Here is a 56,255-nt window from a genome sequence, read left to right as displayed (position 1 = left end):
CGGCGGGCGCTCGCCGGCTTCGACGCCATGACCGTGGTGCCCGGCGCGGTCGGCGCGTGGCGTCGCGCCGCGCTGGACGCGGTGGGCGGCTATCCCGAAGACACGCTGGCGGAGGATCAGGACCTCACCATCGCGATCCAGCGGGCAGGCTGGCGCGTCACCTACGATCCCGAAGCCGTCGCCTGGACCGAAGCGCCCGAAAGCTTCCGGGCGCTCGCCCGGCAGCGCTACCGCTGGGCCTTCGGCACGCTGCAATGCCTGTGGAAACATGGCCGCATCCTGCGCGAACGGTGGCCGACGGGGCTGGCATTGGTCGGGTTGCCGCAGGCCTGGCTGTTCCAGATCCTGTTCGCCGCCATCTCCCCGCTGATCGACCTGGCGCTCGTCACCTCGATCCTGGGCACCATCGTCCGGGTGAACCAGCATGGCTGGGCGCAGACCAGCAACGATGTGTGGACCATGGCGCTATACTGGCTGGCCTTCACCGGCGTCGACATCCTCTGCGGCTGGGCCGCCTATGCGCTCGACAACCGGGACATGCGCTATCCGCCGCATCTGCTGGTGGCGCAGCGCTTCGTCTATCGCCAGATCATGTATTGGGTCGTGGTGCGCGCCATCGCATCGGCCATTGGCGGCTGGGTCGTCGGCTGGGGCAAGCTGGAGCGGACGGGACGCGTCGCCGTCCACGAAGGCGCGGCCCCGGCATGAACAAAGCTTAACATGACATGGCGGCGCCCATGGATCATCCTTCCGCCCATGAAAGCGGGTGCATGGACAGGCAGAGGCTGAGCCACGCGGCATCGGGCGTCCTTCTGGCGGCGCTGGCGCTCTGCGCGCTGGTCATGAGCGGCGCCTTTTTCCTGCACGTGCGCCATGCCGGCGACGACCGGATGGAGGTGGCGGCCGCGCAGGCCCGCGCCCTGCCCGGCATCACCCTCAGCAACGGCATGCCGGCGGGATCGGGCGTGGTCGTCACCAGCATGGAAACCGACGGCCAGGCGGCGCGCCTGGGCATCCGCGTCGGGGACGGCGTCGTCAGCCTGGACGGCATGCCGATCCGCTCGCTGGATCAGGCCAGCGCCTATCTGCTACACCATCCCCAGCCGAGGATCATGCTGGGGCTGAAACATGCGGACCATATGCGCGTGGTGATGCTGGACCGGCCGGAAGGGGAAAGATGAGCCACAAGATATTGGTGGTGGAGGACGATGCGGCGACCGCCGCCTATGTGGCCAAGGGCATGGGCGAGGCGGGCTTCACCGTCGACCGGGCGGACAATGGCCGCGACGGCCTGTTCCTGGCGAGCGACGGCAGCTATGGCGCGATCATCCTCGACCGGATGATGCCGGCGATGGACGGCATGGCGATGCTGAAGGCCCTGCGCGCGGCGGCGATCGAGACGCCGGTCATCATCCTTTCCGCCCTCGGCACGCCGGAGGACCGGGTGGAAGGGCTGACCAGCGGCGCGGACGATTATCTGGTGAAGCCCTTCGCCTTTGCCGAGTTGATGGCCCGCGTCCAGTTGCTGCTGCGCCGGGGCGGCGGCGGCAGCGCGGTCGTCACCCATTTGCGGCACGGGGACCTGGAGATGGACCTGCTTTCCCGCCGGGTGAAGCGCGGATCGCGCACCATCGACCTGCAACCGCGCGAGTTCCGCCTGCTGGAATATTTCCTGCGCCATCCCGATCAGGTGGTGACGCGGACCATGCTGCTGGAGGGCGTCTGGGACTATCATTTCGATCCGGGCACCAACGTCATCGATGTGCATGTCAGCCGCCTGCGCCGCAAGCTGGACGAAGGCGGGGACAAGCCCTTGCTGCATACGGTGCGCGGCATGGGCTATCGGCTGGGACCGGAGAGTTAGAGCCGATCGACATTCAGATGATGACGAACCGAAAATGGTGGTTTTCCGTGGCCCGGAGCGCAGCCTACTCAAGGTATGTGAGCACCGGAAGCACGGAAAAGCGTCATTTGCAGGCCGTCAGAGCTGAATGCCGATTGGCTCCAGGGCGTGCGGGACGGCGTCCATGACCGCTTCCGGCCATCCTAAGACCCTCCCCTCCCGCCGCTGGTTCGGCTTTGCCCGTTCGACCATCGGGCGCTTCGTCGGGCTGGCCTTCCTCTGCCAGTTCCTGGTGACCGGCGGCGTGCTGCTGTTCGTGCAGCAGGCGAGCCAGCGCACCGTCGTGGCCGCCGACCGGCAGGCGGTGGAGGACGCCCGCGACGACCTGCTCGCGCTCCATCGCAGCGGCGGGACGGCGGCCCTGCGGTCAGAGATCGCCCGGCGTTTCCGCGCCATAGAGGGGGAGCGCGCCGTGCTGCTGCTGACCGACAGGGCGGGACGGCCCGTCAGCGGCAATCTGGGCGCCTGGCCCGCCGGGCTGGCGGCAGACGGGCGCTGGCAGATCATGTCGCTCTACCGCATCGGCCGCGACGCGCCGGAACCGATGGGCGTCATTCCCGTGAAGCTGCGCGGCGGCGGGCAATTGCTGACCGGCATGGTCGTTTCCAACAGCCTGCAACTTACCCGCATCTATGAGGAGGCGCTGACCGTCGCCTTCGTCATGAGCCTGGTGCTGGCGCTGGGCATCGCGATCATGCTGGGCCGCATATTGGCGCGGCAGGTTTCCGACATAGCGGAAACCGCCAACGACGTCGCCGTGGGCGCGCTGGACCGGCGGGTGCCGACCGATGGCAGCGGCGACGCCTTCGACCGGCTCGGCCAGTCGATCAACGCCATGCTGGAACGGATCGACGCGCTGGTGACGCAGCTTCGCATGATGACAGACGGCCTTGCCCACGACCTTAAATCCCCGGTGACGCGGCTGATCTCCGTGGTCGAGCAGGCCAGCGCCCAGACGCGGGACGACACCGCGCTCGATGCCTTGGAAAAGGTGCATCATGAAGCGCAGACGCTGCGTTCCATGTTGACCACGGCGCTGCTCATCAGCCGGACCGAGGCGGGCTTCGGGGGCGACCAGCGGCGCGATACCCATGTTGCGGAATTGCTGCGCGACGTGGGCGAAATCTATGGCCCGCTGGTGGAGGATAGCGGCTTTGCGCTGGCCATTTCCGCGCCTGACGCGCTGACCTTTCCGCTTCATCGCGAACTGGTGAGCCAGTCGCTCGCCAATCTCATCGAAAACGCGCTCTATTATGCGGAAAGCGGCGACCGCATCGAACTGAGTGCGGCGATCGAGGGTGGCGACCTTCTCATCGCCGTGGCGGACAATGGCCCGGGCATCCCGGCGGAGAGCCGTCCCGCAGCCTTGAAGCGCTTCGGCCGGCTCGACCCGGCGCGCGGCAAGCCGGGATCGGGGCTGGGCCTGTCCCTGGTGGAAGCGGTGGCGCGGCTGCATCATGGCATGGTGACGCTGGCGGATAATGGTCCCGGCCTGAAAGTCCTGCTGACCTTGCGACGACCGTGAAAAGCGCATCCCGGGCAACGGCCTGAAGCGTGCAGTTCATCCGACCGCCGCCCGGGATGACAGCCGTTGCCTTGCTTGGAGAGTATGACAACGTTGTCTTGTCGCTCTAGACCGTTACCGATGCCGGATCAAGGACAATTTTCACGGCTCCCGCGACCAATTTCCCTGATTTACGTACCATATTTACGATTCCGGCATGAATATCGGGGTCTGGCGGTGCCGTCATCCGGGTAAACGTTGTTTCCTCCATCGGCCTTCCATGGCAAGACCGGTGTATGACCGTCCTTTCTTTCGCTCAGCCCCGCTGATGCCCAGCATCCATGACGTTGCGGCACTGGCCCGCGTATCGATCAAGACCGTCTCCCGGGTGGTCAACCAGGCGCCCAATGTCAGCGAGGAGCTGCGCGAAAGGGTGACGGCGGCGATCCGCCAGCTTGGATACCGGCCCAACCAGTCCGCGCGGCGGCTCGCTGGCGGGCGATCCTTCATGATCGCCTTCCTCTACAACAACCCCGCGCCCTCCTATAATGGCGGCATCCAGTCGGGTGCGGCGAACCGGTGCCGGGACCTGGGCTATCATCTGGTGGTGGAGCCGATGCCGCTGACAGGGGAAGAACGGTTCGCCATTCTCGACCGCCTGGTCGCAGCACTGCGGCCCGATGGCGTCTTCCTGGTGCCGCCCCTGTCGGACGACGCGCAATTGCTCCAGCGGCTGTCCGAACTGAAGCTCCCCTGCGCCCGCATCGCCGGATCGGTGATGGCGGAAAGCTTCAACATCCCCACGCCGGAGCGTGCGGCCGGCCGGATGATCGCGGATCATCTGATCGGCCTTGGCCATCGCCGCATCGGCGTGATCACCCCACCCGCCAGCCACAAGGCGGCGATGCAGCGCGTCGAGGGCTTTCGCGACGGCATGGCCGCGGCGAACCTGCCGCTGGAGGAGTCCCTGTTCGTCGAAGGCGCCTTCGATTTCGAGTCAGGCATAAAGGCTGGCGGGCATCTGCTGTCCCGAGGCGAGCGCCCCACCGCGATCTTCGCGACCAATGACGACATGGCGCTGGGCACGCTGACCGTCGCGCACCGGCTGAAGCTGCGCGTGCCGGAGGACCTGTCTGTTGTCGGCTTCGACGACACGCCCGCCGGCCTCACGGCCTGGCCGCCCCTCACCACCGTCAGCCAGCCGCTGGAGGCGATGGGCAGCGCCGTGATCGACGCGCTCGCGGGCGGTTCCGCCGACGCGCCGCACTTCACCTTCAGGCTGGTGCAGCGCGATAGTTCCGGCCCGGCGCCGGCCGGGGCATGAAGCCGGCGGGCGGCGCCTCCAACCTTTCTTAACCATGTCCATGTATGATTCGTCCATCAGATTGGGGACGAAATGAGCGTAGAAGCCAAATTTCCATCCGATGGTGCAAAGGAATTGCGGCTGGCCGAGGCCGACGGGCGGCAATGGTTCCACCTTCCGCGGCGAATGCTGGTCGGCGGCCTTCTGCTGGTCATGGCCGTCGCAGTGCTGGTGCGCAGCTTTATCTTCACGGCGGGTTACAATACCACTTTGGTGGCGGACATGGGCCTGGTCAGGGCGCCGATCTCCGGCGAAGTCGACCGGCTGGGCGCGAACGTCGGCGACCGCGTGACGCGGAACCAATTGCTGGGGAGCTTTGCCGCGCCGGTGGGCCTGTCGGCGGCCGTCCGTGCCGGATCGGAAGATGTGGACCAGCTCAAGGCGAAACTGGCCAGTATCGACGGCCGGATGGCAGCCCTCAGGGCCGACGCCGACCATATCCGCCGCGAATCGGGCGTCTACCGATCTGAAAAGCTGGTGCAGATGGATGCCGTCGCGGACGAAAGCTCCGCCCAACTGTCGGCCGCGCAGGCTCGGTTGGCCTTTGCGCAGAAACAGTTGGACCGCACCCGCGCCCTCGCCGGCCGCGGCTTCATCAGCGCAGCCGGGCTTGAGAAGGCGGAACAGGATCAGCGCGCCGCCCTGGCGGACAGGAATGCGGCGATGGCACGCCGACGCACGAACCTGATCGAGGCGCATGCCGCGGGCCAAGGGCTGTTCCTCAACAACGGCTACAGCAATGTCCAATATTCGACCCAGCGCCTGAGCGATCTCAATCTGGCGTTGAGCGAATTGCGGGGCGAAAGGGAGAACCTGACCGCAGCGCTGGCCAAGGCGCAAAAGCTGAGCGGCAATGGCAAGGCCGGCGCCATGCGGCGGCTGCAGCTTCCGTTGCAGGCGAGCATCGACGGCCGGGTCTGGGCGAAGGTCGCCGCCCCCGGGGAGTCGCTGCGTGAAGGCGATCCGATCTACATGCTGGCCGACTGTTCGTCCTTCTTCGCCTATTTCACCGTGGGCCGCAGCGCCTATAGCAGGCTCGCCATCGGTTCGCCCGTGACGTTCATCGCCTTTTCGAACGGCGATCGCTGGCCGGGAACCGTCGTCAACATGGGGGTCAGCGATCCGTCCCAGCTCCGCGTCACCAGCCATGTCCCCAATCCCGCCGCAGGCGAATATCTGATCGGCGCGCGGATCATGCTGGACGCGAAGGGCAAGAAGCAGTGCCCGGTCGGCACGGCGGGCCGGGTGGTGCTGTAACGCGGCCATGAACCCCGCCGAGATCCCGTCCTATTTCTGGGGCCTCGCCACCCTTGGCCTCTGCCTGCTGATCTTTCCCAAACTCAGGCCGGCCAACCCGCTGCATCGGCTCATCGTCAGCGGCGCCGCGATCGGATCGATCCTGATCTACATGACATGGCGCATGGTCGCCACGCTCGACCTGGGCACGCCCGGTTACGCCCTGCTTTCCGTGGGCTTCTTCATGCTGGAGGTCTGCTCCACCCTGGGCGGAGTGCTGGTGCTGGTCGTGCTGACGCGGCGGCGCGACCGACTGAAGGACGTCAGCGGCAACATACGCTGGCTGCATGTCAACAGGCCCAGCGCCGCGATCTTCATCTGCACCTATAATGAAGATGTCGGGATTCTCGACCGCACGATTACCGGCGCCCTCAACCAGAATTATCCGGCGAAGGTCTTCCTGCTGGATGACGGCCGGCGGCCGGAGGTGGAGGCGCTGTGCCGCCGTCGCGACGTGGAATGGCTGACGCGGCCGGATAATGCTCATGCCAAGGCCGGCAATATGAACGCAGGCCTGGCGACACTGGCCGCGCGTGGCGAGATGCCGGATTTCATCGCCATATTGGATGCGGATTTCGTCGCCCTGCCCAATTTCATGTCCCATTGCGTGGCCCTGTTCCAGGACCCGACCGTGGGGGTGGTCCAGACGCCGCAGCATTTCTTCAACCCCGATCCGCTGCAACACAGGATCAAGGGGCATCTGGACCTGCCCGACGAACAGCGCTTCTTCTTCGACACCTTGCTGCCGGCCAAGGACGGATGGGGCACCGCCTTTTCATGCGGGACGTCGTCCGTCGTCCGCACCGCCGCGCTTGCCGAGATCGGCGGATTCCCGACCGACAGCATTACCGAAGACATGCTGCTGTCGATTCGCATGAAAGAGCATGGCTTCGTCACCGCCTATCTGAACGAAAAGCTCAGCCTTGGCCTCGCGCCGGAAGGGATCGGCGAATATTGCACCCAGCGCATCCGCTGGTGCATCGGCGCGATGCAGATCATGCGCAGCGCCGACGGCCTGTTCTCGCGCAAGGGCCTGGGCTGGATCGACAGGATGAGCCTGCTGGAAACCCTGCTCTACTGGATGGGCAGCTTTCCCTTCCGCCTCGCCTGCCTGCTGGTGCCGATCCTCTACTGGATGACGGGCCTCACCATCATGGATGCGCCGATCGGCGAGCTTGCGACATTCCTGCTGCCCCGCATCCTGGTGGAAGCCTTCGCCATCAGCTGGTATTCCAACGGCCGGATACTCCCGCTTCTGACCGACACGTCCCAGTTGCTGGTCGCGCCGGAGATCGTGGCCGCATCCTGCCACACCCTGCTGTTCCGCGGGGAGCGGCCGTTCAAGGTGACCAACAAGGGGGGCGACCGTTCCCGGACGGTGATCCACTGGAAATTGCTGTCGCGCTTTGCGGTCGTGCTTCTGCTGACCGTGGGCGGGATGCTGTTCGGCTATGGCTCGCCACTGGCGCCGACCTTCTTCTCGGACCAGAAGGGCATCGTGGCGTTCTGGAGCATTTACAACGTCCTCGTCTGCATCATCGCCATCATCGTCTGCGTCGAAACGCCGCGAAGGGCGGAAGAGCGGGCCCCCATCAGCGGAACGGCGCTTTTCAGTACAGGGGACAGCGCCACCCCGGTGCGGCTGCTCGACATTTCGTCGAGCGGCGTGGCCTTCGCCAATGAAGGCGGCTGGCGCATAGGCGACAGGGGCACGATTTCCATCAGGGAACTGGGCGAGGTTCCGGCGATCGTCGCGCGCATCACGGATCGCGTCGTGGGGGCCAAGATCCTCCTTTCGCCCCAGCAACAGGTGGCGCTCACGCATTTCCAGTTCGCCGGCGACCGCATGCGCACGCCAGACGTGTCCACGCTCGGCAGCGTCCTGGCCCTGATCAGAGGTCTTGCGCTGAACTGAGCGGAGGACCGCTTCCGGCAAAGCCATTCGAACCCGCGGGCAGCAAGGGTGCAACCTCCGGCAAGGCCCGTCCTTGTTTGCGTCTCTCTTCACTTCCCGAAACGGAACATCGCTGCTGCGCGACGGTTTGCTTGCGAGATCATCGGAGGCAAATCGATGAAGTCCGGCCGCCAGACTGCAAAATTGCTGAAGGTCATCGCGGTCTTGATAGGCGTGGTCGGCACGGCAAATCTGATCGGCGGCATCTGGCTCGCCTCATTGGGCGGCAGCCCCTTCTATGCGGCCGCGGGATTGACGATGCTGGCCAGCGCCTTTCTGCTCTGGAAGCGGCGCGCGGCCGCCCTGCATCTGTTCGCGGCGCTCGTCCTCGCCACGATGGCCTGGGCCTGGGCGGAAATCGGCGTGGACTGGTGGCCGCTCGTTCCGCGCGGCGACCTGATCTTCCTCTTCGGCCTGCTGCTGATCCTGCCATGGACCGTGCGGCGCCTTGCGCCGGCTGGGGGATGGGTGCGAAACGCCGGCCCCCTGGCGGTGGCGCTGGCGATCGCCGGCATCTTCGGCCTGGCCGCGCTGATGCGCGACGTCCACAATCTCGACGGCACGCTTCCTGGCCCGCGCAGCGCGATCGCGGCGGAGCCGAACGCAATGCCCGATGATGACTGGCAAGCCTATGCCCGAAGCTGGCGTGGCGAGAAATTCTCGCCCCTGACCCAGCTCACGCCCGCCAATGTCGGCAAGCTGGAGGTGGCGTGGCAATTGCGGACGGGCGATCTCAAGCGCTCGGGCGATCCGGGCGAGACGACCTATGAAATGACCCCGATCAAGGTCGACGACATCGTCTATCTCTGCACGCCGCATAATCGGGTGATCGCTGTCGACGCGGAGACGGGCAGGGAGCGCTGGAGGTTCGATCCGCTGATCAGGACTTCGGCAAGGAACATGCAGCATCTCACCTGCCGCGGCCTTTCCTATTGGGATTCATCGCGCGCGGGGGCGAGCGCCGCCGACTGTTCCCGGCGCATCTTCCTCGCCACGAACGACAGCCGCCTGATTGCGCTGGACCCGCGCACGGGCGCGCCGTGCCGCAGCTTCGGACGCGCGGGGACCGTCAGCCTGCTTCCGGGGCAACCTCATTATAATGGCGGCTGGTATCAGGTGACGTCCGCGCCCCTTGTCGCACATGGCCTGGTCGTGACCGGCGGCGCGGTTTACGACAATATCTCCACCGACGTGCCCTCCGGCGTCATCCGTGCCTATGACGCGCTCACGGGCCGACTGGTCTGGAATTTCGATCCGGGCAATCCGGACAGCACCGCCCCGCTGGGCGCGGGCCGGCACTACACGCCCTCTTCCCCCAACAGCTGGAGCACGCCGGCCGCTGACGAGGCGCTGGGCCTGATCTACCTGCCGATGGGGATGGGCGCTGTCGACCAATGGGGCGGCAGGCGGCCCGCGACGACCGAACGGTTCGCCACTTCGGTCCTGGCGCTGGACATCGTGACCGGAAGGCCGCGCTGGGTGTTCCAGACGGTCCATCACGACCTGTGGGACATGGACGTCCCGGCCCAGCCGGCGCTGGTCGATCTGGACCTGCCCGGCCGCGGCCGGGTGCCGGCGCTGGTGCAGTCGACCAAGACCGGCAATCTCTTCGTCCTGGACCGCCGGAACGGCAAGCCCCTGTTCCCGGTGGAGGAGCGCCCCGGCCCGGGCGGCGCAGCGCCGGGCGACCGCCTGTCGCCCACCCAGCCCTTTTCCGCCATATCCCTGATGCCCGCCCCGGCGCGAGAAAGCGACATGTGGGGCGCAACCATGCTCGACCAGCTTTATTGCCGCATCCGGTTCAAGTCGCTCGACTATAAGGGGCCCTTCACGCCGCCCTCTTTGCGGGGGACGCTGGTGTTCCCGGGAAATTTCGGCGTGATGGACTGGGGCGGCATTTCGATAGACCCGATCCGCCAGGTCGCATTCGCCCATCCAAACTATGTCGCTTTCGTGGACAGGCTCATCCCCCGCGCGGAAATGGAGGACCATGGCGTACGGGGGCCGGCGGGCGGCTCCGACCGGCGCGGATCGGACGAGCAGGGGTACAATCCCAATGCGGGCGCGCCCTTCGCGGTCGACATGAACCCCTTCCTGTCCTTCGCAGGCCTGCCCTGCCAGTCGCCGCCATGGGGTTATGTCGCGGGCATCGACCTGCGGTCCGGCAGGAAGGTCTGGGAACATAAGAACGGCACGGTCCGCGACGAAACCTTCCTGCCTATCCCGTTCAAGCTGGGCGTTCCATCGCTGGGCGGTCCGATGTCGACGGCAGGGGGGCTCACCTTCATGGCGGCGGCGATCGACAATTATCTGCGCGCCTATGACACGCGCACCGGCAAGGTGCTGTGGCGTGCCCGTCTTCCGGCCGGGGGACAGGCGACGCCGATGTCCTATCGGTCGAGGGCGAGCGGGCGGCAGTTCGTGATCGTCGTTGCAGGCGGGCATGGCTCCCTCGGCACGAAGCTGGGCGATCATGTCATCGCCTATGCTCTGCCCAGACAGCCTTAATTCCCCGGCTCGCTACGTCCGCGGGCGCGCCGGGGCCTGCCCGCCATGCCGCCAGCGGATCAGATCGGCGCTGGCGGCGACGGCAGCTTCCGAACGGCGCCCAGATAGTCCCGCTTCCCGAGGGGAACGCCGTTCGTCCGGAGAATGTCGTAGGCCGTGGAGGCATGGAAATAAAAGTTGGGCTGGGAGAAGCTGAGCAGGAAATCCTTGCCCAGGAAATCCCAGCGCAGCTTGTCACCGATGGTGAATGTCATCGGCCTGTCGCTCAAGCTTTCCACATCGGCAACTTGAAGTGCGCCAAGGGCGTCGGCCGCTTCCATCACCCTGGCGTTCAATTCCTCGAAACTGGCCGGTGGCGCCGCGATGTCAGGCGAGAAATTCCCGCGCTGAACGCCATGGATCGCGCCGATGGAATGGATTGCGCAGCTTTTCACCTGATAGGCGAAGTCCAACATGTCGGGAGCGAGTCTGGCATGAAGCAGCCGTTCCGGGGGGAGAGACTGCGCATCGCAATAGGACTTCGCTTTCACAACCAGTCTCGACACAGACTCCAAAATCTGAAGGCACCCCGGTACGAAGGCGTCGTAAAGCGTCATCATGGATCCTGAACCTTTTGACTGGCCATCGAATGGACCGGCAATGGCCGATCTGGCCAGGATCGGCAACCGCATCCTTCCCGGCAGCGTCCCACAAGGACTGGAGCGCCCGTGGACGATCGATCGCACCGGATGGGGAGCCCGGGGTTGAATCTCTGGAAGAGGCACCCGCCATCGTCGGGCGTGGATCAACCGATGAAAGCAACCCTTATCGGGCACAGCTAGCCCATAGGGAGCAGGCGGAACGATTTGCCGGAATTCAGCGACTTGAGGGATAATATGGCGGAGAGGGAGGGATTCGAACCCTCGGTACCGTTGCCGGCACGCCGCATTTCGAGTGCGGTGCATTCGACCACTCTGCCACCTCTCCGCAGAAGGTCCGGCGCATGCCGTTCCGGTCGAGCGGCGGCCATTAGCGAATGATTTCACCCTTGCCAAGCAGCGACGAGCATTTTTCTTGTTTCGCACCGCAAGCATCCTAAATTGCGTCATATGAACGATATGATTCAGATTTTCGGACCCGATGTGACCCCCCCGCCGATCGTCCACGCCCGCTTCAGCATCGGGGACGTGGTGCAGCACCGCCTCTTCGGTTTTCGTGGCGTCGTGTTCGACATCGATCCGGTCTTCGCCAATAGCGAGGAATGGTATCAGGCCATTCCCGAGGACATCCGGCCGGACAAGCATCAGCCCTTCTACCATCTGCTCGCTGAAAATGGCGAAAGCAGCTATGTCGCCTATGTCAGCCAGCAGAATCTGGTCGCGGACGACAGTGAGGAACCTGTCGACCATCCCGCCATTTCCGGCATGTTCGGCACCTATGCGAACGGCAAATATCAGCTCCGCCCGCTGCATCGGCACTAGGCGCGGCCTCAAGGCGGGCAGGGCGCTGATCGGCCTTGCCCTGCTGCTGGGGTCCTGCGGCCTGCTGCACGCCGCCACGCAGGCGCCGGCGCTGAAGGTCAATGCCGACCCCAGCTTTCCCTTCTCGCGCGAGATCGAGGCATTCGCCAGGGCCAATGAGGCCGGTCCCCCGATCACCGACGCCACCCTGTTCCTGGGTAGCTCCAGCATCCGCCTGTGGGACATAAGCGGCAGCTTTCCCGACATCGGCACCGTCAACCGGGGCTTCGGCGGCGCGACCACGCCGGATGTGCTGCATTATTACAAGCGCCTGCTGCCCAAGGCGAAGCCGCGCTCCATCCTCGTCTATGTCGGGGAAAACGACCTGGCAGCAGGCGCCACCCCGGCCGAGGTCGCGAACAACGTCCTGACCCTGCTCAGGCAACTCCGATCCGACTATCCCAAGGCGCATATCGCCTATCTGTCCCTGAAGCCCAGCCCGATCCGCTGGACGCTGTGGCCGAAAATGGCCGCGGTGAACATGACGGTCGCGGCACGGGCGCGGGTGAGCCGCTTCGATTATCTGGATGTCGGTCGCGTGCTGCTCGCCCCGGATGGCCTGCCCGATGCGTCGCTGTTCCGACCCGACGGGCTGCATATGAACCCGCGCGGCTACACGCTCTGGACGCGGCTGGTCGACGCCTATCTGGATGCCGCCGCCGCAGCCGACCTGAAGCCCGGCGCCTCCTCCTGACGCCTCTGCGCGCACTTTCCGATTGATCCAAGGCCAAGCAACATTATTACCGGACGCTGATAAAACAGCCGCAGGCAAGGGGACAGACGAGTGACAAGTGATTCGGCCAAGGCGGCCCCCATGGCGGAGCTGACGCTTCGCGGCGTCATATTGGGCGCGCTCATCACCCTGCTGTTCACGGCGGCCAACGTCTATCTGGGCCTGAAGATCGGGCTGACCTTCGCCACCTCCATCCCCGCGGCCGTCATTTCCATGGCCGTGCTGCGGCTGTTCGCGACCGGCACGATCCTTGAAAACAACATAGTGCAGACCATCGCGTCGGCGGCGGGCACGCTGTCGGCCATCATCTTCGTGCTGCCCGGCCTGGTCATCATCGGCTGGTGGCAGGGCTTCCCCTATTGGCTGAGCGCCTTCACCATCGCGCTGGGCGGCATATTGGGCGTCATGTATTCGGTGCCGCTGCGCCGGGCGCTGGTGACGGGGTCCGACCTGCCCTATCCCGAAGGCGTAGCTGCCGCCGAAGTGCTGAAGGTCGGCGCGGGATCGCGCGAGGGGCTGGAGGAGAACAGGCGCGGCCTGGCCGCCATCGTCGCCAGCTCGATCGCCGCCGCAGCCTTCGCCATCCTCGCCAAGACGAAGCTGATCGCGGAGGAGGCCGCGACCTTCTTCAAATTCGGCGCGGGCGCGTCCAGCGTCTCCACCAGCTTTTCCATGGCGTTGATCGGCGTCGGGCATCTGGTCGGCCTGTCGGTCGGCATCGCCATGTTCTTCGGCCTGCTGATCAGCTGGGTCGGGCTTGTCCCCTATCTCACCGCGCCGCTCGCGGCCGGCGCCGATCTGGCCGATCTGGTCGGCACCACCTTTCGGATGAAAGCGCGCTTCATCGGCGCCGGCACCATCGGCATCGCGGCGATCTGGACCCTGCTCAAGATATTGGGACCGATCGTCAGCGGCATCCGGTCGGCCATGGCCGCGGCGAAAGTCCGCAAGTCGGGCAATGCCGGCCTGCTCGACCTTACGGAACGCGACCTTCCCATCGGCATCGTCGGCGGCACCATAATCGCTTCGCTGCTGCCGATCGCGGTGCTGCTGTGGATCTTCGCGCAGGGCGGGCCGATCGCGGCCAACCCGGTGCCGATCATCGTGCTGACGCTGGCCTATATCCTCGTCGCAGGCATCGTCATCGCCTCGGTCTGCGGCTATATGGCGGGGCTGATCGGCGCGTCGAACAGCCCGATTTCCGGCGTCGGCATTCTGGCGGTGCTGGGCGCCTCGCTGATACTGGCGGCGATCTACGGATCGGGCGGCGACCCGAAACAGGCGCAGGCGCTGATCGCCTATGCGCTGTTCGTGACCGCCATCGTCTTTGGCGTCGCAACCATTTCCAACGACAATCTCCAGGATCTGAAGACCGGCCAGCTTGTCGGCGCGACGCCGTGGAAGCAGCAGATCGCGCTGGTGCTGGGCGTGATCTTCGGCGCGCTGGTGATCCCGCCCGTACTGGACCTGCTCAACAGCGCCTTCGGCTTCGCGGGCGCGCCGGGCGCCAAGGCGACCGCCCTCCCCGCCCCGCAGGCCGCGCTGATCTCCGCCCTGGCGAAGGGCGTGCTGGGCGGCGATCTCGACTGGGGCCTGATCGGCTTCGGCGCAGGCATCGGCGTGCTGGTGGTCGCCATTGACGAACTGCTGGGCAAGGCGGGCAAGCTGCGCCTGCCGCCCCTGGCCGTCGGCATGGGCATTTATCTGCCGATGGCGCTCACCCTGCTGATCCCGGTCGGCGCGGTGATTGGGCATCTCTACAATCGCTGGGCGCTACGCCAGTCCAACCCCGAATTTGCCGAGCGCATGGGCGTGCTGATGGCGACCGGCTTCATCGTCGGGGAAAGCCTGTTCGGTGTCGCCTTCGCAGGGATCGTCGCGGCGACGGACAGCGACGCGCCCATGGCGCTGGTGGGGGAAAATCCGTGGGCCGTGGTGCTTTCGGTGATCGCCTTCTTCGGCATCATCACAGCGCTGTATGCGCGCTTGCGGCGGTGGGCGAGTGCCCCCTTGGGGTGAAGCTTACCCCCGCCCATGGGAACCGGGATGACAGAATAAAGGGGCCGCCGCCTCAAGGCAGCCCCCTCTCCCTCAAGCCTCCGCCGGATCAGAAGTTGAACCGGATGCCGCCCGTATAGCGACGGCCGAAGCGTTCCCACTCGATCGTCTGGTTGCTGCTGTCGGGCGCCTGCACGCCGCTGGCACGCAGCAGGCTGCCCGGGTCGGAGAAGCGGCGGCCGGGATGGTTGAGCAGGTTCGAGGCGTCGAAGTAAATCTCGAAATTCTTCGTGATCGCATAGCGCGCCGAGAAATCCAGCTCGTCGTCCGAGTCCCAATAAGTGTCGCCAGCGTCCGCCAGCGTATCGGAAACCGTATCCAGCCATTTGCTGCGGTTCTGATATTGCAGGCGGATCGACAGGCCGTATTTCTCGTAATATCCGCCGATATTGTAGACGAAGTCCGATGTGCCCGGCAGGCGCACTTTGCGCGCCGGAATGCCCTCGACGGCAGGCTTTTCGACCTTGCTGTCATTGAGGGTAAGATTGGCCGAAATACCGAAGCCGCCCATGAAGGAAGGAAGACCCAGATTCTCCGTCCAGGGTTCGAGCTGGAACTGCGCGGCGGCTTCCATGCCATAGATGCGGCCCGAACCGCCATTGGCGATACGGGTATAGCCATAGTCGGAGCGGTCGATCCCGCCGGAATTGAGGTCGGTCAGGCCATAGGTGCGCCGCTGATTATACAGCACGTCCTCGACATGCTTGTAGAACAGGCCGACCATCAAATAGCCCTGAGGCTTCACATACCATTCGAAATAGGTATCGACGCCATAGGCCCGTTCCGGCTTCACATCGGGGTTGCCGCCCGAAATCACGCGGTCGCTGTCGTTCACGACGAAGTTCGGCCGCATCTGATCGTAATCGGCGCGCGCCGCACCGCTGTTGAAGGAGAAGCGCAGCTTCTTGCTGTCGTCGATATTGTAATTGATGTGCAGGCTGGGGAATGCCAGCGTCTGGCTGGATTCCCGCGTTTCAGGCGTGGAAACCGCCGGTCCGCTGACAGGCGTGACCGTGGCGATCGCAAAGCCATGGTTCTTGACATGCTCGACACGCACGCCGCCCACGACCGAGCCCCAGTCGTAGTGGACAGTGCCCATCAGGAAGCCGGCGAGCACCTCTTCCCGTACCCTGTAGTTGTTTCCGGTGTTGGGTGCGAAGGCATAAGCCGCCTGCGCCGCTTCGGAAGCCGCCCGCATCTTGTCGGTATCGAAATAGCGGAAGGTGTAGCCCATGGGGATCTTGCCCAGGAACTTCCGGTCGATCGAGAACTGGTTGTAGTCGGTCGGCAGGACGGTCGCGGCCTGCGCGGCATTCAGCGTGATCTGCTGCTCGTCGGCGGTCTTGGTGCGGCGGTCATACTGGAACCCCGCCTTCAATGTCGCATGCTCCAGCTCGCGCGCCACAACCAGGCGGCCGGTATAGGCCTTGGTCGTGTCCACCGCGTCGAGGACGGTGAAGCCTGAAAGCGGCTTGGTGAAATCGTCGACCGCCGTGACCTGCGCGCCCGCCGTGTAGCGCGTCGGGCTGGCGAGTTGCAGCGTGCGATAGAGCGTCAGGCGCGAAAGATTGGGATCGCTGAAGTCATAGGCCACGGTCGGCCGGAGCGTGCGCGTGCTGGGGCTGTCCCAGGTCGCTTCGCCGACGATCGATCGGTCGTCCTTGGATTCGGTGTAGTTGCCGACCCAGCTCAGCTTCCAGCCGTCGGCAAATTCATGATCGCCCGCCAGCGTGTTGGTGAAGATCGACTGGCGGAAGGCCCGCAGCGTCGAGCGCTGGCGGATGTCGATGCCGTAGATCGTGCCCTTCTGCGGCGTGTTGCCGATGCAGACATCCGCATAGCCGGTGGTGGTCGGCATGGTGTTCACCGCGGTCGGACAGGCGGCCGAGCCGTTCGACAGGTCCGACTGGCGGTCGTCCAGGTCGAAGCGGTAATTGTCCCGCGCTTCATCGTCGGTGAAGATGGTGTAGACCGACCGCAGCGAAATGCTGTTGGCCTCGTCCGGTTTCCAGTCGACCCGGCCCGAAACCGACCAGTTCTTGCGCGTCAGGCGGTACAGCTTGTTCTCCGCCTCATGCGCCCAGAAGCGGGTGGTATTACCGGGGCGCTGGTCCTGCGACACCCGCTCATAGTCGGTCTCGAAATTGTCCGTGACCATGTTGCGCTCATAATAGCTGCCCGACAGCAGCACGCCGATTTCACCGATGCCCGTCTGGAATCGGTCGGAAACGACCAGCGCGCCTTCATATTCCTTCTTGTCGCCCAGTTCGGCAAAGCCAAGGCCGCCCTTCCCCGCCAGATGGAAGCCGTCATAGTCGAAGGCCGAACGGGTGATGACGTTCACATTGCCCGCGACCGTCTCGCCCGGCATGTCGGGCGTCACCGCCTTGGACACGATGATCTTGCCGGCAATGGCGGACGGGATGGAATCGAAGCGGGCGTCGCGGCCCTCGGGGCTCACCACATTGATGCCGTCGAACGACAGGGTGGTCCAGGTCTTGGGCGCGCCGCGCAGGTTGATGTAGCGGGCCTGGCCCTGGTCGCGCTCGACGCTGATGCCCGGCAGACGGCTGGCGGCCTGGGCGATGTTCTGGTCGGGCAGGCGGCCCACGGAATCGGATGCGGCGACCGTGACCAGCGAGTCCCAGTTCTTCTGGATTTCCAGCGCGGCGGCTTCGGATTCAGCGATCGGGCGGGTGCCGGTGACGACGATCGCTCCCATATCCTCTTCCGCGGCAGGAGCCTGCGCCATGGCTTGGGTCGACGCCAGGGCCCAGCCGGCTATGCCGCAGGCCAGAGCCAGACGAACGGACGGCACGCCGGCGCGCTGCCGGATGAAACTATGCTGCATATGATCCCCCTGTTGGAACGGCCTTGTCGAATAGGCTTGGCGGGGCACCTAGATCGGCGGGAATACAATCGCGTGAAATTATGGTGACAGAACAGTGACATGCCGGGCGATATTCCGGCTGGGCCTGTCACATCATCGTCATGAAGCGCGTCCAAGAGGCGCCGCGAACGGGGGAACTTCATGACGAGACCTTTATCCGTCGCCCTTTGCGCGACTCTTCTGCTCGCCGCTTGCGCCGCGCCAGCGCCCGAACGCCCGCTGGCCCAGCGCATCGCCAACGCCACTCCAGCCGCGACCGTCACCGCGCGCGGGGAAACCGCCCCCGTCGGCACCCCCAATGCCGACGCGGCGGACGATCCGGCGATCTGGCGCAACGCCGCCGATCCAGGGCAAAGCCTGATCGTGGGCACCGACAAGAAGGCGGGGCTCTATGTCTATGGGCTGGACGGCAAGACCCGCGACTTTCTCGACGCGGGCCGGGTCAACAATGTCGACCTGCGGGACGGCGTGGGGATCGCCGGTCAAAGCGGCATATTGGTGGCCGCCAGCGATCGCAACGACCTTGCCCATGCGAAGCTGGCCCTGTTCCGCCTCGATCCCGCCACCGCGAAACTCTCGGCGCTCGGCAAGGTCGATGCCGGGCGGGGCGAAGCCTATGGCGTCTGCCTCTATCGCGCGGCGAGCGCGACCTACGCCTTCGTCGTGCTGAAGGACGGCACGGTGAACCAGATCGCGCTCGACATGGCCGACGCCACGCCCAGGGGCAGCATCGTCCGGACCTTGAAGCTTGGCTCCCAGGCGGAGGGCTGCGCGGTGGATGACCGCACCGGCATGGCCTATGTGGCGGAGGAGGATGTCGGCCTCTGGCGCTTCGATGCCCGTGCCGACGGGTCCGCGACGCCCGCCAGGATCGCCGCGGCGGACGGCAGGAACCTCGTCATGGATGCCGAAGGCGTCGCCATCGCGCCGATGGGCGAGAAGGACGGCTATGTCCTCGTCTCCAGCCAGGGGGACAATGCCTATGTCGCCTATCGCCTGAGCGACGACAGCTATGCCGGCCGCTTCCGCGTGGTCGACGGCGCCATAGGCGGGTCGGAGGAAACCGACGGCATCGACCTGATGCTGGGCGATTTCGGGCCGGACTATCCCGGCGGGCTGTTCGTGGCGCAGGACGGCCACAATGCAACGGCGGCCCAGAATTTCAAGCTGGTCGCATGGGACGACATCGTCCGGGCGCTCGGCCTCGCCCGCTGAAAGCTTCCCCGGCTTGCGCAGGGGGCGTGCAAGCAAGACGCCCCCCTACTTTCGTCGCCATTGCACTCCCGCGCCAACGGCGCGACAATCCCCCAAAAGCCGGGGAGAGAAGGATGTCCATCACAGAAAAGTATCGCGCCAGGACCATGTCGGCGGCTGAGGCGGCCGCACTGGTCCCGGACGGCGCGAAGATGGTCGTCGGTCTCGGCGTCAGCTACCCGCCCGCGCTGATGGATGCGCTGGCCGTCCGCGTTCGCTCGGGCGATCTCACCGGCGGCACGCTTTACTGCATGCTCGCCTGCGCCGCGGCCAGCGAGTCCATCCTCGCGCCCGACCTTCACGACCGCATCCGCCATGTCAGCCTGTTCCACGGTGGCGTCGAACGGGGGAACGACGCCCTGCGCGCCGGCAGCGCGCAAGGCCTGGTCGAAACCCTTCCGGTGCAATTCCACCAGATACCGCGCATCCTGACCGAGCATCTGCGCGTCGATACGCTGTTCGTCACCGTTTCGCCGATGGATGCCGACGGCTGCTTCAGCCTGGGCACCAACACCGATTACGCACTGATGGTCGCGCGCAGCGGCGCGCGGCTGATCGTGGAGGTCAATCCCGCCATGCCCTATGTCCATGGCGACTGCAAAATTCCCATCTCGGCGGTCACGGCCATCGTGGAAAACCATGTCCCCCTGGCGCAGATCCCGCCCCTTCCTCGCACGCCCAATGACGATGCCATCGGCGCGATCATCGCCGGCATGGTGGAGGACGGCGCCTGCCTGCAAATGGGCATCGGCGCCGTGCCGGACGCGGTCTGCGCCGCGTTGATGGATCATCGGAACCTCGGCATCCATACCGAACTGCTCACGCCCGGCCTCGTCGGCCTGATCAAGGCCGGCGTGGTCGACAACAGCGGCAAGAAAATCCATCCCGGCCGCTCGGTCTTCACCTTCGCCATGGGCGACCAGGGCCTTTACGACTTCCTGCACGACAATCCGGCGCTGGAGGCGCATCCGGTCGAGCATGTGAACGCCCCGCACATCATCGCGCAGAACGACAGGGTGATTTCAGTCAACGCCACGATTCAGGTGGACCTCAGCGGCGCCTGCAACTCCGAATATATGAACGGCCGCCAATATAGCGGCACCGGCGGCCAGCTCGATTTCGTGCGCGGCGCCTATGCGTCGAAGGGCGGCCGGTCGATCATCGCCTGCCACTCGACGGCGGCGAAGGGGACGGTCTCGCGGATCGTGCCCTGGCTCGACGGCCCCGTCACGACGCCGCGCACCGACACCCACATCGTCGTCACCGAACATGGCTGGGTCGACCTGAAGGGGAAGACGCTGTCGGAACGCGCCCGCGCGTTGATCGGGATCGCCCATCCCGATTTCCGGGAGGAACTGGAACGCGGCGCGTTCGAGCGGCGGTTGCTGTAAGAATTCCTCCCCATCGAAAGATGGGGAGGACCAAAAAAAGGCGGTGGATCGCTCCACCGCCCCCCGTCTCACTTCCTGGCGAACCAGGCGAGCAGCGCGGGCTTCAGCCGCGCCCGCGTCTCGATCCGCGTCTTGATCGCGGCGATGGAGCGATCCACCACCTTGCGCGATTCCGGCGTCAGATATTGGGTCGCATAGGCGTCCAGCTTCGTCACCATCGCCGGATCGGCGGAGTTGCCGCCCAGCCGCGCAATCGCCTGGCTCCGCGCCGACACGTCGATCATCGCCTCATATTGCTGGCGGTGCGCCAGCACATAGTCGACGGCAAGCATCGAATGCTCCCCGCCCACGGCGGAGATGATCGCCGCGCTGGTCGTCTTGCCTGGCTCGTCCGTCATGGCGAGGTCCAGCGCCTTCTTCGCCAGCGCCTCATCCTTGGCGACGCCCAGCAGCGCGAAGACCGTGCTCTTTTCGAGGTCCGTCTTCGCCCCATTGGCCATGGCGCGCAGCCTGTCCCAGGTCGCGGCGTCGGCATTCTCGGCAATGATCCGCAGCCAGACATTGCGCAGCGGCCCGTCCAGCGCCGCCGGATTGCCGGCCAGCGCGGCGAAGCGCCTGTTCGCCTCCGCCACCACGGCCTTGTCGCCCATGCCGCCCAGCGTCGACACCAGCGCCGACCGCAGGACCGGCACCTGCGGATTCTCGCCCGGCCTGGCGTCGAAACCGACGGTCGCCAACACAGGGCTCAGCTTTTTCGAGGCATAGGCGGCAACCCGCGCCTGCGCGGCCTTGTCGCTCTCCAGCATCATATGGGCGCTGTCGAGATAGTCCGGCACCTCCGCCAGCACGGCGGGGCTGGCCGTCGCGGGCACGGCGTCGATCAGGTCGAGGGCCAGTCCCATGGGCTGATAGCCGCCCAGGCCAAGCTGGAAATTGTCCGCCAGCAGGCCGATCTGGTCCATGGAGGCGAGCTTGGTGAAGTCCTTCGCAAGGGCCTTCACATTCGCCTCCGGATAGAGCGAGCGATAATAGCCCGTCTGCCCCGCATTGATGATATAGGCGCCGCAGCCCGGCAGCGTGACCTGCGCCGAGCCATTGAGGATCAGCCGCTGCTGCGCCCCGCCGCCCGCTTGACCGATAGCCTGCGCCATCACCGGCACATTCCATTTGAGCGGCGTCTTGTCCTTCCGGTCGCGGCTGAACTCGCCCTGCGAAAGCGACAGGATGGTCGAACCGCCCTGGCACTGGGCGCTGTCCACCTTCACCAGCGGAATGCCCGGCTGGCTGGTGAAATCATGCGCGATGCCCACCACGCCCTTGGCGCCCGCGCCCTCGACCGCTTTCCAGAGGTCGTCGGTCACGGTGTTCCCATAGGCATGCTGCTTCATATAGGCGCGGATGCCCGATCGCCACGCATCCTCCCCGGCAAAGCCCTCCAGCATGGTGATGACCGCCTCACCCTTTTCATAGGTGATGTCGTCGAACGCCTGGTTCACCTCATCGACGGTGTGGATCTTCTGGAGGATCGGGTGGGTCGTCACCAGCGAATCGAGGCTCATCGCCCGCTCGCGGCCATTGACGCGGGAAAGCAGCATTTCCCATTCCGGGTTCAGCTTGTCCGTGACCTTGGTCGCCATCCAGCTTGCGAAACCCTCGTTCAGCCAGAGATCGTCCCACCAGGCCATGGTGACGAGATCGCCGAACCACTGGTGCGCCATTTCATGCGCGACGATGGAATAGATGGTCCGCCGCGTGCTTTCCGACGTGAAGCGCGGATCGACCAGCAGCGCGCGTTCGAAGGTGAAGATCGCGCCCCAATTCTCCATGGCGGAAAAGAACTGGCTCTGTCCCGGCCCGGCGACATTGTCCAGCTTGGGCAGCGGGAAGGGCACGCCGAAATAATCGTTATAATAAGGCAGGATCGCCGCCGAAGCGTCGAGCGCGAGTTGCGCCTTCCCCGTATTCCCCTTGCCCGTGATCACGCCGACCTCGGTCGCGCCCGCCTGTTTGGTGGCGCGCTCCAGTTCGCCCAGACCGAAGAACAGCAGATAGGAGGACATTTTGGGGCTGGTGCCGAAAGTCACCAGCTTCTTCCCCGATCCGGCGTCGCTGCTGCCCTTGACCGGCATGTTGCTGACCGCAAGCTGGTCGGCGGGGATGACGGCGGAAAGGTCGAACGTCGCCTTGTAGCTCGGCTCGTCGAAGCTCGGCACGAAACGGCGAGCGTCGGGCGCCTCGAACTGGGTGAAGAGGGCGCGCTTCGCCTGACCCGCATTGTCGGTATAATCGAGCGCGAACAGGCCATTCGCCTGCGTATTGATGATCCCCGCATAGTCGATGGCAAGCTTGTAGCTGCCCGGCTGGACCGGCTTGCCGAAGTCGAAGGTGACGGTCTGCGCGGCGGCGTCGATCTTCGCGGTTCCCTTTACCGCCTTGCCCTTTGCGGGAGTCAGGGTGACGCTGCTCACCGTCAGGTCGGCGGCGTTCAGCACCAGCGCAGGCATCGCCTGCGTCACGGTGACGTCGATGGTCGTCTTGCCCGTGAACTTCAGATTGGCCGCATCGGGGGTGACGGTGATGGCATAATGGCTTGGCGCGGCGCCACGGGGCAATTGGGTGGTCACGCCCACGGCGGGTCCGGCAGGCGCCGTCTGCGCCAGCGCCGGCATCGCCATGGCAAGCGGCGCGGCCGCCAGCATCAGCGGAAGGATCTTCGAAAAGGACATGAGGTTCGCAACTCCGACAGGCTGGAACGGCACGGCAAAAGGTTCGCGCCAGGATGACAGGGGGATCGCCCCTTTCGCTTCACCGGTCAAGCCGGGCGTCCCACCGATGATGTCGTTGGTCGAATGTTGTTGTTCGTTTGTCAAACAAAGAGCTTCGTCATCCCAGCGAAAGCTGGGATCTCAGGCCGCTACGCGATGAAGTCGGACAAATCCCGCCACTCAGGATTGCTCTGCTCGATCAACTGAAGCTTCCAATCCCGCTTCCAGGCCTTCAGCGCCTTCTCCCGGGCGATGGCGTCATCGACCCGGCCATGCTCCTCGGCCAGCACCAGCCGATGCAGATTATATTTGCGACAGAAATCCGAACCCATGCCGCGACGGTGCTGATCGACGCGAACGGCAAGGTTGGTGGTAATCCCTACATACAACACGCCACGGGGCTTGTTTGTCATGATATAGGTCCAGCCTCGCCTCGCGGTCACGCATTGCCTCCTGAGATGCCAGCTTTCGCTGGCATGACGACAAGGGCAGCTCAACCCCGCCCGCGATAGCCCGGCACATCCTGCGACGGCAGCCATAGCCCCGCCGGCGGCTCGCCCGATTGCCAGAACACATCGATGGGAATGCCCCCGCGCGGATACCAGTATCCGCCGATGCGCAGCCAGATCGGGTTCATCTCCGCGAACAGCCTCTCCCCGATTCCGACCGTGCAATCCTCATGGAAGGCGGCATGGTTGCGGAAGGAGCCCAGGAACAGCTTCAGCGACTTCGATTCGACGATGGTCGCGGCGGGCGCATAGTCGATCACCAGATGGGCGAAGTCCGGCTGCCCCGTCACCGGGCAGAGCGAGGTGAATTCCGGCGCGGTGAAGCGCACCAGATAGGGCTTTCCCGGCCGGGGATTGGGCACATAGTCGAGCACGGCGTCTTCGGGACGCGCAGGCAAGGCACTGGCCTGGCCCAGATGAAGTGGAGTCGGCATGTCAGTCATGGCAGGCCATCTACGCCATTGCACGGCAGATGTCATCGCCGCGCCTCTCTTGCCTTTCGTTCATGGCGGGTTCACTTGGGCGGATGCCTTGGCTGCCACCCATGGGGTTCCGCTTCTCGCTTCTGTTCGCCGCGCCGCTGCTGCTGGCCACGACTGCCTTCGCCCAGCAGGAAAATAGCGCCGATCCGGTCTTCAACCTGCCGCGCACCCAGCCGCAGACCCAGACCAATCCCAATGCACAGGGGCCGGAACTGGACGTGTTTCGTGGCGCGCCCACCACGGTGACGCCGCCGCCGGTCGTCGCGCCGACGATCCAGCTTCCGCCCATCGCCGCCCCGGCGCCTGCCCAGCCGCAGCCGCAAAGCCAGCCCACCCGGCCATCCTCCCGGCCGGAGCGCGCGCCGCAAGCTGCACCGCAAGCTGCACCGCAGAGCCAGACCCCGGCCGAAAAACCCGCCCCCGCGGAGACGCCTCCGCCGCCATCCCCCATCGAAAACCAGAGCCTCCCCCCTGCCGACAACGCCACCGTCCCCAGCCCGACGCCGGCGCCGCTGGGCCCGCCTCAGCAGCCCCCCGCCCCCACATGGCCCTGGATCGCCGCCGCCGCAGCGGTCGCCGCCGTCCTGCTGATCGGAGCCCGCTTCCGGCTGCGCCGCCGCAAGCAGGGCGCGGCGGAGGAACCGCCCTACGAAGCCGAAGCCGCGCCGCCGCCCGTGCCGGCTGCACCCCCGCCGCAAGCCAGGGCAATGCCTGCCCCGCCCGAACCCAAGCCCGCGCCGGACAATGCCGACCGCCCATGGATCGATCTCGCCATGGACGTGCAGGCCGCCCGCCTGACATTGCTGGGCGCGACCATCGGCTACCGGCTGACGCTCCACAATCGCGGCAGCCGCACGGCGGAGGACATCCTCGTCCGCAGCCTGATCGCCAATGCCGATGCGCAGCAACAGGCGCTGTTCCAGCCATTCTTCGCGGGCGAAACCGGCCTCCCCGTCCATTCGGTGGTATCCATCGCGCCCGGCGAGACGCAGAAGCTCAGCGGGGAAATGCGCCTGGACGCACAGGCGATCGCCGCCATTCCCATGGGCCAGCGGGCCCTGCTGATCCCGTTGATCGCCTTCGACGCCCGTTATAGCTGGACAGGCGACCGCGAAGGCACGGGACGCAGCGGCAGCGTCTTCATCGTCGGGGAAGAACAATCGCCCCCGGTCGAGCGCCTTTCCCCCTTCCGCCTTGACCTTGGCCCGCGCCAATACCGCACCCCCGGCAGTCGCGCGACCGCGCTCAACCTCTCCAGCTAAGGCCAATCGGCCCTTCCCACCTCTGCCCGCCGCTCCTAGAATGGCTCTGCGCCACCCAAGCAGGTGGCCGAACGAGCGAGGGAGCAAGGGCACGCATGGACATATTGGTATCGACCGACTGGCTTGAGGGAGAATTGGGCAAGCCCGACCTCCGGATCGTCGACGCCAGCCTGTTCCTTCCCGGCGTGCCCCGCGATCCCGGGGCCGAGTTCGAGGCCGTCCATATCCCCGGCGCCGCGTTCCTCGACCTGCCCAGCCTCGCCGACGCGGAAGATCCGCGCCCCGGCATGCTGCCGACCGATGATTTCATGACGGAGCGCTGCCGCCGGCTGGGCATCGACGCGGACAGCCGGATCGTCGTCTATGACAACAGCCCCACCCACAGCGCGGCGCGCGGCTGGTGGATGATGCGCCTCTATGGCGTGGGCAAGGGCGCGGCGATCCTTGACGGCGGCCTGCCCAAATGGCTGGCGGAGGGACGGCCGACGGAAAGCGGCATGCCGGCGCCACGGCCCGGCAATGCCGTTGCGAAACGCGCCGTCGGGCAGGTCCGCACCAAGGAGGATCTTCTCGCCAACCTCGAAAGCCAGGCCGAACAGGTGCTCGACGCACGCGGCGCGGCACGCTTCACGGGGGAGGAGAAGGAGCCCCGTCCCGGCATGGCGTCGGGCCATATTCCGGGCAGCCGCAACATTCCCTCCTCCGCCTTCTATCATGCCGACAACAGCATGAAGCGGGGCGAGGACCTTCGCCGCCTGTTCCTCGACGCCGGGACCGATTTCGACCGTCCGATCATTACGAGCTGCGGCAGCGGCGTGACGGCGGCGATCCTGCTCGCGGGCCTCGAACTGCTCGGCAAGACCGACGTCACCCTCTATGACGGAAGCTGGTCCGAATGGGGGCTGGACCCGGCCACGCCGAAAGCGACCGGCCCCGCCGCATGAGCCAGGATGCCGACAAGTCGCGCGACCGCAAGCCCCTGACCCAGATCGCACAGGCAGGCCGCAAGCCCGAATGGACGGGCATGCCGGGCCAGCCCGGCGGCATCGTCAACCCGCCGGTCTGGCGGGCCTCCACCATTCTCTACGACGATGTCGCGCATCTGCGCAGCGCGGCGGGGCGCAGCACGCATGAACGCCTGTTCTACGGGCGCAAGGGCACGCCGACGGCATGGAGCCTGTCGGACGCCCTCACCGAAATGGAGCCGGGCGCCGAAGGCACCATGCTCTACCCATCGGGGGTGGCGGCCATCGCCTGCGCGCTCATGGCGGTGCTGAAACCCGGCGACCAGCTCCTGATGGTCGATAGCGCCTATGATCCGACCCGCAATTTCTGCGAGCAGATGCTGCGTCCGCTCGGCATAGAGACGGTCTATTACGACCCGGCCGTGGGCGCCGGGATCGCGGACCTCATCACCGACGCCACCCGCGCCATCTTCATGGAAAGCCCCGGCAGCCTGACCTTCGAGGTGCAGGACGTGCCCGCCATCACCGCCATCGCCCGGGACAGGGGCGTGGCGACCCTGATCGACAACACCTGGGCCACGCCCTGGTTCTTCCCGGCGCTCAGCCATGGCGTGGACATCAGCATCCTTGCCTGCACCAAATATATCGTCGGCCACAGCGACGTGATGATCGGATCGGCGACGGCTACCCCAGCCTTCTTCCCGAAAATCCGCCAGACCGCCTATCTGTTCGGCCAGATGACCAGCCCCGACGACGCCTGGCTCGCCGCGCGGGGCCTGCGCACCCTGGGCGTCCGCCTCAACCAGCATCAGGCGAGCGCCCTGCGCATCGCGCAATGGCTGGCGCAGCAGCCCGATGTCGCCCGCGTGCTTCATCCGGCCCTGCCCTCCTGCCCCGGCCATGCCCTGTGGCAACGCGATTTCACCGGCTCCAGCGGCCTGTTCAGCTTCGTTCTCAAGGGTGGCGATGAAAAGGCCCGCGCCGCCCTGATCGACGGTCTCGCCCATTTCGGCATCGGCTATAGCTGGGGCGGCTTCGAAAGCCTGGCCCTGCCCGTCGATCCGGCGCGCTACCGCACCGCCACCGCCTGGCAGGCGGAGGGGCCGCTCGTCCGGCTCCAGATCGGGCTGGAGGACAGCGACGACCTGATAGCCGATCTCGACGCGGGCCTTGCCCGCTTCCGGGCCATGCGCGGATGACGCCGGGCTTGCCCGATCTCCTGTCCCTGTTGCCGGGCGATCCCGCCATCGTCCATCCCCTGGTCGCGCTGGCGCTGGCCGTCGCCATCCATCTGGTCGCCAGCGCCGTCGCCCGGTTCGCCTCGCCGCGCCTGCGCCACCGCTTCCGCGCCCTGGGGGAGGCGCTGGCGGGGCATCTGCGCCCGATCCTGCGCCACGCCATCGCCGCCCTCGTCATGGCCCTGGCCCTCGCCTTCTGGCCGATCGGGGACTTCGCCCATCTGATCCTGAGCGCCGCGCTCGCCCTGTCCCTCTCGCTGCTGGCCGTGCACATATTGCGCAGCCTCGCCATAGCCCGCCTTGCCGTGCTGCCGATCGCCCTGCTGCTGTTCGTGATGGTCCTTTCCGGCAGCAGCGGCGGCTTCGCCCCGGTGGCGGACATGCTGGACGGCGTGGGCCTCGACCTCGGCAGGCGGCGCGTCTCCCTGCTCGGGCTGGTCAGCATGGCCGCGATCTGCGTCGCGCTGTTCGCCCTGGTCCGCCTGGCCAACCGCATCGTCGGACGCAGCATCGGCCGCGCCCATGGACTGGACGCCACGCAGAAGCTGCTGGCGCAGAAGCTGGCCGCCATCGTCGTGGTCGTCGCCGCCTTCTTCATCGGCGTCGACCTGCTGGGGATAGACCTCACCGCCTTCACCGTCTTCTCCGGCGCGCTGGGGCTGGCCGTGGGTTTCGGCCTGCAGAAGACATTCGGCAATCTGATCGCCGGGATCATCCTGCTGATGGACCGATCGATCAAGCCCGGCGACGTCATCGTCGTGGGCGACAGCTTCGGCTGGGTGAACAAGATCGGCGTCCGCGCCGTCAGCGTCATCACCCGCGATGGCAAGGAACATCTGATCCCGAACGAAAACCTGATGACGCAGGAGGTGGAGAACTGGTCCTATTCCGACCGCAACGTCCGCGTCCGCATCCCCGTCGGCATCGGTTATGACAGCGACCTGAAGCTGGCGCAGGAACTGATGCTGCGCGCCGCGCAGGAAAGCCCCCGCGTGCTCCGCAATCCCAAGCCCAATGTCTGGCTCACCGCCTTTGGCGAGAACCGGGTCGAACATGACATATTGGTGTGGATCAGCGACCCGGAAAGCGGCGTCGGCAATGTGAAGTCCGACGTGCTCGGCCGGCTTTGGCTGCTGTTCCGCGAACATGGCATCACCATCCCCTATCCGCAGCGCGTCATTCACGCGGCGCGGGATTCAGCGCCCCTTTTCCCCTAGCCGGCCCGTCCCGAATTGCGGCAAAAACCGTGCGCGGCCGCGCCCGGCGCCATAATCATGCCTGATTTTGTTGCAGACCAGCAACATTACAGCAGCAAACTTCATCGACCAGCAATAAAATCTTGTGCGCCGCAGCGGGGAAAGGCATCCCCTCCTTCGTTGAGGCAACCCGGTCCATCCCGTGCAGGGCGATAGAGATCCGGGACCATGACGCAGGTGGGACGATCGCAGATACCATCAAGGGGAAATCATATGCGTAAGTCCATACTCGGCCTCTCGGCCCTTGCCCTTGCCGCCATGTCGGCACCGGCCTTCGCTCAGGACGAGCCCACTCCGGATCTCACCGTGACCGGCAACGCCGCGCTCGTCACCGACTATCGCTTCCGCGGCATTTCGCAGACCAACAAGAAGATCGCGCTTCAGGGTGGCCTCACCATCACCCACAGCTCTGGCTTCTACGTTTCGGCCTGGGGTTCCTCGATCGACGATTATGTCGCCAATGGCTCCGATCAGGAACTCGACCTGATCGGCGGTTATTCGACGACCATTGGCGCAGCCACCATCGACGTCGGCGTCCTCTATTATTACTATCCCGGCAATGCCGAAGCGAATACCGACTTCGTCGAGCCCTATGCCTCGGTCAAGGGCACCTTCGGTCCCGCCACGGCGAAGCTGACCGTCAACTATGCGCCCAAGGCGAAGGCGCTGACGGTCGGCAACGGCAAGGAAGACAATCTCTACGTCGCAGGGGATCTGTCGACGAGCATTCCCAACACCCCGCTGGGCCTGTCGGCGCATCTGGGCCACAGCTTCGGCCCCAGCTACCTGACCATCGGCAAGGAATATACCGACTGGAACATCGGCGCGACCTACACCTGGAATCACCTGACCCTGGGCGTTTCCTACGTCGACACCAACAAGTCGCTCTATTCGCCCGCCGGCCACAATATCAGCAAGGCCGGCGTGGTCGGTTCGATCACCGCTTCCTTCTGATCGGCCGAACGATCACCGGAAAAGGCCGCGATCCTCAGGGTCGCGGCCTTTTTCTTTGGCCAGCAGGGTCGCATGCGCCCCGTCCCGTCCCTATAATGCGCCGATGACCGCCCTTTCGCTCATCCTCATCTTCCTCGCGACAGTCGCCGCGATGGAGGGCTTCGCCTATGTCATGCACCGCTGGGTGATGCACGGGCCGGGCTGGTTCCTGCACGCCAGCCACCATCGGGAACGCACCGGCCGCTGGGAAGCGAACGACCTCTATTTCGTGATCTTCGCCATGCCCTCCATCCTGCTGCTGCTGGGCGGCGTGCAGTGGCAGTGGGGCGACTGGGCGACGGCGATGGGCGCCGGCATCGCGGCCTATGGCGCCATCTATCTCGGCTTCCACGACATCATCGTCCATCGCCGCATCGGCCATCGCCACGTCCCGCGCTCCGCCTATATGAAGCGGATCGTCCAGGCCCATCGCCTGCACCATGCGGTGGAGACGAAACAGGGCTGCGTCAGCTTCGGCTTCCTCGTCGCGCCAGGCCCGGAAGCGTTGAAACGCACACTCGCGCGGAACGGCAAGGCGGGGCTGCGCGCCGCCAAGGGCGCTTTGGAAAGCTGAACGGGCGAACGGAAGCTGCCCCGCCTTCTAAGCACTTCCCACTCCGCCGAAACCCCGGTAAGTGCCGGCAATGGCTTCGCATCCCGCGCCCATTGCGCGTTCGCTTTTCGTCTTTTCGATCTTCTACGGCGGCATGGTCTGCATTGCGGGCGTGCTCGGCAACAAACAGGTGACGCTGGGGCCGCTGTCCGCCATCGGTCCCTGGTTCGGCCTTGGTCCGCTGGCGGTGGAGGCAGGCATATTCGCCTTCCTGCTGCTGGTGACGATTTCCAGCGCCGTGGCGGAACTGCATGGCCGCGCCGTCGCCAACCGGCTGGTGCAGGTGGGCTTCCTGCCGCTGATCGCCTCCATATTGCTGTCCATCGTCGTGCTGTCCGTGCCCGCCGCCAGCGACATGGACCCGGCAAGGCGCGACGCCTTCGCGCTGATGATGGGCGGCACGCCGCGCATCTGGCTGGGCGGGATCATCGCCTATGGCATTTCGCAGACGCTGAACGTCACCCTCTTCGCCGCGCTCAAGGGGCGGGAGGGCAGCCGCCTGCTCTGGCTGCGCGCCGCGGTCGCAAGCATATTGTCGCAGATCGCGGATACCCTGCTCTTCGTCTCCATCGCCTTTTACGGCGTGTTCCCGATCGGAGAGCTGCTGCTGGGCCAGATGCTGGCGAAGATCACGCTGTCGGCGCTGCTGGTGCCGCCCGTCATCTATGCGCTGGTCGCGCTGGGGCGGCGGCTGGATCGCTAGCTTGCGGCTGGGCGCATAGTGCCCTATGCGCCCGCGCATGAACAGCAAGCACGCCCCCGATCCGGCGCTCCTCGCCAAGGCCGAAACCCTCGTCGAAGCATTGCCCTATATGCAGCGATATGCGGGCAAGACCTTCGTCGTGAAATATGGCGGCCATGCCATGGGCGATCCGGAGGCGGCGCGCGATTTCGCGGAGGATGTCGTGCTGATGAAGGCGGTCGGCATCAATGTCGTCGTCGTCCATGGCGGCGGACCGCAGATCGGCGCGATGCTGAAGAAGCTGGGCGTCGAATCGCAGTTCGTCGGCGGCCTGCGCGTCACTGACAAGGAAACCGCGCAGATCGCGGAAATGGTGCTGGCCGGATCGATCAACAAGGAGATCGTGGGCTGGATCTCCGGCGCTGGCGGCCGCGCGGTCGGCATTTCGGGCAAGGATGGCGGCCTGGTCCTCTGCGAAAAGGTGCTGGGCAAGCGGGAGGCGGACCCCAATTCCGGCATAGAACGCAATGTCGATCTGGGTTTTGTCGGCGATCCGGTGCGGGTCGACCGCAGCATCCTCGACACGCTGACGCAGAACGGGATCATTCCGGTGGTCGCGCCGGTAGGCATCGGCGCGGACGGGCACACCTACAATGTCAATGCCGACACCATGGCGGGCGCCATAGCGGCGGAATTGCAGGCGGCGCGCTTCTTCCTCCTCACCGACGTGGCGGGCGTGCTGGACAAGCAGGGCCAGTTGCTGACCGATCTCGACCCGGCGGCGATCCAGGGACTGGAGGAGGACGGCACCATCAGCGGCGGCATGATCCCGAAGCTGGAAACCTGCGTCCGTGCGGTGGAAGGCGGGGTGGACGCCGCCGTCATCCTCGACGGCCGGGTGCCGCATGCGATGCTGCTGGAAATCTTCACCGATCGCGGTGCGGGCACGTTGGTGCACCGGTGATCGGACGGTAAGGCCATGTGCTCCCGCCCGCGCAGGAGCACGTCGGTCTGCCTCTTCAACGTCCTTTGAGAAGCAGCGCCGGATCGGCCCAATGATAGCGCTGCTCCGGCAAGGTGCGCCCATCGGGACCGGCTTTGGCCGTGTTTTCCACCACCAGCCCGCCGCGATACCCATAAAATCCCCGCGCCGCATGATTGTCGGCATAGCACCAGAGGTACAGGCCGCTTCCGGGGAAATGCTCCAGCGACCATCGGGCCGCCTCGGCCAACAAGGCGCTGCCCAGCCCCTTGCCCCTGGCGTCCGGCAGGGCATGCAGATTGTCGACCAGCGTGCCCCAGCGCGGATGATCCGCGCCGACCAGGCAGGCGAAGCCGACCGGCCGCCCCTCCTCTTCCGCGACGATGATCCGCTGTGTGGGCGCTGCTTCGGCCAGCCGCCGCCTCCAATGCGCCAACCGCTCCGCCTCGATCCCGCCCGCCAGATAGGCCGGGTCCATGAAATGCGCATAGGCGCTGCGCCAGCTTGCCACATGGCAGGCGGCGATCAGGGGAGCGTCCTCAGGCGTGGCGTCGCGAAATTCCATGGGGCGGGGTATAGCGGCGGGGCCGGCGAAATCCATGCCGCTGGCCGAACGGGCCTTGCATCTGGTGGAATAATCCCCCACCGCGCTGGCGATGCGGGCATCCCCTCGGCTCCATCAGCTTTGCTTTCCGCGATTTCCGGGCCGTCTGATGTTCCATCCGGCTTGAAATCGCTCTAGAGCGAATGCCCATCAATTCGGAGATCGCATGGCCTACGCCCTCTATCAGATCATCGTCATCCTGCTCGATGTGCTGTGGTGGATCATCATCATCCAGGCCATCATGAGCTGGCTGATCGCCTTCAACGTCGTCAATCTCTCCAATGATTTCGTGCGCACCGTGATGGTCGCGCTGGATCGGATGACGGCGCCCATCTACAATCCCATCCGCCGGGTGCTGCCGGACCTGGGCGCGCTCGACCTGTCGCCCATGGTCGTGCTGCTGGGCATCCTCATCATCCGCCAGGCCATATTGCCGCCGCTGTTCGGGCTGGTGTGACGGTCTGGAGCCGGGACGGCGACGATCTCCTCCTCTCCGTCCGCCTGACGCCGGGCGCGACGCGGGAGGAGGTCGGCGGCGTCTGGACGGACGACAGGGGCGCGGCGTGGCTGAGCGCCCGCGTCCGCGCCGTGCCGGAAAAGGGCAAGGCCAATGCGGCGCTGATCGCGCTGCTGGCAAAGCGGCTGGATTGGCCCCGCAGCGCGATTTCGCTGGAATCGGGCGACACCAACCGGCTAAAGCGGCTGCGGATCAAGGGGGGCGGTGAAGCGTTGGCCTATGGCCGGCTCTCCACCATTATCGAAGAACAGGGTGAAGCATCATGACCATCGGCAAGATCATCGACGGCAAGGCCTTTGCGGAGACGCTTCGCGGCAAGGTCGCGGACGGGGTCGGCGCTTTCATAGCGAAGACGGGACGCAAGCCGGGTCTGGCCGTGGTGCTGGTAGGCGAGGACCCGGCCAGTTCCGTCTATGTCCGCAACAAGGGCAAGATGACCGTCGCCGTGGGCATGGAAAGCATGGAGTTCAAGCTGCCCGCTTCCATAGGCGAGGAGGAATTGCTGGACCTGGTCGAAGAACTGAATGCCGACGACCGGGTGGACGGCATCCTCGTCCAGTTGCCGCTGCCGTCGCACATCAACGAAGCATCGGTGATCGGCACGATCGATCCCGCCAAGGATGTGGATGGGTTCCATGTCGTCAATTCGGGCCTGCTCGCCACCGGGCAGGAGGCGCTGGTGCCCTGCACGCCGCTGGGCTGCATCATGCTGCTGAAGGATGAGCTGGGCGACCTTTCCGGCCTGGAGGCGGTGGTCGTCGGCCGCTCCAACATCGTGGGCAAGCCGATGGCGCAATTGCTGCTGGCGGAAAATTGCACGGTCACCATCGCGCACAGCCGCACGCGGGACATCGCCTCGGTGGTGCATCGCGCCGACATCGTCGTCGCCGCCGTGGGCCGGGCGGAAATGGTGAAGGGCGAGTGGATCAGGCCCGGCGCGACCGTGATCGACGTCGGCATCAACCGCATCACCGATACGGATGACGGCAAGAGCCGGATCGTCGGCGACGTCGCCACGGCCGAGGCGCTGGCGCATGTCCGCGCCATCACCCCGGTGCCGGGCGGCGTCGGGCCGATGACCATCGCCGTCCTGCTGCGCAACACGCTGGTGGCGGCGCATGCGCGGGCCGGACTGCCCAAGCCGGAGGGGCTGTGAAGGCGCGCGCCGCGCTTCTTGCCCTGACATTGCCGGCGCTGGTGGGCGCGCGCCCGCCCATGCGTTATCAACCCGATCCCAGTTCCGTGTTCGCCGCCGAACTCGCCTTCAACCGGCTGGCGCAGCAGAAGGGGCAATGGACCGCCTTCCGCGCAACGGCGGCGGACGAGGCGGTGATGTTCGTGCCGCAGCGGGTGCTGGCGAAGCAATGGCTGAAGAGCCGCGCCGATCCGCCCGCCCCGGTAAGCTGGACGCCGTCGGCCATCTATGTGTCCTGCGACGGCAATCTGGCGGCCAGCACCGGCGGCTGGAAGCGGCCGGACGGATCGGTCGGCTATTTCACCACCATCTGGCAACGGGACAGGAAGGGCGAATGGAAATGGATCATGGACCATGGCGACACGCTCGCCAGCGCCCGTGAAGCGCCCGAATTCCTCATCGGCAAGGTCGCGACCTGCAAGCGCGGCCGCGCCGGCGACGGCCCCCGGCCGGCCGTTCCCCCTCCGGATCGCAAAACGGGCGGGATACAGCCGGTTCCCCGCGACGAAAGCCTGAGCTGGAGCGCAGAGGCCGCCGCGGACGGCAGCCGCCGCGTGACCGTGCGCATGTGGAACGGCACCGGCTATGAAACGGTGATCGACGACAGGGTGGCCGCGGCGCCATGACGGAACTGTTCATCTCCGCCTTCGTCACCCTGTTCGTGGTGATCGACCCGCCGGGCTGCGCGCCGATCTATGCCAGCCTCACCACCGGCGCGACGCAGATCCAGCGGCGCGGCATGGCGATCCGCGCCGTGGCCATCGCCGCAGGCATCCTGCTGCTGTTCGCGCTCTGGGGCAAGCAGTTGCTGGGCGTCCTGGGAATAGAGCTGGACAGTTTCCGCATCGCGGGCGGGATCATGCTGTTCATCATCGCCATGGACATGGTGTTCGAAAAGCGCACCCAGCGGCGAGAGGACCGGGCCCAGAAGATCGCGGAGACGCCCGAGGTCGAGGATGTTTCGGTCTTCCCTATGGCGATGCCGATGATCGCCGGGCCGGGTTCGATCGCCACGGTCATGCTGCTGATGTCACGGGCGGAAGGGCTGAGCGAGCGGCTGGTGGTGATCGGCGCGGTGGTCGTGACGCTGGTGCTGATGCTGGGGTCGCTGCTGGCGGCGGGGCCGATCATGGCGCTGCTCGGCGCCAAGATCGAAGCGGTGATCACGCGGCTGCTGGGCGTCCTGCTGGCGGCACTGGCCGCTCAGTTCGTGATCGACGGGCTGAAGGCCAGTTTCTAAAGCGCACCGCGTTAATCGGCCGCGGGCAGGAGCCGGTCGACACGTCTGGACCGCGCAGACGGAACAAACTTCAGCCGCCCGTCGCCCAATGACGGAATGGACTCAGCGGCTCCACCGGGCCCAGATCGCAGTGGGCAGCATCAATCCGCGCGCCTCTTCGCGCACCGCCAGTTCGCCCGCTTCCACGGTGCCCGGCAGATCGGCAAAGGCCTGGCGCAGCAATTCCCCGATGGCCAGCGCCGACATGCGCACGGCATAGACGGTCAGGAACAGAAAGCGGCTGTCCGCATCCAGCAATTGCCGGCAATGGGCGATCAGCCCCGGCAGATCCTCCTCCAGCCGCCAGACCTCACCATCGGGCCCACGGCCATATTTGGGGGGATCGAGCAATATGCCGTCATAGCGCCGCCCGCGCCGCACCTCGCGCGCGACGAACTTCGCCGCATCGTCGACGATCCAGCGGACCGGCCGGTCCTCCAGCCCCGACAGCGCGGCGTTGGCCCGCGCCTGCGCCACCGACTTCTTGGAGGCATCGACATGCACCATCTGCGCGCCCGCCGCCGCCATGGCCAGCGTGCCGACGCCGGTATAGCCGAACAGGTTCATCACCTGCGCCTGATCCCCGGCGCTGACCTTGTCCGCGACCTTGCCGCGCATCCAGTCCCAGACCGGCGCCATGTCGGGAAAGAAGCCCAGATGGCGAAAGGGCGTGCAACTCGCCTGGAACGTCACCTCGTTCCAGCGCAGGGGCCAGCCTTCGGCCGGCACGGGGCGCTCGTAGAACCAGCGCCCGCCGCCCTCCTCGTCGGAACCGGGGACGAATTCGCCGTCGGCTTGCCAACCGTCCTGCGCCGGCGCCCACATCGCCTGCGGCTCCGGCCGGATGAAGCGGTAACGGCCATAGCGCTCCAGCTTCCGCCCATGACCCGAATCGATCAGGCCATAGTCCGGCCAGGGCTCACCGATGAGGGTCTGAAGGTTCACCTCAGCCCCTCGGCGTCGCCCGCTCCGCGACATAGGCCGTGACCGCGTCGAAGGTGCCGGGCAGCTTGGCATAGGCCTCTTCCCGCGCGAACAGGTCGCCCACGCGCGAAGGCAGCGAGGGGCGGATTCCCGTGGCCCGCTCGACCGCCGTGGGGAACTTGGCCGCATGCGCCGTCGCCAGCGTGACCACCGGCACCGCCGGGTCGAGGTCGATCGCCCGCGCCGCCGCCAGGCCAACCGCGCTGTGCGGATCGATCACCTGCCCCGCCGCGTCATAGGCCCAGCGCATCGCCATGGTCATGGCGTCGGCATCGACCCGCGCCGACGCGAACAGCGCCGATGCGCCGTCCCGCTGCGCATTGGTGAGGCGCATCGCCTTGCTCACCTCGAATCCCTTCATCTGCTCCGCCAGCGCCCTGCCGTCGCGCCCGCCCGCGTCGAACAGCAGCCGCTCGAAGTTCGAACTGACCTGAATGTCCATGCTGGGGGTGGCGGTCGCCACCACCTGCCCCTGGCTATAGTCACCCTCCGACAGCGCGCGGTGGAGGATGTCGTTGACGTTGGTCGCGACCATCAGTTTCGCGACCGGCAAGCCCATCTTCGCCGCGACATAGCCCGCGAACACATCACCGAAATTGCCGGTGGGGACGGAGAAGGCGATGGCGCGTTCGGGCGCCCCCAGACGAACCGCGGCGTAGAAATAATAGACGACCTGCGCCATCAGCCGGGCCCAGTTGATGCTGTTCACCGCCGACAGGTTGAAACGGCGCGCGAAGCTGGCGTCGTTGAACATCGCCTTCACCAGCGCCTGCGCGTCGTCGAAGCTGCCGTCGATGGCGATATTGTGGACATTGGGCGCCAGCACCGTGGTCATCTGCCGCCGCTGCACGTCCGACACGCGGCCGTCCGGATGCAGCATGAAGATGTCGATCTTCTCACGTCCGGCGACCGCATCGATCGCCGCCGATCCGGTGTCGCCGGACGTCGCGCCGACGATGGTCAGATGATCGTCCCGACGCGACAGGAAGCGCTCGAACAACTGGCCCAGCAGTTGCAGCGCCACATCCTTGAACGCCAGCGTCGGCCCGTGGAACAGCTCCAGCAGCCAATGCCGGTGGTTGAGCTGCACCAGCGGCGTCACCGCGTCATGGCTGAACCGGCCATAGGCGGCGGTGCACAACTCCCGCAATTCCTCTTCGCCCAGCGATCCGGCGACGAAAGGCGCCATGACCCGTACCGCCGTTTCGACATAGGAAAGGCCCGAAAGCGCGCGAATCTGGTCTGCGGAGAAGCTGGGCCAGCTTTCCGGCACATAGAGACCGCCATCGGACGCCAGCCCGGCCAGCGTCACATCCTCGAACCCGAGCGCAGGCGCGCTCCCTCTGGTGCTCACATAGTGCATGATGGGGTAGCGCGGTAACGCCGGACGCGCCTTCGGGCAAGCTTTTAAGGTCGCGGCGTCCGTCTGCGCAACGCGAGGAGGTAGATGACCGCCGCGATGCCGGCGAAGAAGAACCATTGCACGGCATAGGCCAGATGGTTGTTGGGCACGTCGGCGGCGGTGGGCGGCGCCAGCGGCTTGAGACCCGGCACCGGTTCTCCGGCGATCAGCATGGGCCGCAAGGGCATGGCCCGGCCGCCGATCCGCGACAGGAGCGAGCGGTGATCGGGTTCCTCCCCGATCCAGCCGCGCATCTGACCGCCCTGCCATTGGGGCTTGGCGTCCGGCGTCCTGGCGACGCCCGCCGCCACCAGCACACCCGGCCCCTCGATGCCCGTCGCGCATTCGGCAATATAGCGGTAGCCGACCGATCCATCGGCGGCCCGCCCGGCTTCGCTGCGCCAACGAACGACGCGAAGGCAGTGGGTGGAGGAGCGCCGGAACAGAAGTTCGGGCGGCACGGGCGGATGGGCGGGAAAGGCGATGGCAGGCTTGGCCGGATTCGCCGCGACCAGGCTCAGCGTCGCCTCCTTCTCCGCCCGGCGTTGAAGCTGCCAGACGCCGAGGCCGATCATCACCAGCACCGCCGCCGCGACGATAAGCGTCGGGACAAGAGGCAGGCGGCGGCTCATGCCTCGCGGTCCCCGGCGGTCAACCGTCCCTCGCGCGCCTTGTTGCGATATTCCAGGATGAGCAGAGCGCCCTTCGCCACCCGCAGGCTGCCGATCACGGCCAGGACGGTCAGCGGCGTCCAGAGCAGGATGTGCAGCCAGAGTGGCGGGTGGACCTTCAATTCCAGCATCAGCGCCATCGCCACCATCAGCGCGCCGATGATCAGCGTCAGGAAGGCGGCAGGGCCGTCCCCGACATTGAACTGGCCATAGTCCAGCCCACAGGACCGGCACGAAGCGGCAAAGCGAACGGGCCCCGCGAACAGCGTCGACGCGCCGCATCGCGGACAGGCGCCCATGGCCGAAGCGATCAACAGCGGCTGCGGCATGGGGGATTGAGGATCTGGCGAGGACATGGGGTCAGGCATAATGCCCGCCGCCGAAAAAGAAAACGGCCGGAACAGGTCCGGCCGTCTTTCGCAAATCCATCGGCGGAAGGATCAACCGCCGTGGACCGGCGCGCCCCAGCCGCCCCAGACATAGATGGCGACGAAGAGGAACAGCCACACCACGTCGACGAAATGCCAGTACCAGGCAGCCGCCTCGAAACCGAAATGCTGGCGCGGGGTGAAGTCGCCCCTGTGCGCGCGGATCAGGTTCACCAGCAGGAAGATGGTGCCGATCAGCACGTGGAAGCCGTGGAAGCCCGTCGCCATGTAGAAGGCGGAGCTATAGGGGCTGCCGCCGAAGGGGAACGGCGCATGGGCATATTCATAGGCCTGGATGGAGGAGAAGAGGACACCCAGGATGACCGTCAGCGTCAACCCCTTCTTCAGCCCCTCGCGGTCGCCGTGGATCAGCGCATGGTGCGCCCAGGTGACGGTCGTGCCCGAGCAGAGCAGGATCAGCGTGTTGAGCAGCGGCAGTTCGAAGGCGTTCATCACCTCGATGCCCTTCGACGGGAACAGGCCCTCGATCGGCGCCAGCTGGCTGGGGAAGAGCGAGAAGTCGAAGAAGGACCAGAACCAGCCCACGAAGAACATGACTTCCGACGCGATGAACAGGATCATGCCGTAGCGCAGGTGAAGCTGCACCACCGGCGTATGATCGCCCGCATGCGCCTCCGCGATGACATTGGCCCACCAGCTGTACATGGTGAACAGCACGCCCGCGACGCCGATCAGGAACACCCAGCCGCCGCCGGCGGGCAGCGCATCGGGATGCATCCACATGATCGCGCCGAAAGCCATGACCAGCGCCGACATGGAGCCGAAAAAGGGCCAGATGCTGGGCGGAAGAATATGATAATCGTGGTTCTTGGCGCCTGCCATGACGTTTCTCATCCCCGTTCGCGTTATGATTGTGCCTTAGCTTGGCTTCTTGTCCTGCTCAACAGGATAGAAGGTGTAGCTGAGCGTGATTTCCTGCGTGTCCTTATTGTCGGCGTCCGTCAATATCTTCGGGTCGACATAATAGATCACCGGCATGCGCACCTGCTCCCCCGGCTGCAGCGTTTGCTGGGTGAAGCAGAAGCACTGGATCTTGGTGAAATAGGCGCCCGCCTGGAGCGGCGTGACGTTGAAGCTCGCGGTCCCCGTCACCGGCTTGTCCGACATGTTCTTCGCCACGAAGATCGCCATGTTGCGCGCGCCGACCGTCACGGTCTGGGTGCGGCGTTCGGGATGGAACTGCCACGGCATGCCCGGCGCCACATTGGAATCGAAGCGGATCGACATGCGGTGGCCCACCGCTTCCCTGACCTGCACATCGGCGGCCGCCCGCTGCGTGGTGCCGCCGAAGCCGGTCTGCTCGCAGAACATGCGGTAGAGCGGCACGGAAGCGAAACCCAGGCCCAGCATGGCGAGACCGACGCCCGCCATGCCGATCATGGTCCGCCGGTTGCGGCGGTCCCGGTCGAAAGGCGATGGCGGCAGGCTCGCCATCACTGGCCGCCGCCGATCTTGGCGATGGTGATCGCGTAGAAAAGGATGACCAGCGCGCCCAGCAGCACGCCCGTCACGATGGCGCGGGATTTCTGCCGCGCGCGGACCTGCCGGTCTTCCTCGGGGGTCATGCGGCCACCCAGCGGTCCACGACCACCGCGCCGAAGAGGAGGAAGAGGTAGAGGACCGAATATTTGAACAGGCGCTTTTCCGGGGTCATGCGCGCGGGATCGCTCTCGCGCCGGCGGAACACCTGAAAGGCCAGGGCCACGAACAGCGCCGTGCCGAGCAGGGCCGTGGTGCCATAGATGGGCCCGGTAAGGCGCAGCAGGACCGGCGCCATGGCGGCGACGGCCATGATCGCGGTGTAGAACCAGATCTGGCGCCGCGTCGCCACCTCGCCGGAAACGACCGGCAACATGGGAATGCCGGCGGCGGCATAATCCGTCTTCACGAACAGGGCCAGCGCCCAGAAATGGGGCGGCGTCCAGAAGAAGATCAGCATGAACAGCGCAACCGGCAGGGCGCCGATGTCGCCCGTCACCGCCGCCCAGCCGATGACGGGGGGGAAGGCGCCCGCCGCGCCGCCGATGACGATGTTCTGCGCCGTCCTGGGCTTGAGCCAGATGGTGTAGACGAAGACGTAGAAGAGGATCGACACGGTCAGCACCGCCGCCGCCAGCCAGTTGGTCGCGACGCCCATCAGCAGGACCGAGAAGAAGGAGAGCCCGACACCGAAATGCAGCGCCGACTGGCGGTCCATCCGCCCGGCCGGCAGCGGCCGGTTGGCCGTGCGCTTCATCTTCGCGTCGATGTCGGCTTCATACCACTGGTTGAGCGTCGCCGCGGCGCCCGCGCCCAGCGCGATGCAGAGAATCGCCGTGAAGGCCAGAACCGGATGGATATGCCCCGGCGCCGCGAGCAGACCGCACAGCCCGGTAAAGACGACCAGCGTCATCACCCTGGGCTTGGTCAGCGCGACGAAGTCCCGCCAGTGCGCGGGAATCACAGGAGCCGAACCTTCGGTCATGATCGGCGTGCTTGCCATAATCTCCTCATGCGGCAACCCGGCGCGACGGCCGCGCCGGGATCGCCCTGATTCCGGAATTGGCGGCCTTTACGCCAATCCGGGCGTTCCGGCAAACCGGAACGCCCTTGCCTGCGGTCAGTCGATGACCGGCAGCGTCTCGAACTGGTGGAAGGGCGGCGGGCTGGACAGGGTCCATTCCAGCGTCGTGGCGCCTTCGCCCCACGGATTGCCCTCCGCCTTCTTGCCGGCGACCAGCGACCAGACAAGGTTGACGAAGAAGATCAGCATGCCGGCCGCCATGATCTCATAGCCGTGGCTGGCGACCTTGTTCCAATAGGCGAAGGCTTCCGGATAGTCGGGATAGCGGCGCGGCATGCCCGACAGGCCGAGGAAGTGCATCGGGAAGAACAGCATGTTCACGCCGACGAAGAACACCCAGAAGTGCAGATGGCCGAGGAACTCGTTGTACATCCGGCCCGACATCTTCGGGAACCAGTAGTAGAAGCCGGCGAACAGCCCGAACACCGCGCCCAGCGACAGCACATAGTGGAAATGCGCGACCACATAATAGGTATCGTGCAGCACGTCGTCCACGCCGCCATTGGCCAGCACCACGCCGGTGACGCCACCCACGGTGAACAGGAAGATGAAGCCCAGGGCCCAGACCATCGGGGTCTTGTAGCTGATCGACCCGCCCCAGATCGTCGCGATCCAGGAGAAGATCTTGATGCCGGTCGGCACCGCGATCACCATGGTGGCGGCGGTGAAGTACATCTTCACGTTGACCGACATGCCGGTGGTGAACATGTGGTGCGCCCAGACGACGAAACCGACGACGCCGATCGCGACCATGGCGTAGGCCATGCCGAGATAGCCGAAGACCGGCTTGCGGCTGAAGGTCGAGACGATCTGGCTGATGATGCCGAAGCCCGGCAGGATCATGATGTACACTTCGGGGTGGCCGAAGAACCAGAAGAGATGCTGGTACAGTTCCGGATCGCCGCCGCCGGCGGCATCGTAGAAGGTCGTGCCGAAATTACGGTCGGTCAGCAGCATGGTGATCGCGGCGGCAAGCACGGGAAGCGCGAGCAGCAGCAGGAAGGCGGTGACCAGCACCGACCAGACGAACAGCGGCATCTTGTGCAGGGTCATGCCCGGCGCGCGCATGTTGAGGATGGTCGTGATGAAGTTGATCGCGCCCAGGATCGAGCTGGCGCCCGCGATGTGCAGCGACAGGATCGCCATGTCGACCGCCGGCCCCGCCGAGCCGCTGGTGGAGAGCGGCGCATAGACCGTCCAGCCGGTGCCCGCGCCGTTTCCGGTGCCGCCGGGCACGAAGGTCGAGCCGAGGAGCAGGACGAAGGCGGGGATGAGCAGCCAGAAGCTGATATTGTTCATCCGCGGGAACGCCATGTCCGGCGCGCCGATCATGATCGGTACGAACCAGTTGCCGAAGCCGCCGATCATCGCTGGCATCACCATGAAGAAGACCATGATGAGGCCGTGGGCGGTGATCAGCACGTTCCACAGGTGATAGGCCTGGTCCAGCGTCGCTTCGGGACCGTCGCTGAACTGCGCCCAGGTCTGGAGATACTGGATGCCCGGCTGCGCCAGTTCGGCGCGCATCAGGCCGGAAATCGCGCCGCCGATGATGCCGGCGATGATCGCGAAGATCAGGTAGAGCGTGCCGATGTCCTTATGGTTGGTCGACATGAACCAACGCTGGAAGAAGGCCGGCTTGTGGTCGGCGTCATGATGCTCATGAGCATGATCGCCGTGATGATCTGCGGTAATGGTGGTCATGGCGTCTATGCCCTTACATCAAAGCTTGGCGGCAGGAGCGGCGGCGGGCGCGGCGGCTTCGGCCGTGGCCGCGGGTGCGGCGGCCTTCAGCGTGCCGCCCTGCGACAGCAGCCACTGGTCGAACTGCGCGGGCTCCAGCGCCTCGATCGCGATCGGCATGAAGCCGTGGCGCGCGCCGCAAAGCTCGGAACACTGGCCGTAATAGACGCCCGGCTTCTCGATGGTGAAGCTCTTCTCATTCAGGCGGCCCGGCACCGCATCCATCTTCACCCAGAGCGAGGGGACCGCGAAGCTGTGGATCACGTCGGCGCCGGTGATGATCAGCTTGATCGGGCGGCCGACCGGCAGGACCAGACGATTGTCGGGCGCCAGCAGATAGGGCTCGCCATTCGCCTCCGCCTTGTCCTTGGGCAGCATGTTCGAAACGAATTCCGGAATGCCGTTGTCGGGATATTCATAGCCCCAATACCATTGATAGCCGGTGACCTTGACGGTCAGCGCATCCTTGGGGGCGGGCTTGTACTGGTCCGCCAACAGGCCGATCGACGGCACGGCGATGGCCAGCAGGATCACGACCGGCACCACGGTCCAGATCACCTCGATCACCGTATTGTGCGATGTCTTGGACGGCGTCGGATTGGCGCTGCGGCGGAACCGGACCATCACATAGAGCATCAGGACCAGAACGAAGATCGAGATGATGGTGATGATCGGCACCAGCATCACGTCATGCAGCCAGCGCGCCGTGTGCCCGGTGGGCGAGAACTGCTTCTGGAGGGTGATTTCGCCCGGCATCGGCATGCCGATGCCCGGAGTGGGCTTCATCCGGGGCGGCGCGGCCACCTTCGCCGCGGGCGCGGCATCCGCGGCGGGCGCCGCTGCATTGCCGGCCGAATCAGCGGCCGCGGCTTCGTTCCCGGCGGCTGGAGCCGCGACGGCGGCATTGTCCTGGGCCAGTGCCGGACCGTTCATGGCGAGCGTGGGCGCAAAGGCCAACAACCCGGCGAGAACGAGCGATTTCACCTTGTTCATAAGCGTCTTCTTACCCCGTAACCCCTTGGCGCCGCTGCAACGAAGACACACGCATACACGTCCCCCCCGCCCGTATCGGTCTGCCGCGGCTTATAAGCATCTTTTTTTACGCCTCAAGCTTCCACAACCAGATTTTCTTCGCTGTTGCAACGCCTAGTTGGTGAGCCTATCTCGCTCTCCGCGCACAGGGGCGCGATCATGGGGCGACCCATGAAGGGTAAGCCATGGATCGAAGACACGGATGACCGACGAGGAAGTATTAGCGGAATTCAGGGCTGCAGGCGCGTTGCTGGAGGGGCATTTCATTCTGTCCTCGGGCCGCCGCAGCGCCAATTACCTGCAGTGCGCGCGCGTGCTGATGAACGCGGAACGCGCGGGGCGGCTGGCGCGCGCCACGGTGCAGAAGCTGCCGCGCGAACTGCGGCAGGAAATCGACCTGGTGGTCTCCCCTGCCATGGGCGGCCTCATCATCGGCCATGAAATCGGCCGCGCGCTCGACAAGGATGCCGTATTCCTGGAACGCCCCGAAGGCACGTTCGAACTGCGCCGCGGCTTCGCCATCGCGCCGGGGCAGAAGGTGCTGATGGTGGAGGACGTCGTCACCACCGGCCTCTCCTCCCGCCAGGCGATAGAGGCGGTCGAGGCGGAGGGCGGCATCGTCATAGCGGAAGCCGCGCTGGTCGACCGTTCCGCCGGAGAGGTGGAGCTGGGCGTGCCCTTCTATCCGCTCGTCAGCATCAACTTCCCGGTCTACGACGCCGATCAGGTTCCGCCCGAACTGGCGGCGATCCCGGCGATCAAGCCCGGCAGCCGGAAGCAGTAGCCCATGTCCCGAACCCCCGCTCATCTGCGCCTGGGCGTCAACATCGATCATGTGGCGACCATCCGCAACGCGCGCGGGGGAACGCATCCCGATCCCGTCAAGGCCGCGCTGCTGGCGGCCAAGGCGGGCGCCGACGGCATCACCGCCCATCTGCGCGAGGACCGGCGGCATATTCGCGACGAGGACATCGCCACGCTGATGGCGGCGCTCACCGTGCCGCTGAACCTGGAAATGGCGGCGACGCAGGAAATGCTGGGCATCGCGCTCCGGCATCGGCCGCATGCCGCCTGCATCGTGCCGGAAAAGCGGGAGGAGCGCACCACCGAAGGCGGGCTGGACGCGGCCGGGCAGATCGAAGCTCTCGGCCCGATCGTCGATGCGCTGGGCAAGGCCGGCGTGCGCGTCAGCCTGTTCATCGAGCCCGATGCCGCGCAGATCGAGGCGGCCATGCGCCTGGGCGCGCCGGTGGTCGAGTTGCACACCGGCCGCTACGCGCATCTGGAGGGTTCCGAACGGGCGGAGGAACTGCGCAGGCTGGCCGATGCGGCGGCGCTGGCGGCGAAGAACGGCATCGAACCCCATGCCGGCCATGGCCTGACCTTCGACAATGTCGGGCCGGTCGCGGCGATCCCCCAGGTCGCCGAACTCAACATCGGCCATTTCCTGATCGGGGAAGCGATCTTCGGCGGGCTGGAGAGCAGCATCCGCGAAATGCGCCGGCAGATGGATCTGGCCCGTTGATCGTCGGCCTCGGCTCCGACCTCTGCAATATCGAGCGGATCCAGAATTCGCTCGACCGCTTCGGCGAGCGGTTCGAGAATCGCGTGTTCACCGATGTGGAGCGGGCCAAGGCCAACCGCCGCCCCTTCACCAGGGCGGGCACGCTCGCCAAGCGCTTCGCCGCCAAGGAGGCTTTTTCGAAAGCGGTCGGCACCGGCTTCAACCGCGGCGTGTTCATGAAGGACATCGGCGTCGTCAACGGCCCCAGCGGCGCGCCGACGCTGCACCTGACCGGCGGGGCGCTCGCCCGGCTGGAATCGCTGGTTCCCGCCGGGCATCGGCCGGTCGTTCACCTGACGCTCACCGACGATCATCCATGGGCTCAGGCCTTTGTGATTATCGAAGCCCTGCCGTTATAAGCGTCGCACCTCTCCAGCCGGAAATCCTCCCATGACGGCAGCCGACATGACCGAAAACGAATCCGCCCCGTCCGAACAGCCCAGCCCGGCTTCCGAACCGGAAAAGGCATCCCTCGACTGGTGGCACGAGGCGAAGAGCATCGCCCTGCTGATCCTGGCGGTGCTGGCCTTCCACAGCTTCGTCGCCAAACCCTTCTACATTCCCAGCGAATCGATGATGCCGGTGCTGTTGAAGGGCGACCGGCTGGTGGTCAGCAAATATCCCTATGGCTGGTCCTATGTCTCCCCCAGCTTCCACCCGCTGCCCTTCCTGAAAGGCCGGATCTTCGGGCGTTTGCCGGAGCGGGGCGACATCGTCATCGTCTCTCCGCAGAACAAGCGGGAGGATTATATCAAGCGGGTCATCGGCCTGCCCGGCGACATATTGGAGGTGCGCGGGGGGCAGGTCGTGCTGAACGGCGTACCCGTGCCGCAAAGGGTGCTGAAGCCCATCCGCATTCCCGTGGACGGCAACGCGCCCTGCCCGCCCATGCAATTTCCCGGCGCGCTGGTGACGGACGCCAACGGCAAGAGCTGGTGCGAACTGCCGGTGCGGCAGGAGGTGCTGCCCAATGGCAGGAGCTATGTCACCATCGACATGGGGCCAAGCACGCTCGACTGGTACGGGCCAGTGCGGATTCCGGCGAATCACGTTTTCCTGATGGGCGACAATCGCGACAACAGCGCCGACAGCCGCGCACCGCTGGAGGAGAACGGACTGGGCGGGCCGGTGCCGTGGGAAGCCATTGGCGGGCGGGCGGAATTCATCACCTTCTCGCTCGACGGCGATGCATCCTGGAACCCGCTGAGCTGGCTCCATGCCTTCCGCAGTGGCCGCGCGGGGAACAGCCTGCGCCCGGCGAGCGTTACCCCGCCGAAATAAGCATTTCACGATAGGGGCTTGGGTTGAGCGGGACGAAAATCCACATAGAGGAACCCGGCCCCAGCGAGTTGCGCAGCCCGCTGGTCCAGCATGAGATAAAGCGGGCCGGCGTGTGGTTCGCCATCGGCATCGCCATCGCCCTGCTCGTCCTGCTGGCGCAGCCCATCATGCTGATCATGGGCGCGCTGGTGCTGACGACGATGATGGACGGCGGCACGCGGCTGCTGGGCCGGGTGCTGCCCATCGGGCGCGGCTGGCGGCTGGCCATCGTGCTGATCGCCGCCCTCGCCTTCCTGGTCTATACCTTCTACCTGACCGGATCGAGCCTGGCGGCGCAAGCGCAGGCGATGCGGGTCATCGTGGAGACGCAGGTGAACCGCATCGGCCAGTGGCTCCAGCAACTGGGCGTCACCACCACGCCGGAGGATTTCAAGAGCCTGGCGCAGCAGGCGATGAGTTCGCTCGGCCGGGTGACGGCGGCGGTCGGCACCATGGTCGGCGCAATCACCAGCGGCGTGATGATGCTGGTGCTCGCCATCTTCATCGCGATCGAGCCCAAGCTCTACGAGCGCGGCGTCGCCTGGATGCTGCCGATGGACAAGCGCGGCCGCTTCTACGCCATTGCCGACAGGATGGGCTGGACCTTGCGGCGGCTGATGTTCGGCCGGCTGATCGGCATGGCGGTGGAGGGGGTGGGCACCTGGCTGCTGCTCTGGGCGGGCGGCGTGCCGATGGCGGGGCTGCTGGGCATATTGACCGGGCTGTTCGCCTTCCTGCCCAATATCGGGTCGATCATATCGGGCGTGCTGATCGTGCTGGTCGGCTTTTCCGCCGGCGTGGATGCGGGGCTCTACGCTTTCGGGGTCTATCTGGTGGTGCAGATCGTCGACGGCTACCTGATCGTGCCCATGGTGGCCAAACGCGCCACCGATCTGGCGCCCGCGCTCGTCCTTGCGGCGCAAATCCTCTTCGGCGCGCTGTTCGGGATCATGGGACTGTTCCTCGCCGACCCCATCGTCGCGATGATCAAGGTCTATCTGGAGGAGCGGTCGAAAGCGCTGGAGGCGGAGAATGACAGGAGCGCGGCGGTTCCGGTCGCAGGATAGATGGTCGCCGCGCCTAATCCCTACATTAGCGGATCATGGCACGGCCTGAACCGGGCTCCCGTCTCCGCAGCAGCGGGTTGCAGATGGACAAGGCAAATCCGCCAAGAAAAAGGGCCGGGAAAATCCCGGCCCCTTTTTCGCTTTTCGACTGTTGCCGACCTTATTGGCCCGGCACGCCCTGCGGCATTCCGCCCTGCTGCTGCATCATCTGCTGCATGCGCATGATGTCCGCCTTGGACTTGAAGTCATGCAACTGGACGTCGAACACCAACACGGAATTGGCCGGGATCGGCCCCGCCGCCTGCTCGCCATAGCCAAGCTGCGGCGGAATCCACAGGCGATACTTGCCGCCCTTCTTCATCTTCTGCAGGCCTTCGGAGAAGCCGGGAACCACGCCGTCCACCGGCATGGCGGTCTGCGGATTCTCGTCGAACACCGTACCGTCGAGCAGCGTGCCCTTATAGCCTACCAGCGCCACGTCGGCGGGCGTCGGGCTGGGACCGGCGCCTTCCTCCAGCACCTTGAACTGCAGGCCCGATTCGGTCGTCACCACGCCCTCTTCGCCGCCATTATGCGCCAGGAAGCTGGCGGGCGAAGGCTTCACGCCCTGCTGCCCGGCCCAGGCCAGGCCACCGGCCGCCAGCGCCACCACGGCGACACCCACCCAGAGCCGCGTCAGCGACCCCCTGGCGATAGGATGAAGGGGAACGGCCGTGGTCGACATGGCTTAAGCCTCGCAAATTGGTGCGGGTGATGTTTTCTGTCAGCAGAGGGACGGGACGATCGGTCGACCGTCCCGACAAAGGCGGTCCTTAACGGACGCCGTCGCGCTCGGCGCGCTTGCGCTCCAGCTTGCGGGCGCGGCGAACGGCGGCAGCCTTTTCGCGCGCGCGCTTTTCGGACGGCTTCTCATAGTGACGGCGCAGCTTCATCTCGCGATACACGCCCTCGCGCTGCAGCTTCTTCTTGAGCGCGCGCAGGGCCTGGTCGACATTGTTGTCGCGAACGATGATTTGCATAAGCCAGTCAAACTCCAGTCGAAAACGGACGGATCGCCAGGAAACATAACCCTTCCCGACGGGCCGCCCGAATGAAATAGCGGTGAGTCGCCGCAGGTCACCCTGCGCCGTGTGGGGCGCGCCCTACCAGCAGAGTCGCGCAAATTCAACCCAAAAGCCGTTTTTCTCGACAGGGGCGCGGGACAGGCAGATAGTCGCCCCATAAACAAGGAGGAGGATCGCCATGGCAACTGCCGCCAGGACCACAGGCCAGCGCCCCGACATGTCGGCCACGGAATGGGCCGCACGCCAGCAACTCGCCGCCTGTTACCGCATTTTCGACCATCTCGGCTGGTCGGAGCTGATCTACAACCACATCACCCTGCGCGTCCCGGAGGAGGAGAACGCCTTCCTCATCAACCCCTTCGGCCTGCTCTATGGAGAGGTGACGGCGTCGAACCTCGTCAAGATCGACATGGACGGCCATGTGCTGGACGGCAGCCCCTATCCGGTGAACCGCGCCGGCTTCACCCAGCACAGCGTCTTCCACCGCCACCTGCCCGACGCGCATTGCATCATCCACACCCACACCACCGCCGGCATGGCCGTCAGCGCCACGCGGGAGGGGCTGACGCCGACCAATTTCTACGCCGCGGCCTTCATCGGCCGAATCGCCTATCATGACTTCGAAGGCGTCACGATCCGGGCGGAGGAAGGGGAACGGCTGATCGCCCATCTGGGCGAGCGGCGGATCATGATGCTGCGCAACCATGGCACGCTGGTCATGGCGCAATCTCTGCCGGAAGCCTTCCTGATCCAGTGGATGCTCCAGCGCGCCTGCGAAATCCAGGTCGCGACCGGCGCCGCCGGAACGCCGGTCGACATCCCGCCGGAGGTCATCGCCGTGCACCAGCGCGACCTCAGCGGCGTGCAATTGCCGCTCGGCCCGGGCGTGCCCGATTTCGAAGCGATGGTGCGCAAGATCGACCGGATCGATTCGAGCTGGCGGGACTAGCACTACTTTGGCAGAAATGTGATTTTCGGGATTCCCAAAGGGCAGAATCCCTGATTCATGGGGAGCCAGCTTTTATGGGGGCTGGCGATGAACGGGGATTGGCGGAGCGAACTGGACGCATGGCTTGCGCCGTTTGTCGTGGCTTTGCGGAACAAGACGCGCGGTCGGATGTGCCCTGCCTACATAGCAGGTCTGATTGGACCTGGTGACCGCAAGAGCGTGCAGCCGATGGCGGCGCGGGATGGCGATGTCAGCTACGACAAGCTGCACCACTTCATCGGCAGCGGCGTCTGGGATGAAGCACCACTGGAGATGGCGCTGCTTGCCGAAGCCGACCGGCAGGTGGGTGCCAATGACGCCTGGCTGATCATCGACGACACGGCCTTGCCTAAGAAGGGACGGCATTCGGTTGGCGTGGCGCCGCAATATGCTTCGGCCCTCGGCAAAAACGCCAACTGCCAGACGCTGGTGTCGCTGACTCTGGCTTCGGGCGAGGTGCCAGTCATGGTGGGCTTGCGCCTGTTCCTGCCGGAAAGTTGGACGAGCGATATGGCTCGCCTGGAACGTGCCGGAGTTCCCGAGGACTTCCGGCACTACCGGACCAAGCCGGAGATTGCGCTGGCCGAGATCGACAGGGTTCACGCAGCCGGCGTCCGCTTCGGCTGCGTGCTTGCCGACGCAGGATACGGCCTTTCCGCGCCGTTCCGGCAGGGCCTGAGCAAGCGTGGCCTCACCTGGGCAGTTGGCATACCCTTCAAGCAGAAGGTCTACCCCGCCGACGTCGCGATGGTCTTTCCGGTCGCTGGCCGGGGCCGCCCTCGCAAGAACGCGATACCCAACATCACGTCCGTATCGGCGCAGGCGATGTTGGAGACTGTGCCATGGCGCAAGGTCAGCTGGCGGCGTGGAACCAAAGGTCAACTCTCGGCCCGTTTCGCCGCGGTCCGCGTCAAGGTTGCTGACGGTCCGCCGCAGCGCATTCATGACATGGGCGCCCAGCACCTGCCGGGCGAGGAAGTGTGGCTCATTGGCGAGCATCGCTCAACCGGCGAGCGCAAATACTACCTCACCAACCTCCCAGTCGATACTCCGATCAAGCAGCTTGCCGGCGCCATCAAGGCCCGCTGGATCTGCGAACAGGCGCATCAGCAACTCAAGGAAGAACTCGGGCTCGATCACTTCGAGGGCCGATCATGGAAGGGCCTGCACCGGCACGCGCTGATGTCCATGATCGCCTTCGCCTTCCTCCAGTCACTACGCCTCAAGCAAGCCAAAGGGGGGAAAAAGAATCGCCGGGCCGCCACCGAAGCCGAGCTTGCCGGCGATCCGGCAAGCCATCATTGACCGCCTCTCCAAGCCGCCCGATCGGCCATGTCCGCACTGCGGACGTAGTCCTTTGGAAACTCCTCGGCAAAATCTGCCAAAGTAGTGCTAGAGCCAATCGACATTCAGATGATGACGAGCCGAAAATGGTGGTTTTCCGTGACCCGGCGCGCAGCCTACGCAAAGTAGGTGAGCACCGGAAGCACGGAAAAGCGTCATTTGCAGGCCGTCAGGGCTGAATGTCGATTCGCTCTAGACGGTTTCGACCACGGCTTCTTCCTTCGGGAGGGACGAGCCCGCCAAGGGTGGCCAAGCCAGGCAGGCCTGCCAGACCTCACCTGATTACAACAGCCTATCGCCGCTTGCTCCCCGCGCCATATTTTCGCATGTTCCACCCCATGCCCGCGATCCGCCCCGAACGGTCGATCTTCCTGCTGCTGTTGGCCTTGCTGATCGTCGGGTTGGCGTTCGGCAGCACCTATTGGCTCTATGCGGTGCAGCAGCGGGTCAACATCTGGGTTCAGCACACATTGCGCGTCGAGAACCAGCTTTCCGCGCTGCTGCTCCACGCGCAGGAGGCCGAAAGCGCGCAGCGCGGCTTCATGCTGACGCGCAAGGATTCCTTCCTCGGCCCCTATGAGGTCTTCCGCGGCCAGTGGCGGCAGGAACTGGCCGCCCTGCGCATGGAGGTGCGCGACAATCCCCCGCAGGCCCGATCGGTGGAGGAGCTGGAGGAGTTGCTCGACGACCGCCTGTTCCTGATGCGCACGGGCATAGAAAGGCGGCGGCGGGGCGAGGTCGTGCCGGCGGGCGACTTCGATGCGGGCATGGTGACGATGGCCCGCATCCGCGCGCTGGTCGCGACGATGCGGGCGCGGGAAGCGCAGCTGCTGAAGGGCCGGACCGCCAATGACAACCGCCTCAGCACCATGGTTTCGGCCGGGCTTGCGGTGTCCGCCGTGCTGATCACCCTGTTGGGCGCGGTGGCGCTGCGCACCGCCTATCGCCGCGTGGCCGAGGCCACCGAAAGCCAGCAGGCGCTGGCCGACATCAACCGGCGCCTGATGAGCGAGGCGCGGGACCGCGAAACGGCCGAGGGGCAATTGCGCCAGATGCAGAAAATGGAGTCGATCGGCCAACTGACCGGCGGCATCGCCCATGACTTCAACAATATGCTCGCCATCGTCATCGGCTCGCTGGACATCGTCCGGCGGCGGCTGGCGCCGGACGCCGACACCCGGGTCGTCAGGGGCATCGACAATGCGACCGAAGGGGCGCAGCGCGCCGCCCAGCTTACCGCCCGGCTGCTCGCCTTTTCCCGCCAGCAGCCGCTCGACCCACAGCCGACCGACGTCAACAAGCTGGTCGGCGGCATGTCGGAACTGCTGCGCCGCACCATCGGGGAGAGCATTCGGGTGGAAACCGTGCTGGCGGGCGGGTTGTGGCGGGCCAGCATCGACGCCAGCCAGCTCGAATCGGCCATCATCAACCTCTGCGTCAATTCGCGCGACGCCATGCCCATGGGCGGCCGGCTGACGATCGAGACGGCCAATGCCCATCTCGACGACGCCTATGCCGCGGTCCATGGCGATGTCGCGGCCGGCCAATATGTGATGGTATCCGTCACCGACAGCGGCACCGGCATGCCGCCCGAGGTGGTGGAGCGCGCCTTCGACCCCTTCTTCACAACTAAGGGCGTGGGCAAGGGCACCGGCCTCGGCCTCAGCCAGGTCTTCGGCTTCATCAAGCAGTCGCGCGGCCATGTGAAAATCTATTCCGAACCGGGCGAAGGCACGGTCATCAAGATCTACCTGCCGCGCCATTACGGGCCCGAACCGGCCGCCGGCACCCTGATGGCGGCGCCTGCCGAACTGCCCCGCGCCCGGGGCGAAGAGATCATCCTGGTGGTGGAGGACGAGGAACGCGTCCGGCACATGTCCGTCGATTCGCTGCGCGAGCTGGGCTACACCATCGTCCAGGCCTCCGACGGCGAACAGGCGCTGGCGATGCTGGCGATCCAGCCGCGCATCGACATGCTGTTCACCGACGTCGTCATGCCCGGCATCAACGGGCGCGTGCTGGCCGACCGGGCGCGGGCAAGCCATCCCGGCCTCAAGATCCTCTACACCACGGGCTACACCCGCAACGCCATCGTCCACAACGGCATGCTCGACCCCGGGGTCTCCTTCCTCGCCAAGCCCTTCACCCTCGGACAGCTGGCGGTGAAGGTCCGCCAGGTTCTGGACGCCGAGCCAGCGCAAGCCTGACTGATCGAGATTATGGACAGGGGAGATCGGGGAACATATGATGAACAGTCATGGCCACCCTCTCCACCCGACAGAAGCTGGAAATCCTTGCCGACGCCGCCAAATATGACGCATCCTGCGCGTCGTCCGGCACGGCGAAGCGCGACAGCGCGTCGGGGCGGAAGGGCGGCATCGGCTCGACCGAGGGCATGGGCATCTGCCATGCCTATGCACCCGATGGCCGCTGCATTTCGCTGCTCAAGATCCTGCTGACCAACAGCTGCATCTTCGACTGCCATTATTGCATCAACCGCCGGTCCAGCGACGTGCGGCGCGCCCGCTTCACCGTGCGGGAAGTGGTCGACCTGACGCTCAGCTTCTACCGCCGCAACTATATTGAGGGGCTGTTCCTTTCCTCCGGCATCATCCGTTCGTCCGATTACACGATGGAACAGATGGTGGCGGTGGCCCGCAGCCTGCGGGAAGAGCATGATTTCCGCGGCTATATCCACCTCAAGACCATTCCCGACGCCGATCCGGAACTGGCGCATCAGGCGGGCCTTTATGCCGACCGGCTGTCGATCAACGTCGAACTGCCCACCGAGCAGGGCCTGCGCAGTCTGGCGCCGGAGAAGGACAAGGACCGGATCGAAAGCGCCATGGCGGGGATGCGCGACGCCATGGAGGACGGGTCGGACGCCAGCCGCCGCTACACCCATGCGCCGCGCTTCGCCCCGGCCGGCCAGTCCACCCAGATGATCGTCGGCGCGGACCAGGCGGACGACCGCGCCATCATCCGGCGCGCGAGTTCGCTCTACAGCCGGCACAGGCTGCGCCGCGTCTATTACAGCGCCTTCTCGCCCATCCCCTCGCCCAGCAGCGTGCTGCCTTTGAAGCGTCCGCCGCTGATGCGCGAGCATCGGCTCTACCAATCCGACTGGATGATGCGCTTCTACGGCTATTCGGCGCAGGAACTGGAAAGCGCCACCGATCCCGTCACCGGCTGCCTGCCGCTCGACATCGATCCCAAGCTCGCCTGGGCGCTGCGGCATCGGGATTCCTTTCCGGTCGACGTCAACCGCGCCCCGCGCGAAGCGTTGCTGCGGGTGCCGGGGCTGGGCGTGAAGGCCGTGGACCGGATCGTCGCCAGCCGCCGCCATCGCCGGCTCCGGCTGGACGATGTCGCGCGGCTGACGCAGAGCATCGCCAAGCTGCGCCCCTTCCTGGTCGCGGCCGACTGGCGGCCGGTGCATCTGGCCGACCGGCTGACCCTGCCCATGGCGCCCCCACCCGCGTCACAATATGAGCTTTTTCCGTGAGTCGCGCGCATTTTGCCGTTGATCGGACGGGCGGTTCATGTTTTCCTTGTCCCACGCAAGGAAAGGGCCCGATTTTTGGCGACGAAGTGGAACGATGGCGCAACCCGCCGCACGGGCCATGCCCAGCGGATGAGCACCCATCTGGCCGCCGCTCTCGTCATCTTCTGCCTGCTTCAGATCTTCATCGTCGCCAGGATGGGCGGATCGCTGCTGCTGCATCTCGGCATCATCGTGGCGATCGGCGGCTTTGCCGTCGCGGCGCGGGGACTGGAACGCCGCTGGGAGTTGCTCGACCGCAGCGGCCTGCCCGCGCACAGCCTCGATCTTCGCTTCCGCCGCGATCTGGTGCAGCTCTGGTCCGCCAGCATCGTCGGCGGACTGCTCTGGATTCCCGTCGCGATCATCTTTCGCGCACTGTTCGGCTGAACCCAAAGCCGCGGTCCATCGTTGTTCCTTCTGCAAGAGAAGGAGCATGCCCCATGGCCGACAGCAGCATTTTCGACCGGTTGAAGCAGGACCATGACGCCCATCGGCAGCTATTCGACAAGATGGCCGATGCGAAGGACGAGCCGGATCGGCTGGAAAAGCTGTTCGAACAGTTCCGGGTGGAGGTGACCGCCCATGCCGCGGCGGAGGAGGAAACGCTCTACGCCACCATGCTGGCGCGGCCCGACCTGCGCGAGGATGCCCAGCACAGCGTGTCGGAGCATAAGGAGATCGACGATTATCTGGAGGAACTGGAAGACCTCCCCTTCAACGGCGATGAATGGAACCGCGTCTTCGCCCAGCTCAAGAAGCGCTACCTTCACCATATCGACGAGGAAGAGGAGGAGATGTTCCCCGACGCGGCGAAGGAACTGACCG

55 protein-coding genes and 1 tRNA gene (2 of these 56 running past the window's edge) are annotated in these 56,255 nt (G+C 65.8%); 37 read left to right on the top strand and 19 right to left on the bottom strand.

Annotation, left to right across the window (positions count from 1 at the left end; genetic code table 11):
* The 8 genes from LDB29_RS19755 to LDB29_RS19720 all read left to right on the top strand — a co-directional run.
* Positions 1–708, top strand: partial view of a glycosyltransferase gene (locus tag LDB29_RS19755; RefSeq protein ID WP_099185197.1) — the final stretch only. The gene continues 2,610 nt to the left of window position 1, outside the view; 708 of the gene's 3,318 nt are visible here — the last part of the coding sequence; the start codon falls outside the window, past its left edge; it ends in the stop codon at positions 706–708.
* A 29-nt stretch (positions 709–737) separates the two neighbouring features.
* Complete coding sequence (locus tag LDB29_RS19750) at positions 738–1,181, top strand: PDZ domain-containing protein (RefSeq protein WP_082718659.1); 444 nt, start codon at positions 738–740, stop codon at positions 1,179–1,181.
* Positions 1,178–1,864: a response regulator transcription factor gene (locus LDB29_RS19745; protein ID WP_025549336.1), complete on the top strand. Its 687-nt coding sequence runs from the start codon at positions 1,178–1,180 to the stop codon at positions 1,862–1,864. The genes LDB29_RS19750 and LDB29_RS19745 overlap by 4 nt, the downstream gene beginning before the upstream one ends.
* A 271-nt stretch (positions 1,865–2,135) precedes the next feature.
* Positions 2,136–3,428 (top strand): HAMP domain-containing sensor histidine kinase, encoded by a 1,293-nt coding sequence (locus LDB29_RS19740; protein ID WP_025549367.1) that lies wholly within the window; start codon positions 2,136–2,138, stop codon positions 3,426–3,428.
* A gap of 307 nt (positions 3,429–3,735) precedes the next feature.
* The gene (locus LDB29_RS19735; RefSeq protein WP_025549366.1) at positions 3,736–4,731 is read left to right on the top strand and encodes a LacI family DNA-binding transcriptional regulator; all 996 of its coding nucleotides are present in this window, start codon (positions 3,736–3,738) and stop codon (positions 4,729–4,731) included.
* A 72-nt stretch (positions 4,732–4,803) separates the two neighbouring features.
* Positions 4,804–6,027, top strand: a complete 1,224-nt coding sequence (locus LDB29_RS19730) for an HlyD family secretion protein (protein WP_244968631.1) — start codon at positions 4,804–4,806, stop codon at positions 6,025–6,027.
* A gap of 7 nt (positions 6,028–6,034) precedes the next feature.
* The gene (locus LDB29_RS19725) at positions 6,035–7,981 is read left to right on the top strand and encodes a glycosyltransferase (protein WP_025549364.1); all 1,947 of its coding nucleotides are present in this window, start codon (positions 6,035–6,037) and stop codon (positions 7,979–7,981) included.
* A gap of 156 nt (positions 7,982–8,137) precedes the next feature.
* Positions 8,138–10,528, top strand: a complete 2,391-nt coding sequence (locus tag LDB29_RS19720; RefSeq protein ID WP_099185198.1) for a membrane-bound PQQ-dependent dehydrogenase, glucose/quinate/shikimate family — start codon at positions 8,138–8,140, stop codon at positions 10,526–10,528.
* 59 nt (positions 10,529–10,587) lie between these two features.
* On the opposite strand, the gene LDB29_RS19715 is transcribed toward LDB29_RS19720, so the two are convergent.
* Both LDB29_RS19715 and LDB29_RS19710 read right to left on the bottom strand, forming a co-directional pair.
* The gene (locus tag LDB29_RS19715) at positions 10,588–11,193 is read right to left on the bottom strand and encodes a DUF1993 family protein (RefSeq protein WP_235600845.1); all 606 of its coding nucleotides are present in this window, start codon (positions 11,191–11,193) and stop codon (positions 10,588–10,590) included.
* A 211-nt stretch (positions 11,194–11,404) separates the two neighbouring features.
* Positions 11,405–11,494 (bottom strand) — tRNA-Ser (locus LDB29_RS19710).
* A gap of 122 nt (positions 11,495–11,616) precedes the next feature.
* On the opposite strand from LDB29_RS19710, the gene hspQ reads away from it, so the two are divergent.
* The 3 genes from hspQ (at position 11,617) to LDB29_RS19695 (ending at position 14,779) form a co-directional block, all read left to right on the top strand.
* The gene (gene hspQ, locus LDB29_RS19705) at positions 11,617–11,988 is read left to right on the top strand and encodes a heat shock protein HspQ (protein WP_025549362.1); all 372 of its coding nucleotides are present in this window, start codon (positions 11,617–11,619) and stop codon (positions 11,986–11,988) included.
* The gene (locus LDB29_RS19700; protein WP_025549361.1) at positions 11,945–12,721 is read left to right on the top strand and encodes a GDSL-type esterase/lipase family protein; all 777 of its coding nucleotides are present in this window, start codon (positions 11,945–11,947) and stop codon (positions 12,719–12,721) included. Before hspQ ends, LDB29_RS19700 begins: the two co-directional genes overlap by 44 nt.
* A gap of 120 nt (positions 12,722–12,841) precedes the next feature.
* Complete coding sequence (locus tag LDB29_RS19695; protein ID WP_373886354.1) at positions 12,842–14,779, top strand: OPT family oligopeptide transporter; 1,938 nt, start codon at positions 12,842–12,844, stop codon at positions 14,777–14,779.
* A gap of 88 nt (positions 14,780–14,867) precedes the next feature.
* Here LDB29_RS19695 and LDB29_RS19690 read toward each other — a convergent pair whose 3' ends face one another.
* Positions 14,868–17,669 (bottom strand): TonB-dependent receptor, encoded by a 2,802-nt coding sequence (locus tag LDB29_RS19690; RefSeq protein WP_099185224.1) that lies wholly within the window; start codon positions 17,667–17,669, stop codon positions 14,868–14,870.
* 180 nt (positions 17,670–17,849) lie between these two features.
* On the opposite strand from LDB29_RS19690, the gene LDB29_RS19685 reads away from it, so the two are divergent.
* Both LDB29_RS19685 and LDB29_RS19680 read left to right on the top strand, forming a co-directional pair.
* The gene (locus LDB29_RS19685; RefSeq protein ID WP_025549359.1) at positions 17,850–18,923 is read left to right on the top strand and encodes a phytase; all 1,074 of its coding nucleotides are present in this window, start codon (positions 17,850–17,852) and stop codon (positions 18,921–18,923) included.
* Between the two features lie 113 nt (positions 18,924–19,036).
* The gene (locus LDB29_RS19680; RefSeq protein WP_099185225.1) at positions 19,037–20,353 is read left to right on the top strand and encodes an acetyl-CoA hydrolase/transferase family protein; all 1,317 of its coding nucleotides are present in this window, start codon (positions 19,037–19,039) and stop codon (positions 20,351–20,353) included.
* A 68-nt stretch (positions 20,354–20,421) separates the two neighbouring features.
* On the opposite strand, the gene LDB29_RS19675 is transcribed toward LDB29_RS19680, so the two are convergent.
* The 3 genes from LDB29_RS19675 to queF form a co-directional block, all read right to left on the bottom strand.
* The gene (locus LDB29_RS19675) at positions 20,422–23,079 is read right to left on the bottom strand and encodes a M1 family metallopeptidase (protein ID WP_025549358.1); all 2,658 of its coding nucleotides are present in this window, start codon (positions 23,077–23,079) and stop codon (positions 20,422–20,424) included.
* Between the two features lie 188 nt (positions 23,080–23,267).
* Positions 23,268–23,531, bottom strand: coding sequence for a GIY-YIG nuclease family protein (locus LDB29_RS19670; protein ID WP_037482640.1), 264 nt, complete (start codon positions 23,529–23,531; stop codon positions 23,268–23,270).
* Between the two features lie 80 nt (positions 23,532–23,611).
* Positions 23,612–24,070, bottom strand: coding sequence for a preQ(1) synthase (queF, locus tag LDB29_RS19665; protein WP_025549356.1), 459 nt, complete (start codon positions 24,068–24,070; stop codon positions 23,612–23,614).
* Positions 24,071–24,171: 101 nt separating this feature from the next.
* Here queF and LDB29_RS19660 point away from each other — a divergent pair, with 101 nt between their 5' ends.
* From LDB29_RS19660 to argB, 8 genes are all read left to right on the top strand, one after another.
* On the top strand, positions 24,172–25,371 hold the full coding sequence (locus LDB29_RS19660) for a hypothetical protein (protein WP_193666714.1): 1,200 nt from the start codon (positions 24,172–24,174) through the stop codon (positions 25,369–25,371).
* Positions 25,372–25,466: 95 nt separating this feature from the next.
* Positions 25,467–26,315, top strand: a complete 849-nt coding sequence (locus LDB29_RS19655) for a sulfurtransferase (protein WP_025549355.1) — start codon at positions 25,467–25,469, stop codon at positions 26,313–26,315.
* Complete coding sequence (metC, locus tag LDB29_RS19650; RefSeq protein ID WP_025549354.1) at positions 26,312–27,535, top strand: cystathionine beta-lyase; 1,224 nt, start codon at positions 26,312–26,314, stop codon at positions 27,533–27,535. The genes LDB29_RS19655 and metC overlap by 4 nt, the downstream gene beginning before the upstream one ends.
* Positions 27,532–28,791 (top strand): mechanosensitive ion channel family protein, encoded by a 1,260-nt coding sequence (locus tag LDB29_RS19645; RefSeq protein WP_257555506.1) that lies wholly within the window; start codon positions 27,532–27,534, stop codon positions 28,789–28,791. Before metC ends, LDB29_RS19645 begins: the two co-directional genes overlap by 4 nt.
* A 252-nt stretch (positions 28,792–29,043) precedes the next feature.
* Positions 29,044–29,784 carry a TorF family putative porin gene (locus tag LDB29_RS19640; RefSeq protein WP_025549352.1) on the top strand — a complete coding sequence of 247 codons (741 nt, stop codon included), beginning with the start codon at positions 29,044–29,046 and terminating at the stop codon, positions 29,782–29,784.
* A gap of 103 nt (positions 29,785–29,887) precedes the next feature.
* Positions 29,888–30,397, top strand: coding sequence for a sterol desaturase family protein (locus tag LDB29_RS19635; RefSeq protein WP_099185227.1), 510 nt, complete (start codon positions 29,888–29,890; stop codon positions 30,395–30,397).
* Between the two features lie 70 nt (positions 30,398–30,467).
* Positions 30,468–31,139, top strand: coding sequence for a queuosine precursor transporter (locus tag LDB29_RS19630; protein WP_044661417.1), 672 nt, complete (start codon positions 30,468–30,470; stop codon positions 31,137–31,139).
* Between the two features lie 25 nt (positions 31,140–31,164).
* Complete coding sequence (gene argB, locus LDB29_RS19625) at positions 31,165–32,082, top strand: acetylglutamate kinase (protein WP_044661416.1); 918 nt, start codon at positions 31,165–31,167, stop codon at positions 32,080–32,082.
* Between the two features lie 55 nt (positions 32,083–32,137).
* Here argB and LDB29_RS19620 read toward each other — a convergent pair whose 3' ends face one another.
* The gene (locus LDB29_RS19620; protein WP_257555501.1) at positions 32,138–32,701 is read right to left on the bottom strand and encodes a GNAT family N-acetyltransferase; all 564 of its coding nucleotides are present in this window, start codon (positions 32,699–32,701) and stop codon (positions 32,138–32,140) included.
* A gap of 169 nt (positions 32,702–32,870) precedes the next feature.
* On the opposite strand from LDB29_RS19620, the gene LDB29_RS19615 reads away from it, so the two are divergent.
* The 5 genes from LDB29_RS19615 to LDB29_RS19595 are packed head-to-tail and all read left to right on the top strand — an operon-like array spanning position 32,871 to position 35,656.
* A complete protein-coding gene (locus LDB29_RS19615) occupies positions 32,871–33,161 on the top strand; it encodes a YggT family protein (RefSeq protein ID WP_007688568.1) in 291 nt (96 codons plus the stop codon).
* A complete protein-coding gene (locus LDB29_RS19610; protein WP_025549347.1) occupies positions 33,158–33,487 on the top strand; it encodes a DUF167 family protein in 330 nt (109 codons plus the stop codon). Before LDB29_RS19615 ends, LDB29_RS19610 begins: the two co-directional genes overlap by 4 nt.
* On the top strand, positions 33,484–34,377 hold the full coding sequence (gene folD / locus LDB29_RS19605; RefSeq protein ID WP_025549346.1) for a bifunctional methylenetetrahydrofolate dehydrogenase/methenyltetrahydrofolate cyclohydrolase FolD: 894 nt from the start codon (positions 33,484–33,486) through the stop codon (positions 34,375–34,377). The genes LDB29_RS19610 and folD overlap by 4 nt, the downstream gene beginning before the upstream one ends.
* Complete coding sequence (locus tag LDB29_RS19600; RefSeq protein ID WP_025549345.1) at positions 34,374–35,042, top strand: hypothetical protein; 669 nt, start codon at positions 34,374–34,376, stop codon at positions 35,040–35,042. Before folD ends, LDB29_RS19600 begins: the two co-directional genes overlap by 4 nt.
* The gene (locus LDB29_RS19595) at positions 35,039–35,656 is read left to right on the top strand and encodes a MarC family protein (RefSeq protein WP_025549344.1); all 618 of its coding nucleotides are present in this window, start codon (positions 35,039–35,041) and stop codon (positions 35,654–35,656) included. The genes LDB29_RS19600 and LDB29_RS19595 overlap by 4 nt, the downstream gene beginning before the upstream one ends.
* Positions 35,657–35,758: 102 nt before the next feature.
* Here LDB29_RS19595 and LDB29_RS19590 read toward each other — a convergent pair whose 3' ends face one another.
* The 10 genes from LDB29_RS19590 to coxB form a co-directional block, all read right to left on the bottom strand.
* On the bottom strand, positions 35,759–36,640 hold the full coding sequence (locus LDB29_RS19590; protein ID WP_025549343.1) for a class I SAM-dependent methyltransferase: 882 nt from the start codon (positions 36,638–36,640) through the stop codon (positions 35,759–35,761).
* Between the two features lies 1 nt (position 36,641).
* Positions 36,642–38,042, bottom strand: coding sequence for a threonine synthase (gene thrC / locus LDB29_RS19585; protein WP_025549342.1), 1,401 nt, complete (start codon positions 38,040–38,042; stop codon positions 36,642–36,644).
* 44 nt (positions 38,043–38,086) lie between these two features.
* Complete coding sequence (locus LDB29_RS19580) at positions 38,087–38,713, bottom strand: SURF1 family protein (protein WP_025549341.1); 627 nt, start codon at positions 38,711–38,713, stop codon at positions 38,087–38,089.
* The gene (locus LDB29_RS19575) at positions 38,710–39,120 is read right to left on the bottom strand and encodes a DUF983 domain-containing protein (protein WP_025549340.1); all 411 of its coding nucleotides are present in this window, start codon (positions 39,118–39,120) and stop codon (positions 38,710–38,712) included. The genes LDB29_RS19580 and LDB29_RS19575 overlap by 4 nt, the downstream gene beginning before the upstream one ends.
* A 72-nt stretch (positions 39,121–39,192) precedes the next feature.
* The gene (locus tag LDB29_RS19570) at positions 39,193–40,023 is read right to left on the bottom strand and encodes a cytochrome c oxidase subunit 3 (RefSeq protein ID WP_025549339.1); all 831 of its coding nucleotides are present in this window, start codon (positions 40,021–40,023) and stop codon (positions 39,193–39,195) included.
* Positions 40,024–40,059: 36 nt separating this feature from the next.
* Positions 40,060–40,635, bottom strand: coding sequence for a cytochrome c oxidase assembly protein (locus LDB29_RS19565; protein WP_025549338.1), 576 nt, complete (start codon positions 40,633–40,635; stop codon positions 40,060–40,062).
* A complete protein-coding gene (locus tag LDB29_RS19560; protein WP_255308763.1) occupies positions 40,635–40,766 on the bottom strand; it encodes a hypothetical protein in 132 nt (43 codons plus the stop codon). The genes LDB29_RS19565 and LDB29_RS19560 overlap by 1 nt, the downstream gene beginning before the upstream one ends.
* Complete coding sequence (locus LDB29_RS19555; RefSeq protein ID WP_044661408.1) at positions 40,763–41,683, bottom strand: heme o synthase; 921 nt, start codon at positions 41,681–41,683, stop codon at positions 40,763–40,765. The genes LDB29_RS19560 and LDB29_RS19555 overlap by 4 nt, the downstream gene beginning before the upstream one ends.
* A gap of 117 nt (positions 41,684–41,800) precedes the next feature.
* The gene (ctaD, locus tag LDB29_RS19550) at positions 41,801–43,468 is read right to left on the bottom strand and encodes a cytochrome c oxidase subunit I (RefSeq protein ID WP_044661407.1); all 1,668 of its coding nucleotides are present in this window, start codon (positions 43,466–43,468) and stop codon (positions 41,801–41,803) included.
* Positions 43,469–43,486: 18 nt separating this feature from the next.
* Positions 43,487–44,500 (bottom strand): cytochrome c oxidase subunit II, encoded by a 1,014-nt coding sequence (gene coxB / locus LDB29_RS19545; protein ID WP_025551904.1) that lies wholly within the window; start codon positions 44,498–44,500, stop codon positions 43,487–43,489.
* Between the two features lie 241 nt (positions 44,501–44,741).
* Between coxB and pyrE the strand changes: the two genes are divergently transcribed.
* The 5 genes from pyrE to LDB29_RS19520 are packed head-to-tail and all read left to right on the top strand — an operon-like array spanning position 44,742 to position 48,490.
* Positions 44,742–45,323 (top strand): orotate phosphoribosyltransferase, encoded by a 582-nt coding sequence (gene pyrE, locus LDB29_RS19540; protein ID WP_025551902.1) that lies wholly within the window; start codon positions 44,742–44,744, stop codon positions 45,321–45,323.
* Between the two features lie 3 nt (positions 45,324–45,326).
* Positions 45,327–46,064 carry a pyridoxine 5'-phosphate synthase gene (locus LDB29_RS19535; protein ID WP_025551900.1) on the top strand — a complete coding sequence of 246 codons (738 nt, stop codon included), beginning with the start codon at positions 45,327–45,329 and terminating at the stop codon, positions 46,062–46,064.
* Positions 46,061–46,462, top strand: a complete 402-nt coding sequence (gene acpS, locus LDB29_RS19530) for a holo-ACP synthase (RefSeq protein WP_044661404.1) — start codon at positions 46,061–46,063, stop codon at positions 46,460–46,462. The genes LDB29_RS19535 and acpS overlap by 4 nt, the downstream gene beginning before the upstream one ends.
* Before the next feature lie 31 nt (positions 46,463–46,493).
* Positions 46,494–47,384, top strand: a complete 891-nt coding sequence (lepB, locus tag LDB29_RS19525) for a signal peptidase I (RefSeq protein WP_025551898.1) — start codon at positions 46,494–46,496, stop codon at positions 47,382–47,384.
* Between the two features lie 23 nt (positions 47,385–47,407).
* Positions 47,408–48,490: an AI-2E family transporter gene (locus LDB29_RS19520; protein ID WP_025551896.1), complete on the top strand. Its 1,083-nt coding sequence runs from the start codon at positions 47,408–47,410 to the stop codon at positions 48,488–48,490.
* A 160-nt stretch (positions 48,491–48,650) separates the two neighbouring features.
* Here the strand turns inward: LDB29_RS19520 and LDB29_RS19515 are convergent, their stop codons facing one another.
* Together LDB29_RS19515 and rpsU are read right to left on the bottom strand one after the other, a co-directional pair.
* Positions 48,651–49,214, bottom strand: a complete 564-nt coding sequence (locus LDB29_RS19515) for an FKBP-type peptidyl-prolyl cis-trans isomerase (RefSeq protein WP_025551895.1) — start codon at positions 49,212–49,214, stop codon at positions 48,651–48,653.
* 88 nt (positions 49,215–49,302) lie between these two features.
* Positions 49,303–49,509, bottom strand: coding sequence for a 30S ribosomal protein S21 (gene rpsU, locus LDB29_RS19510; protein WP_004208618.1), 207 nt, complete (start codon positions 49,507–49,509; stop codon positions 49,303–49,305).
* 223 nt (positions 49,510–49,732) lie between these two features.
* Between rpsU and LDB29_RS19505 the strand changes: the two genes are divergently transcribed.
* The 6 genes from LDB29_RS19505 to LDB29_RS19480 all read left to right on the top strand — a co-directional run.
* Positions 49,733–50,503, top strand: a complete 771-nt coding sequence (locus tag LDB29_RS19505; protein WP_025551892.1) for a class II aldolase/adducin family protein — start codon at positions 49,733–49,735, stop codon at positions 50,501–50,503.
* A 57-nt stretch (positions 50,504–50,560) separates the two neighbouring features.
* The gene (locus tag LDB29_RS19500; RefSeq protein WP_171905900.1) at positions 50,561–51,847 is read left to right on the top strand and encodes an IS701 family transposase; all 1,287 of its coding nucleotides are present in this window, start codon (positions 50,561–50,563) and stop codon (positions 51,845–51,847) included.
* A gap of 377 nt (positions 51,848–52,224) precedes the next feature.
* On the top strand, positions 52,225–54,093 hold the full coding sequence (locus tag LDB29_RS19495) for a CHASE3 domain-containing protein (RefSeq protein ID WP_025549869.1): 1,869 nt from the start codon (positions 52,225–52,227) through the stop codon (positions 54,091–54,093).
* A gap of 50 nt (positions 54,094–54,143) precedes the next feature.
* Positions 54,144–55,391: a putative DNA modification/repair radical SAM protein gene (locus tag LDB29_RS19490; protein WP_025549868.1), complete on the top strand. Its 1,248-nt coding sequence runs from the start codon at positions 54,144–54,146 to the stop codon at positions 55,389–55,391.
* A gap of 75 nt (positions 55,392–55,466) precedes the next feature.
* Positions 55,467–55,817, top strand: a complete 351-nt coding sequence (locus LDB29_RS19485; protein WP_025549867.1) for a hypothetical protein — start codon at positions 55,467–55,469, stop codon at positions 55,815–55,817.
* 53 nt (positions 55,818–55,870) lie between these two features.
* On the top strand, positions 55,871–56,255 hold the 5' portion of the coding sequence (locus LDB29_RS19480; RefSeq protein WP_025549866.1) for a hemerythrin domain-containing protein. 86 nt of this gene lie beyond the right edge of the window; the window shows 385 of its 471 coding nt (coding positions 1–385); the start codon lies at positions 55,871–55,873; the stop codon falls past the right edge of the window.

Origin of the sequence: Sphingobium sp. CFD-2 (assembly GCF_024611135.1) — a bacterium.
GTDB lineage: Bacteria > Pseudomonadota > Alphaproteobacteria > Sphingomonadales > Sphingomonadaceae > Sphingobium > Sphingobium fuliginis.
The sequence above is the reverse complement of the archived record's forward strand: the minus strand, read 5'-3'. Positions and strand labels throughout refer to the sequence as shown.

Excerpts from the sequence above, each read along its gene's own strand:
- LDB29_RS19750 (WP_082718659.1), top strand. The coding sequence starts at position 738 with ATGGATCATCCTTCCGCCCATGAAAGCGGGTGCATGGACAGGCAGAGG.
- LDB29_RS19745 (WP_025549336.1), top strand. The coding sequence starts at position 1,178 with ATGAGCCACAAGATATTGGTGGTGGAGGACGATGCGGCGACCGCCGCC.
- LDB29_RS19735 (WP_025549366.1), top strand. The coding sequence starts at position 3,736 with ATGCCCAGCATCCATGACGTTGCGGCACTGGCCCGCGTATCGATCAAG.
- LDB29_RS19730 (WP_244968631.1), top strand. The coding sequence starts at position 4,804 with ATGAGCGTAGAAGCCAAATTTCCATCCGATGGTGCAAAGGAATTGCGG.
- LDB29_RS19725 (WP_025549364.1), top strand. The coding sequence starts at position 6,035 with ATGAACCCCGCCGAGATCCCGTCCTATTTCTGGGGCCTCGCCACCCTT.
- LDB29_RS19720 (WP_099185198.1), top strand. The coding sequence starts at position 8,138 with ATGAAGTCCGGCCGCCAGACTGCAAAATTGCTGAAGGTCATCGCGGTC.
- hspQ (WP_025549362.1), top strand. The coding sequence starts at position 11,617 with ATGAACGATATGATTCAGATTTTCGGACCCGATGTGACCCCCCCGCCG.
- LDB29_RS19700 (WP_025549361.1), top strand. The coding sequence starts at position 11,945 with ATGCGAACGGCAAATATCAGCTCCGCCCGCTGCATCGGCACTAGGCGC.
- LDB29_RS19695 (WP_373886354.1), top strand. The coding sequence starts at position 12,842 with ATGGCGGAGCTGACGCTTCGCGGCGTCATATTGGGCGCGCTCATCACC.
- LDB29_RS19690 (WP_099185224.1), bottom strand. The coding sequence starts at position 17,669 with ATGCAGCATAGTTTCATCCGGCAGCGCGCCGGCGTGCCGTCCGTTCGT.
- LDB29_RS19685 (WP_025549359.1), top strand. The coding sequence starts at position 17,850 with ATGACGAGACCTTTATCCGTCGCCCTTTGCGCGACTCTTCTGCTCGCC.
- LDB29_RS19680 (WP_099185225.1), top strand. The coding sequence starts at position 19,037 with ATGTCCATCACAGAAAAGTATCGCGCCAGGACCATGTCGGCGGCTGAG.
- LDB29_RS19675 (WP_025549358.1), bottom strand. The coding sequence starts at position 23,079 with ATGTCCTTTTCGAAGATCCTTCCGCTGATGCTGGCGGCCGCGCCGCTT.
- LDB29_RS19670 (WP_037482640.1), bottom strand. The coding sequence starts at position 23,531 with ATGACAAACAAGCCCCGTGGCGTGTTGTATGTAGGGATTACCACCAAC.
- queF (WP_025549356.1), bottom strand. The coding sequence starts at position 24,070 with ATGACTGACATGCCGACTCCACTTCATCTGGGCCAGGCCAGTGCCTTG.
- LDB29_RS19660 (WP_193666714.1), top strand. The coding sequence starts at position 24,172 with ATGGGGTTCCGCTTCTCGCTTCTGTTCGCCGCGCCGCTGCTGCTGGCC.
- LDB29_RS19655 (WP_025549355.1), top strand. The coding sequence starts at position 25,467 with ATGGACATATTGGTATCGACCGACTGGCTTGAGGGAGAATTGGGCAAG.
- metC (WP_025549354.1), top strand. The coding sequence starts at position 26,312 with ATGAGCCAGGATGCCGACAAGTCGCGCGACCGCAAGCCCCTGACCCAG.
- LDB29_RS19645 (WP_257555506.1), top strand. The coding sequence starts at position 27,532 with ATGACGCCGGGCTTGCCCGATCTCCTGTCCCTGTTGCCGGGCGATCCC.
- LDB29_RS19640 (WP_025549352.1), top strand. The coding sequence starts at position 29,044 with ATGCGTAAGTCCATACTCGGCCTCTCGGCCCTTGCCCTTGCCGCCATG.
- LDB29_RS19635 (WP_099185227.1), top strand. The coding sequence starts at position 29,888 with ATGACCGCCCTTTCGCTCATCCTCATCTTCCTCGCGACAGTCGCCGCG.
- LDB29_RS19630 (WP_044661417.1), top strand. The coding sequence starts at position 30,468 with ATGGCTTCGCATCCCGCGCCCATTGCGCGTTCGCTTTTCGTCTTTTCG.
- argB (WP_044661416.1), top strand. The coding sequence starts at position 31,165 with ATGCGCCCGCGCATGAACAGCAAGCACGCCCCCGATCCGGCGCTCCTC.
- LDB29_RS19620 (WP_257555501.1), bottom strand. The coding sequence starts at position 32,701 with ATGGATTTCGCCGGCCCCGCCGCTATACCCCGCCCCATGGAATTTCGC.
- LDB29_RS19615 (WP_007688568.1), top strand. The coding sequence starts at position 32,871 with ATGGCCTACGCCCTCTATCAGATCATCGTCATCCTGCTCGATGTGCTG.
- folD (WP_025549346.1), top strand. The coding sequence starts at position 33,484 with ATGACCATCGGCAAGATCATCGACGGCAAGGCCTTTGCGGAGACGCTT.
- LDB29_RS19595 (WP_025549344.1), top strand. The coding sequence starts at position 35,039 with ATGACGGAACTGTTCATCTCCGCCTTCGTCACCCTGTTCGTGGTGATC.
- thrC (WP_025549342.1), bottom strand. The coding sequence starts at position 38,042 with ATGCACTATGTGAGCACCAGAGGGAGCGCGCCTGCGCTCGGGTTCGAG.
- LDB29_RS19580 (WP_025549341.1), bottom strand. The coding sequence starts at position 38,713 with ATGAGCCGCCGCCTGCCTCTTGTCCCGACGCTTATCGTCGCGGCGGCG.
- LDB29_RS19575 (WP_025549340.1), bottom strand. The coding sequence starts at position 39,120 with ATGCCTGACCCCATGTCCTCGCCAGATCCTCAATCCCCCATGCCGCAG.
- LDB29_RS19570 (WP_025549339.1), bottom strand. The coding sequence starts at position 40,023 with ATGGCAGGCGCCAAGAACCACGATTATCATATTCTTCCGCCCAGCATC.
- LDB29_RS19565 (WP_025549338.1), bottom strand. The coding sequence starts at position 40,635 with ATGGCGAGCCTGCCGCCATCGCCTTTCGACCGGGACCGCCGCAACCGG.
- LDB29_RS19560 (WP_255308763.1), bottom strand. The coding sequence starts at position 40,766 with ATGACCCCCGAGGAAGACCGGCAGGTCCGCGCGCGGCAGAAATCCCGC.
- LDB29_RS19555 (WP_044661408.1), bottom strand. The coding sequence starts at position 41,683 with ATGGCAAGCACGCCGATCATGACCGAAGGTTCGGCTCCTGTGATTCCC.
- ctaD (WP_044661407.1), bottom strand. The coding sequence starts at position 43,468 with ATGACCACCATTACCGCAGATCATCACGGCGATCATGCTCATGAGCAT.
- coxB (WP_025551904.1), bottom strand. The coding sequence starts at position 44,500 with ATGAACAAGGTGAAATCGCTCGTTCTCGCCGGGTTGTTGGCCTTTGCG.
- pyrE (WP_025551902.1), top strand. The coding sequence starts at position 44,742 with ATGACCGACGAGGAAGTATTAGCGGAATTCAGGGCTGCAGGCGCGTTG.
- LDB29_RS19535 (WP_025551900.1), top strand. The coding sequence starts at position 45,327 with ATGTCCCGAACCCCCGCTCATCTGCGCCTGGGCGTCAACATCGATCAT.
- lepB (WP_025551898.1), top strand. The coding sequence starts at position 46,494 with ATGACGGCAGCCGACATGACCGAAAACGAATCCGCCCCGTCCGAACAG.
- LDB29_RS19515 (WP_025551895.1), bottom strand. The coding sequence starts at position 49,214 with ATGTCGACCACGGCCGTTCCCCTTCATCCTATCGCCAGGGGGTCGCTG.
- rpsU (WP_004208618.1), bottom strand. The coding sequence starts at position 49,509 with ATGCAAATCATCGTTCGCGACAACAATGTCGACCAGGCCCTGCGCGCG.
- LDB29_RS19505 (WP_025551892.1), top strand. The coding sequence starts at position 49,733 with ATGGCAACTGCCGCCAGGACCACAGGCCAGCGCCCCGACATGTCGGCC.
- LDB29_RS19500 (WP_171905900.1), top strand. The coding sequence starts at position 50,561 with ATGGGGAGCCAGCTTTTATGGGGGCTGGCGATGAACGGGGATTGGCGG.
- LDB29_RS19495 (WP_025549869.1), top strand. The coding sequence starts at position 52,225 with ATGCCCGCGATCCGCCCCGAACGGTCGATCTTCCTGCTGCTGTTGGCC.
- LDB29_RS19490 (WP_025549868.1), top strand. The coding sequence starts at position 54,144 with ATGGCCACCCTCTCCACCCGACAGAAGCTGGAAATCCTTGCCGACGCC.